The organism is Halobacillus halophilus (genome assembly GCF_020171985.1).
Classification (GTDB): domain Bacteria; phylum Bacillota; class Bacilli; order Bacillales; family Halobacillaceae; genus Halobacillus; species Halobacillus halophilus_A.
On sequence record NZ_JAIVAL010000014.1, the window covers coordinates 1 to 57,671 of the forward strand.

The 57,671-nt window shown below is 41.8% G+C and carries 62 protein-coding genes (1 of these 62 running past the window's edge); 18 read left to right on the forward strand and 44 right to left on the reverse strand.

The window, feature by feature from the left end; genetic code table 11:
* Window positions 1-362: 362 nt before the first annotated feature.
* Both rpmF and LCM11_RS17625 read right to left on the reverse strand, forming a co-directional pair.
* Complete coding sequence (gene rpmF / locus LCM11_RS17620) at window positions 363-536, reverse strand: 50S ribosomal protein L32 (protein WP_014643101.1); 174 nt, start codon at window positions 534-536, stop codon at window positions 363-365.
* Between the two features lie 47 nt (window positions 537-583).
* On the reverse strand, window positions 584-1,105 hold the full coding sequence (locus tag LCM11_RS17625; RefSeq protein ID WP_224895597.1) for a YceD family protein: 522 nt from the start codon (window positions 1,103-1,105) through the stop codon (window positions 584-586).
* A gap of 206 nt (window positions 1,106-1,311) precedes the next feature.
* On the opposite strand from LCM11_RS17625, the gene LCM11_RS17630 reads away from it, so the two are divergent.
* Window positions 1,312-2,517, forward strand: coding sequence for a nucleotidyltransferase (locus tag LCM11_RS17630; protein WP_224895598.1), 1,206 nt, complete (start codon window positions 1,312-1,314; stop codon window positions 2,515-2,517).
* A gap of 38 nt (window positions 2,518-2,555) precedes the next feature.
* Here LCM11_RS17630 and LCM11_RS17635 read toward each other — a convergent pair whose 3' ends face one another.
* Window positions 2,556-3,578, reverse strand: coding sequence for a SepM family pheromone-processing serine protease (locus LCM11_RS17635; protein ID WP_224895599.1), 1,023 nt, complete (start codon window positions 3,576-3,578; stop codon window positions 2,556-2,558).
* Between the two features lie 4 nt (window positions 3,579-3,582).
* A complete protein-coding gene (locus tag LCM11_RS17640) occupies window positions 3,583-4,371 on the reverse strand; it encodes a patatin-like phospholipase family protein (RefSeq protein ID WP_224895600.1) in 789 nt (262 codons plus the stop codon).
* Between the two features lie 94 nt (window positions 4,372-4,465).
* Here LCM11_RS17640 and ylbJ point away from each other — a divergent pair, with 94 nt between their 5' ends.
* A complete protein-coding gene (gene ylbJ / locus LCM11_RS17645; protein WP_224895601.1) occupies window positions 4,466-5,752 on the forward strand; it encodes a sporulation integral membrane protein YlbJ in 1,287 nt (428 codons plus the stop codon).
* Window positions 5,753-5,762: 10 nt separating this feature from the next.
* Here the strand turns inward: ylbJ and coaD are convergent, their stop codons facing one another.
* The 3 genes from coaD to LCM11_RS17660 form a co-directional block, all read right to left on the reverse strand.
* On the reverse strand, window positions 5,763-6,242 hold the full coding sequence (gene coaD / locus LCM11_RS17650) for a pantetheine-phosphate adenylyltransferase (RefSeq protein ID WP_014643094.1): 480 nt from the start codon (window positions 6,240-6,242) through the stop codon (window positions 5,763-5,765).
* Between the two features lie 12 nt (window positions 6,243-6,254).
* Window positions 6,255-6,836, reverse strand: a complete 582-nt coding sequence (rsmD, locus tag LCM11_RS17655) for a 16S rRNA (guanine(966)-N(2))-methyltransferase RsmD (RefSeq protein WP_263622688.1) — start codon at window positions 6,834-6,836, stop codon at window positions 6,255-6,257.
* A gap of 107 nt (window positions 6,837-6,943) precedes the next feature.
* Window positions 6,944-7,081, reverse strand: coding sequence for a hypothetical protein (locus tag LCM11_RS17660; RefSeq protein WP_224895603.1), 138 nt, complete (start codon window positions 7,079-7,081; stop codon window positions 6,944-6,946).
* Window positions 7,082-7,284: 203 nt separating this feature from the next.
* On the opposite strand from LCM11_RS17660, the gene LCM11_RS17665 reads away from it, so the two are divergent.
* Entirely contained in the window at window positions 7,285-7,674 is a 390-nt protein-coding gene (locus LCM11_RS17665; protein WP_224895604.1) for a methylthioribose kinase, read from the forward strand.
* Window positions 7,675-7,706: 32 nt separating this feature from the next.
* On the opposite strand, the gene LCM11_RS17670 is transcribed toward LCM11_RS17665, so the two are convergent.
* Window positions 7,707-7,985 (reverse strand): YlbG family protein, encoded by a 279-nt coding sequence (locus LCM11_RS17670; RefSeq protein WP_014643091.1) that lies wholly within the window; start codon window positions 7,983-7,985, stop codon window positions 7,707-7,709.
* A 100-nt stretch (window positions 7,986-8,085) separates the two neighbouring features.
* On the opposite strand from LCM11_RS17670, the gene LCM11_RS17675 reads away from it, so the two are divergent.
* Entirely contained in the window at window positions 8,086-8,409 is a 324-nt protein-coding gene (locus LCM11_RS17675; RefSeq protein ID WP_224895605.1) for a hypothetical protein, read from the forward strand.
* Window positions 8,410-8,411: 2 nt separating this feature from the next.
* Here LCM11_RS17675 and LCM11_RS17680 read toward each other — a convergent pair whose 3' ends face one another.
* The 5 genes from LCM11_RS17680 to LCM11_RS17700 form a co-directional block, all read right to left on the reverse strand.
* The gene (locus tag LCM11_RS17680; protein ID WP_224895606.1) at window positions 8,412-8,852 is read right to left on the reverse strand and encodes a YlbF family regulator; all 441 of its coding nucleotides are present in this window, start codon (window positions 8,850-8,852) and stop codon (window positions 8,412-8,414) included.
* A gap of 149 nt (window positions 8,853-9,001) precedes the next feature.
* Entirely contained in the window at window positions 9,002-9,367 is a 366-nt protein-coding gene (gene ylbD, locus LCM11_RS17685; protein ID WP_224895607.1) for a YlbD family protein, read from the reverse strand.
* Between the two features lie 97 nt (window positions 9,368-9,464).
* Entirely contained in the window at window positions 9,465-9,770 is a 306-nt protein-coding gene (locus tag LCM11_RS17690; protein ID WP_224895608.1) for a hypothetical protein, read from the reverse strand.
* A 42-nt stretch (window positions 9,771-9,812) separates the two neighbouring features.
* Window positions 9,813-10,070, reverse strand: a complete 258-nt coding sequence (locus LCM11_RS17695) for a hypothetical protein (protein WP_224895609.1) — start codon at window positions 10,068-10,070, stop codon at window positions 9,813-9,815.
* 275 nt (window positions 10,071-10,345) lie between these two features.
* Entirely contained in the window at window positions 10,346-10,774 is a 429-nt protein-coding gene (locus LCM11_RS17700; RefSeq protein WP_014643085.1) for a CBS domain-containing protein, read from the reverse strand.
* 210 nt (window positions 10,775-10,984) lie between these two features.
* Here LCM11_RS17700 and LCM11_RS17705 point away from each other — a divergent pair, with 210 nt between their 5' ends.
* Together LCM11_RS17705 and ytvI are read left to right on the forward strand one after the other, a co-directional pair.
* Window positions 10,985-11,464 (forward strand): YugN family protein, encoded by a 480-nt coding sequence (locus LCM11_RS17705; protein ID WP_318246158.1) that lies wholly within the window; start codon window positions 10,985-10,987, stop codon window positions 11,462-11,464.
* A 144-nt stretch (window positions 11,465-11,608) separates the two neighbouring features.
* The gene (ytvI, locus tag LCM11_RS17710; protein ID WP_224895610.1) at window positions 11,609-12,667 is read left to right on the forward strand and encodes a sporulation integral membrane protein YtvI; all 1,059 of its coding nucleotides are present in this window, start codon (window positions 11,609-11,611) and stop codon (window positions 12,665-12,667) included.
* A 40-nt stretch (window positions 12,668-12,707) separates the two neighbouring features.
* Here ytvI and LCM11_RS17715 read toward each other — a convergent pair whose 3' ends face one another.
* From LCM11_RS17715 to glsA, 12 genes are all read right to left on the reverse strand, one after another.
* Window positions 12,708-13,250: a GNAT family N-acetyltransferase gene (locus LCM11_RS17715; protein ID WP_224895611.1), complete on the reverse strand. Its 543-nt coding sequence runs from the start codon at window positions 13,248-13,250 to the stop codon at window positions 12,708-12,710.
* A gap of 192 nt (window positions 13,251-13,442) precedes the next feature.
* Window positions 13,443-13,898, reverse strand: a complete 456-nt coding sequence (locus tag LCM11_RS17720; RefSeq protein ID WP_224895612.1) for a DUF420 domain-containing protein — start codon at window positions 13,896-13,898, stop codon at window positions 13,443-13,445.
* Window positions 13,899-13,974: 76 nt separating this feature from the next.
* Window positions 13,975-14,874, reverse strand: a complete 900-nt coding sequence (ctaG, locus tag LCM11_RS17725; RefSeq protein WP_224895613.1) for a cytochrome c oxidase assembly factor CtaG — start codon at window positions 14,872-14,874, stop codon at window positions 13,975-13,977.
* Window positions 14,875-15,055: 181 nt separating this feature from the next.
* Window positions 15,056-15,382 (reverse strand): cytochrome c oxidase subunit IVB, encoded by a 327-nt coding sequence (ctaF, locus tag LCM11_RS17730; RefSeq protein WP_014643079.1) that lies wholly within the window; start codon window positions 15,380-15,382, stop codon window positions 15,056-15,058.
* A 3-nt stretch (window positions 15,383-15,385) separates the two neighbouring features.
* On the reverse strand, window positions 15,386-16,009 hold the full coding sequence (locus LCM11_RS17735; RefSeq protein ID WP_224895614.1) for a cytochrome (ubi)quinol oxidase subunit III: 624 nt from the start codon (window positions 16,007-16,009) through the stop codon (window positions 15,386-15,388).
* A complete protein-coding gene (gene ctaD / locus LCM11_RS17740) occupies window positions 16,009-17,877 on the reverse strand; it encodes a cytochrome c oxidase subunit I (RefSeq protein ID WP_224895615.1) in 1,869 nt (622 codons plus the stop codon). The genes LCM11_RS17735 and ctaD overlap by 1 nt, the downstream gene beginning before the upstream one ends.
* A 47-nt stretch (window positions 17,878-17,924) precedes the next feature.
* Window positions 17,925-18,989 (reverse strand): cytochrome c oxidase subunit II, encoded by a 1,065-nt coding sequence (coxB, locus tag LCM11_RS17745; protein ID WP_224895616.1) that lies wholly within the window; start codon window positions 18,987-18,989, stop codon window positions 17,925-17,927.
* A gap of 75 nt (window positions 18,990-19,064) precedes the next feature.
* A complete protein-coding gene (cyoE, locus tag LCM11_RS17750) occupies window positions 19,065-20,003 on the reverse strand; it encodes a heme o synthase (protein ID WP_224895617.1) in 939 nt (312 codons plus the stop codon).
* A gap of 798 nt (window positions 20,004-20,801) precedes the next feature.
* Window positions 20,802-24,245 carry a pyruvate carboxylase gene (gene pyc / locus LCM11_RS17755; protein WP_224895618.1) on the reverse strand — a complete coding sequence of 1,148 codons (3,444 nt, stop codon included), beginning with the start codon at window positions 24,243-24,245 and terminating at the stop codon, window positions 20,802-20,804.
* Window positions 24,233-25,426: an FtsW/RodA/SpoVE family cell cycle protein gene (locus LCM11_RS17760; RefSeq protein WP_224895619.1), complete on the reverse strand. Its 1,194-nt coding sequence runs from the start codon at window positions 25,424-25,426 to the stop codon at window positions 24,233-24,235. Before LCM11_RS17760 ends, pyc begins: the two co-directional genes overlap by 13 nt.
* 154 nt (window positions 25,427-25,580) lie before the next feature.
* Entirely contained in the window at window positions 25,581-25,862 is a 282-nt protein-coding gene (locus tag LCM11_RS17765; protein ID WP_041601302.1) for a YlaN family protein, read from the reverse strand.
* Between the two features lie 85 nt (window positions 25,863-25,947).
* The gene (gene glsA, locus LCM11_RS17770) at window positions 25,948-26,877 is read right to left on the reverse strand and encodes a glutaminase A (protein ID WP_224895620.1); all 930 of its coding nucleotides are present in this window, start codon (window positions 26,875-26,877) and stop codon (window positions 25,948-25,950) included.
* An 86-nt stretch (window positions 26,878-26,963) separates the two neighbouring features.
* On the opposite strand from glsA, the gene LCM11_RS17775 reads away from it, so the two are divergent.
* On the forward strand, window positions 26,964-27,458 hold the full coding sequence (locus LCM11_RS17775; RefSeq protein ID WP_224895621.1) for a hypothetical protein: 495 nt from the start codon (window positions 26,964-26,966) through the stop codon (window positions 27,456-27,458).
* 85 nt (window positions 27,459-27,543) lie between these two features.
* Window positions 27,544-28,119: a YhcN/YlaJ family sporulation lipoprotein gene (locus LCM11_RS17780; protein ID WP_224895622.1), complete on the forward strand. Its 576-nt coding sequence runs from the start codon at window positions 27,544-27,546 to the stop codon at window positions 28,117-28,119.
* Between the two features lie 28 nt (window positions 28,120-28,147).
* On the opposite strand, the gene LCM11_RS17785 is transcribed toward LCM11_RS17780, so the two are convergent.
* Entirely contained in the window at window positions 28,148-28,435 is a 288-nt protein-coding gene (locus LCM11_RS17785) for a hypothetical protein (RefSeq protein ID WP_224895623.1), read from the reverse strand.
* A 139-nt stretch (window positions 28,436-28,574) separates the two neighbouring features.
* Between LCM11_RS17785 and LCM11_RS17790 the strand changes: the two genes are divergently transcribed.
* The gene (locus LCM11_RS17790; RefSeq protein ID WP_224895624.1) at window positions 28,575-28,778 is read left to right on the forward strand and encodes a YlaI family protein; all 204 of its coding nucleotides are present in this window, start codon (window positions 28,575-28,577) and stop codon (window positions 28,776-28,778) included.
* 54 nt (window positions 28,779-28,832) lie between these two features.
* Here the strand turns inward: LCM11_RS17790 and LCM11_RS17795 are convergent, their stop codons facing one another.
* Window positions 28,833-29,201 (reverse strand): YlaH-like family protein, encoded by a 369-nt coding sequence (locus LCM11_RS17795; RefSeq protein ID WP_014643066.1) that lies wholly within the window; start codon window positions 29,199-29,201, stop codon window positions 28,833-28,835.
* A 123-nt stretch (window positions 29,202-29,324) separates the two neighbouring features.
* Between LCM11_RS17795 and LCM11_RS17800 the strand changes: the two genes are divergently transcribed.
* The gene (locus LCM11_RS17800) at window positions 29,325-29,507 is read left to right on the forward strand and encodes a DUF5325 family protein (protein WP_224895625.1); all 183 of its coding nucleotides are present in this window, start codon (window positions 29,325-29,327) and stop codon (window positions 29,505-29,507) included.
* Between the two features lie 15 nt (window positions 29,508-29,522).
* On the opposite strand, the gene LCM11_RS17805 is transcribed toward LCM11_RS17800, so the two are convergent.
* Both LCM11_RS17805 and LCM11_RS17810 read right to left on the reverse strand, forming a co-directional pair.
* Window positions 29,523-30,347, reverse strand: a complete 825-nt coding sequence (locus LCM11_RS17805) for an inositol monophosphatase family protein (protein WP_224895626.1) — start codon at window positions 30,345-30,347, stop codon at window positions 29,523-29,525.
* A gap of 526 nt (window positions 30,348-30,873) precedes the next feature.
* Window positions 30,874-31,065, reverse strand: a complete 192-nt coding sequence (locus LCM11_RS17810; RefSeq protein WP_224895627.1) for a hypothetical protein — start codon at window positions 31,063-31,065, stop codon at window positions 30,874-30,876.
* A 182-nt stretch (window positions 31,066-31,247) separates the two neighbouring features.
* On the opposite strand from LCM11_RS17810, the gene LCM11_RS17815 reads away from it, so the two are divergent.
* Window positions 31,248-31,883 carry a YktB family protein gene (locus LCM11_RS17815; RefSeq protein ID WP_224895628.1) on the forward strand — a complete coding sequence of 212 codons (636 nt, stop codon included), beginning with the start codon at window positions 31,248-31,250 and terminating at the stop codon, window positions 31,881-31,883.
* Between the two features lie 38 nt (window positions 31,884-31,921).
* On the opposite strand, the gene LCM11_RS17820 is transcribed toward LCM11_RS17815, so the two are convergent.
* The gene (locus LCM11_RS17820) at window positions 31,922-32,197 is read right to left on the reverse strand and encodes a UPF0223 family protein (protein ID WP_224895629.1); all 276 of its coding nucleotides are present in this window, start codon (window positions 32,195-32,197) and stop codon (window positions 31,922-31,924) included.
* Between the two features lie 19 nt (window positions 32,198-32,216).
* Window positions 32,217-33,173, reverse strand: coding sequence for an NAD(P)H-dependent flavin oxidoreductase (locus LCM11_RS17825; RefSeq protein ID WP_224895630.1), 957 nt, complete (start codon window positions 33,171-33,173; stop codon window positions 32,217-32,219).
* A 135-nt stretch (window positions 33,174-33,308) separates the two neighbouring features.
* On the opposite strand from LCM11_RS17825, the gene LCM11_RS17830 reads away from it, so the two are divergent.
* Window positions 33,309-34,778: an aminotransferase class I/II-fold pyridoxal phosphate-dependent enzyme gene (locus LCM11_RS17830; RefSeq protein ID WP_224895631.1), complete on the forward strand. Its 1,470-nt coding sequence runs from the start codon at window positions 33,309-33,311 to the stop codon at window positions 34,776-34,778.
* Window positions 34,779-34,822: 44 nt separating this feature from the next.
* Here the strand turns inward: LCM11_RS17830 and LCM11_RS17835 are convergent, their stop codons facing one another.
* A complete protein-coding gene (locus LCM11_RS17835) occupies window positions 34,823-34,939 on the reverse strand; it encodes a GapA-binding peptide SR1P (protein ID WP_412098160.1) in 117 nt (38 codons plus the stop codon).
* Window positions 34,940-35,140: 201 nt separating this feature from the next.
* Window positions 35,141-36,019 (reverse strand): polysaccharide deacetylase family protein, encoded by an 879-nt coding sequence (locus tag LCM11_RS17840; RefSeq protein WP_224895632.1) that lies wholly within the window; start codon window positions 36,017-36,019, stop codon window positions 35,141-35,143.
* Window positions 36,020-36,161: 142 nt separating this feature from the next.
* Between LCM11_RS17840 and LCM11_RS17845 the strand changes: the two genes are divergently transcribed.
* From LCM11_RS17845 to LCM11_RS17855, 3 genes are all read left to right on the forward strand, one after another.
* Window positions 36,162-37,229: an FUSC family protein gene (locus LCM11_RS17845; protein WP_224895633.1), complete on the forward strand. Its 1,068-nt coding sequence runs from the start codon at window positions 36,162-36,164 to the stop codon at window positions 37,227-37,229.
* 50 nt (window positions 37,230-37,279) lie between these two features.
* Window positions 37,280-38,821 (forward strand): BCCT family transporter, encoded by a 1,542-nt coding sequence (locus LCM11_RS17850; RefSeq protein WP_224895634.1) that lies wholly within the window; start codon window positions 37,280-37,282, stop codon window positions 38,819-38,821.
* Between the two features lie 977 nt (window positions 38,822-39,798).
* Window positions 39,799-40,185, forward strand: a complete 387-nt coding sequence (locus LCM11_RS17855; RefSeq protein ID WP_224895635.1) for a hypothetical protein — start codon at window positions 39,799-39,801, stop codon at window positions 40,183-40,185.
* A gap of 165 nt (window positions 40,186-40,350) precedes the next feature.
* On the opposite strand, the gene lpdA is transcribed toward LCM11_RS17855, so the two are convergent.
* From lpdA to LCM11_RS17880, 5 genes are all read right to left on the reverse strand, one after another.
* Window positions 40,351-41,760 carry a dihydrolipoyl dehydrogenase gene (gene lpdA / locus LCM11_RS17860; RefSeq protein ID WP_224895636.1) on the reverse strand — a complete coding sequence of 470 codons (1,410 nt, stop codon included), beginning with the start codon at window positions 41,758-41,760 and terminating at the stop codon, window positions 40,351-40,353.
* 3 nt (window positions 41,761-41,763) lie between these two features.
* Window positions 41,764-43,080: a dihydrolipoamide acetyltransferase family protein gene (locus LCM11_RS17865; RefSeq protein WP_224895637.1), complete on the reverse strand. Its 1,317-nt coding sequence runs from the start codon at window positions 43,078-43,080 to the stop codon at window positions 41,764-41,766.
* 27 nt (window positions 43,081-43,107) lie between these two features.
* Window positions 43,108-44,085, reverse strand: a complete 978-nt coding sequence (locus tag LCM11_RS17870) for an alpha-ketoacid dehydrogenase subunit beta (RefSeq protein ID WP_224895638.1) — start codon at window positions 44,083-44,085, stop codon at window positions 43,108-43,110.
* Between the two features lie 3 nt (window positions 44,086-44,088).
* Window positions 44,089-45,171: a pyruvate dehydrogenase (acetyl-transferring) E1 component subunit alpha gene (pdhA, locus tag LCM11_RS17875; protein WP_318246159.1), complete on the reverse strand. Its 1,083-nt coding sequence runs from the start codon at window positions 45,169-45,171 to the stop codon at window positions 44,089-44,091.
* Window positions 45,172-45,606: 435 nt separating this feature from the next.
* Window positions 45,607-46,287, reverse strand: coding sequence for a YkyA family protein (locus tag LCM11_RS17880; protein ID WP_224895639.1), 681 nt, complete (start codon window positions 46,285-46,287; stop codon window positions 45,607-45,609).
* Between the two features lie 193 nt (window positions 46,288-46,480).
* Here LCM11_RS17880 and def point away from each other — a divergent pair, with 193 nt between their 5' ends.
* The gene (gene def / locus LCM11_RS17885; protein WP_224895640.1) at window positions 46,481-47,035 is read left to right on the forward strand and encodes a peptide deformylase; all 555 of its coding nucleotides are present in this window, start codon (window positions 46,481-46,483) and stop codon (window positions 47,033-47,035) included.
* A gap of 726 nt (window positions 47,036-47,761) precedes the next feature.
* Here the strand turns inward: def and LCM11_RS17890 are convergent.
* Window positions 47,762-48,547, reverse strand: a complete 786-nt coding sequence (locus tag LCM11_RS17890) for a Cof-type HAD-IIB family hydrolase (RefSeq protein WP_224895641.1) — start codon at window positions 48,545-48,547, stop codon at window positions 47,762-47,764.
* 440 nt (window positions 48,548-48,987) lie between these two features.
* Between LCM11_RS17890 and LCM11_RS17895 the strand changes: the two genes are divergently transcribed.
* The gene (locus LCM11_RS17895) at window positions 48,988-49,197 is read left to right on the forward strand and encodes a DNA-dependent RNA polymerase subunit epsilon (protein ID WP_014643045.1); all 210 of its coding nucleotides are present in this window, start codon (window positions 48,988-48,990) and stop codon (window positions 49,195-49,197) included.
* A 3-nt stretch (window positions 49,198-49,200) separates the two neighbouring features.
* Window positions 49,201-50,868, forward strand: a complete 1,668-nt coding sequence (gene rnjA, locus LCM11_RS17900; protein ID WP_224895642.1) for a ribonuclease J1 — start codon at window positions 49,201-49,203, stop codon at window positions 50,866-50,868.
* A 95-nt stretch (window positions 50,869-50,963) separates the two neighbouring features.
* On the opposite strand, the gene LCM11_RS17905 is transcribed toward rnjA, so the two are convergent.
* The 5 genes from LCM11_RS17905 to LCM11_RS17925 all read right to left on the reverse strand — a co-directional run.
* A complete protein-coding gene (locus LCM11_RS17905) occupies window positions 50,964-52,682 on the reverse strand; it encodes a pyruvate oxidase (protein ID WP_224895643.1) in 1,719 nt (572 codons plus the stop codon).
* A 383-nt stretch (window positions 52,683-53,065) separates the two neighbouring features.
* Entirely contained in the window at window positions 53,066-53,731 is a 666-nt protein-coding gene (locus LCM11_RS17910; RefSeq protein ID WP_014643042.1) for a potassium channel family protein, read from the reverse strand.
* A gap of 946 nt (window positions 53,732-54,677) precedes the next feature.
* Window positions 54,678-55,691 carry a cytochrome d ubiquinol oxidase subunit II gene (locus tag LCM11_RS17915; RefSeq protein ID WP_224895644.1) on the reverse strand — a complete coding sequence of 338 codons (1,014 nt, stop codon included), beginning with the start codon at window positions 55,689-55,691 and terminating at the stop codon, window positions 54,678-54,680.
* 3 nt (window positions 55,692-55,694) lie between these two features.
* Window positions 55,695-57,050, reverse strand: a complete 1,356-nt coding sequence (locus LCM11_RS17920; protein WP_224895645.1) for a cytochrome ubiquinol oxidase subunit I — start codon at window positions 57,048-57,050, stop codon at window positions 55,695-55,697.
* Between the two features lie 296 nt (window positions 57,051-57,346).
* On the reverse strand, window positions 57,347-57,671 hold the 3' portion of the coding sequence (locus tag LCM11_RS17925) for an ABC transporter ATP-binding protein (protein ID WP_224895646.1). The gene runs 1,508 nt beyond the window's last position; 325 of the gene's 1,833 nt are visible here — the last part of the coding sequence; its start codon lies beyond the right edge, outside the window — the gene reads right to left on this strand; it ends in the stop codon at window positions 57,347-57,349.

Genomic DNA, 57,671 nt, shown 5'->3' on the forward strand with positions numbered 1-57,671 from the left:
TTTATGATTCATAGAGGAGTCCTCCTTTTGATGTTTGTATTTGTAGGTACAAATGCATCATAACGGAGGGCTTTTTTTCATACAAGAACCCCTATTTGAAATCCCATAGGAATCTCCTGTGGGATGAACATGATCGGTAAGATCCCGGAAGGCGAAGCCTGAGGAAGCTTACCACATGCCCACGGAAAGCGGAATCGTCCCCCGCAGGACCTTCACCCTAACCTAATATCTCGAAACTGAGTCTTCAACAAAACGGCCCGATTGTGGAATAAGGCTACTATGAAGAAAGCTTCAACAGTTAAAAGATTCGAACATAAAAAAAGAGCCTGACTTATGTTCAGACTCTTTCTCCAACAAGAATTTTAGTTGTTAACCACTTGTTTTCCGTTGTATTGTCCACAAGATTTGCAAACATGGTGTGGCTTAGTGAACTCACCGCAATTTTCACACTTGTGCATTTTTGGTGCGTGAAGTTTTTTGTGAGTACGGCGTTGATTTTTGACTTTTTTAGACGTTCTGCGCTTTGGTACTGCCATGTTCTACACCTCCTTTTATTTACGATGAGAAAATCGAAACGATTTTCTTATTCGTCTTCTTTTTCATCTAATAATGATTGCAGTTTAGCCATTCGAGGATCCACTTTGTTTTCCTCTGGTTCCTCAGTAACTACTTGCCAGCCTTTCCCTTCCTGGGGGGCTGCATCCTGAGCCTCATTATCATTGGAAAATACTCTCGTTGGAATCTCCAACTGTACATTTTCCTTGATATAAGGCGTCAAGTCAAGCACTTCTCCCTGCACTGGATGAACTTCGGAATCATCTTCTTCCTCATGATATGGAGAAAGACTGAAGGCTTCCAGTGCATCAATTTCAAACGGATAAGTCACATCGACTAATGTCCGGGCACAAGGTAAAACCATTTCTCCATCAATTGAAAAAGTCACCGTAATATCATTTCCGTGTGTGACGGCTTGACCTTTGACATGGACAGGGGAAATCCTGCGAATGTCATTATTCATTTCTTCTAATTCGCGAATATCTACCTCTTCTTCAAAAACAAACGGTTCGTCACCTGCTTGTTTAAGTTTCTGGAGAGGAAATTTCATAGTTATCACCTCATGGCAACAAGAGTTATTGTAAAAGGATTTACGTCATTTGTCAATATTTTTTCTTTACAGCAAATGCTACTCATTTCTCAATGGTTTCATTAAGATAACATATTTTGCCCTTTGTATGCGAATTTTCTTCCTCTTCATGATAAAATAAATTAAATCCATGTGAAAATCTACTTTATTTTGAAGGAGGAACTTATTTGAAAGCATGCGGGGTTATCGTGGAATACAATCCTTTTCATAATGGTCATCTTTATCACTTGGAACGCTCGAAAGAAACAGCAGAAGCTGATTGCATGATTGCCATCATGAGTGGAAGCTTCCTGCAGCGCGGGGAGCCTGCCATCATTGATAAATGGCACCGGGCTCAAGCAGCCTTAAAATCTGGTGCGGATCTCGTACTGGAACTTCCCTACATATATGCTGTTGAGCACAGTGACTATTTCAGTCAGGGAGCTGTTCAGACTCTTTCTGAAATTGGGGTGGAATCAATCTGCTTCGGCAGTGAAAGTGGCGAAATACAGTCTTTTCTTAGCGCTCACGACCACTTAGAGCGTCATGCGGGGCTGTATGATGAAACGGTGAGGAAATATTTAAATCAGGGGTACTCGTTTCCTGAAGCCTCCCGTTTTGGTTACCAGGCTGTTGACTTGCCAACGAACAGTATTGATCTGGCCCTACCGAACAATATTCTGGGCTACAGCTACGTAAAACAAATCCTTGCCTATAATCATAAGATTCGTCCGCTTACCATCAAAAGAGAAAAAAATCATTACCATGACGAAACGATTGAAGGGAATATTGCAAGTGCCACCAGTATAAGAAAAGAACTCTTAGCTGCCGGCATGAACCAACTTGTGCAGGACTCTATTCCGGAAGCCACCCGGGACCAGCTGCTTTTATATAAGGAAAGCAAGGGGCAGTGGCATGAATGGAATCAATATTTCTCCTTACTGCAGCACAAAATTTTAACTTTAAAACCGAAAGATCTTCGTTCTATTCAAGGAGTCGATGAAGGGCTTGAACACCGACTTCAACGAATCATGAAAGAAACTGAAAATTTTCAGCAGTTTATGGAAAAATTAAAGACGAAACGTTATACGTGGACAAGATTGCAGCGCACGCTCGTGCACATTTTGACAGGCACAGAAAAGCAGGATGCTCAATTGCTGCTGAACCAGCCTCCACCTTATGTACGCGTATTAGCTATGAGTGATACCGGTAAAGATTACTTGCGTTCGGCTAAGAAACAGATGAGAATCCCCTTACTTACACAGCCCCAGCAAATGAACCATCTGATGCTGGATATTGAAGAAAGAGCTGCAATCGCCTACTATAGTGTCTTAGAAGCCCCTGTAAGAAACGCAATGATCAAAAGAGAATACGGCGCCCCTGTTCACCATTAAAAAAGAAGCAGCCTTCTTTAGAGGCTGCTTCTTTCACATTAAGCTGGTTTAAGGTCCTTAAGATAGGTTAAAGCCTCCTGGAATGTATCCACGGGAACTACTTTCATATCTGTCTCAATGTCCTCTGCGGTCCGTTTTGCTACTTGATAATTAGAGTTTTCACGTCCTTCTTCATTCGGAGCAAAAAAGATGTCCGCCCCATCGTTAGAAGCGGCTACCACTTTCTTATCTATACCGCCGATTCTTCCCACTTGCCCTTCGTAGTTAATCTCACCGGTCCCCGCAATTTGAAATCCTTTGGTAATATCATTTTCTGTTAACTGATCATAGATCTCGAGCGAGAACATTAAACCAGCACTGGGTCCGCCGATTTCTCCACTCTTCACTTTAACTTCTGGATCGACCTTTACGGAGCGATCCGTTACGAGCGAAATTCCTACGCCTACTTTATCCGGGTTGTCAGGGAATGGAGCAAGCTCGATGTCTTTTTGAAGCGTCTCTTCATCTCTTTTAATTGTTAACGTTACATTTGATCCTTTTTTCATATCCGTAACATAATTAATCAAGTCGCTGGACTCCTCGATTTTGTTTCCATCAACTTCCAGAATTTCGTCTCCTGATTGCAGCTTTTCTTCTGCAGGCATTCCTTGAATTACACTCATGACAAAAACGCCTTCAAAATTAATTTCAATGTCTCTATTTGCCGCCTGGTAGGCGACCACTTTAGCCGCTTCCTGAGAAGATTCCATCATTTGCAGCTGAGCGTGGTAATATTCTTCTTCTGATATACCCTCTGGGCGGATTTGTTCGATCGGATAAACCTGGTTGTATGGCCTGATTTTAGCCATCAGCCACTGAATGGGTGTGGCCTGTCCGCCTCTCACGGTTACCAGATGCATATCTCCTTCACTTTCATATCCATCGACCACTTCGACAATCGGATCCAAAGCGTCGGCAGAACCTGGTTTGTAAATATAGAACGGTAATCGATATGCCGCTAAAAATGCAATAATCAGTGCGGTTATGATTCCAGTAATTAATACGCGTTTATTGGCTTTCATTCTTTTAGGGCTCCTTCCACGCAGCAAGCCTGGTTTGGATGTTTTTAATCTGGTCTTCTGCTGCTGCTTCCCCGGCGGCTACGATATCTTCAATGTTCGTAAAAGCGCGGGAACTATATTTGGATACATCTGGACGAATCATAACATCAGCATCTGTTGATACTCCCATAGCATTCACTAATTCATCCTGCATGATGTCTATACTTTGAGTAATAACATCATAGATAGTATTGATATTGGGATCGGCGTCAAAATGAGCGCAATCTACTGCGATTACTATGTCTGCTCCCATCTGTTTCACAACAGATACGGGCACACGGTCCATCACACCTCCATCAATATACAAACGATCATTGATTCGTTCCGGCACAAAAATCCCGGGAATGGCGATGCTAGCCCGGACTGCCTCACTGGCAGGACCATCTGTAAAAATCATCTTTTGCCCGGCATACAGATCGGTCGCAATAATCGCCATAGGAAGAGGGAAATCCTCTATGTTCTTCCCAAAAGTAAAAAGACGAATGTACTCTTTAATCCGTCGGCCCTGGATAAAGCCCATTTTCGGGACGGTGAAATCCAAATAATATTTCCGTTTAAACGTAAAAGCGAGTTTATACATATCCTCGATCTTTTGTCCAGCCGCAAAAAAAGAGCCTACTAAAGCTCCCATGCTGCTCCCCGCTATCATATCGATTGGAATTCCGTAACTTTTAAGAACCTTGAGAACGCCCAGGTGAGAAAAACCGCGTGCTCCTCCCGAACCTAGCGCCAAACCAATCTTCGGACCTCCCACCTGCTATTCCCCCTTCAAGACTTTGCTATATTTTATGGAATAAATCGTTATCTTATGAGCGTACATATGGAATATAGACTAGCCTTCCTGTTACATGTCCAAATATATCCTCATTCTACTATGGATGATATTAGAAGTACAGAAAACCGTGCACGTTGAGGAGGCGTTCCTTATTTCCAAAATAAAGACGATGTGGCTGACCTGCTTAACACTTGGTTTTGCCATATCATTAATCATATACCCTAAAGCTGCCTTGACCGCCAGTTTAAGGGGACTTGATCTTTGGTGGGAAGTGGTTTTTCCATCGCTTCTACCCTTCTTTATTACGGCTGAATTGCTTATTGGATTTGGTGTGGTTCATGGTCTTGGAGCCTTGAGCGAACGATTTATGCGTCCTTTGTTCAATGTACCTGGGTCCGGCGGATTTGTATGGGTCATGGGAATGGCAAGTGGTTACCCTAGCGGAGCTAAATGGACAGCTGACCTTAGAAAGAAAGGTCAAATCTCTCAAATTGAAGCAGAACGCCTCATCTCTTTTACCAATGCATCCAGTCCGCTTTTTCTTTTTGGAGCTGTAGCTGTAGGCTTTTTTCACAATGCTTCGCTCGGAGTGATTCTAGCTATCGCTCATTATGGAGGCAACTTCATAGTAGGTATAGCTATGCGCTTCTATAAAAGAAAAGAAGAGTCGCACATTCGTGACCAAACCTATCCGACCTTCAGAGAAGCTTTCATTACCATGCATCAGTCTCGTTTAGATGATGGTCGATCCATAGGAAAATTAATGGGTGATGCCGTTTCCCGTTCCGTTGACACCCTTCTGATGGTCGGCGGATTTATCATGTTATTTTCCGTGTTGACAGAACTGTTGAAACGAACAGGGATTCTGCCTGCTCTATCCCCTATTTTCCATATGATCGGCCTGCCTGAAAGCTTTCCTATACCGCTTATGGCCGGGATGCTGGAGATGACTACTGGAATTGGGGCCGTGACTCAAACACACGAATCTTTACTAGCGCAGCTCATGCTTGTAAGTTTCATCCTGGGCTTTCACGGGTTCTCTATCCAGGCTCAAATTGCAAGCATCATAGCAGAAACAGATATCCGTTTTAAGCCCTATGCCCTTTCCAGGCTGACTCACGGAGCGATTGCATCCTTAATGATTGCTTTTCTATACATTTTTATCTATATTCCTTCGGAGCCGGCTGACAGCCTTCCCATATGGAACCCGACCGAACAGCTTACGATTCCACTCCTTGAATTTTTTCACCATTACGGACCGCCGATCACCATTGTCATGATTATGTTTACCATGTTTGTGAAATGGCGATCTCATCGCAGCAAACCAAATGAAAATGACCACTACGAACATATTTCGTAGTGGTCATTTGTTATTCAAACTTAGTAAATAATGCTTTCTCTACAGGAGGAGGCACTAAATCTGATATACTCGCTCTGTATTTGGCTACTTCTTTTACGATGCTGGAACTTAAGAAAGAGTACTGATTATTTGTCATCATAAAGAACGTCTCAATATCAGCGTTCAATTTGCGGTTCATTGATGTAATCTGCATCTCATATTCGAAATCACTGACGGCCCGTAATCCACGTATGATTGCCTGGGCATTCTTTTCTTCTGCATAATCCATTAACAAGCCACTGCAAGAATCAACAGATACATTATCCAAATTTTTGGTTACTTCTCTAAGGAGCCCGCAGCGTTCCTCCACATCAAACAGAGGCGCTTTACTTTGATTATTGAACACAGCAACAATTACGTGGTCAAACACCTTTGCACCTCGCTGAATAATATCTAAATGACCGTATGTAACTGGGTCAAAGCTGCCTGGACATATAGCTAATGTGGGCATTGTAATCCCTCCTTACTTAAATATTGTCACACCTATATTACTTCCATATACATCTGAATCCATCTGATTCAACCGCCCTACTGATACAGGGATTTCTTCAGACGCATCGTGTTCACAAACAATAATTCCGTGCTCGGCCAGCAATTCATAATCTAAAAGCGCTTCCATTAGCTCCTTGTAGGAAAACTTTTTATAAGGAGGATCAAGAAATATGTAATCGAACGTTAACCCTCGTTTGCCTGCTGCTTTCATGGCACGCTTGGCATCTGTTTTGAACACTTCTGTACGATCCGTTAAATCCAATGTATGGATATTTTCATATATGGTCTGGATCGCTTTTTGCTGCTGATCTACAAATATACAGGACGACACCCCTCTGCTCAACGCTTCAATGCCAAGGCCTCCGCTTCCTGCAAACAGATCTAAAGCTTTACCTCCATCAAAAAAAGGACCAATCTTATGGAAAACGGCTTCCTTTACTTTATCCGTAGTTGGCCGAGTTTGATGAGTCGGGACAGATTTTAACTGACGCCCTTTAAAGTCACCCGCAATTACTCGCATCGTTTGTACACCTCTTTTGTCATCATTCCCCATAATCCTACCACAAAATGAAGGCTGCAGGAAATTCAAGGTTTTAATAAAGAATTCCATTTCCCCTGAATAAAAGAAAAAGGACAAGTCCATACTAGAATTGAAGCAGATTACTGCTTCTGAAAACGGAGAAGGCTTACATCCCCATAAGTACTTCCTCCGGTTTCTCCTCTCCCTTTACTTTCTTGAATCTCAGGGTTCGAGGAAGCAGGGCTGTCCATGATGGACAGCCCTATTTTTTTGGCCATTAAAGGTTTACCCTGTTTATACGCTTGCATAAAAAACAGCGAAGCTTTATTACTTACCATGTTTCTTCAATTCAGTGCAAAAACTCACCGCCTACAAAGAAGCACTTTTGATTAAATGAATTGATCCCTTAATCGGAGTTCACAAGCCTGCTATTTTTTGCTAGTGTAGTCTTGAATGTGTTTAGGAAAGGAAGTAGACCATTATGATCCAGAAATTCATCGAACTCGGAGAAGGTTATGCTGATATTTATGAACTAATTGAACTGGGGTCACTTATGCCAGAGAGAATTCAGCATGCGATCGCTTTCTACAGCGAAGTAAATGGAAAACCCCTCGCATCATTATCCCTGGTTATGAAGCCGGCCCGTGGGGATAAGTTTCAGCCGATCTACATCTGCCGGGAAGGAATACCAAATCCTCATGAGCAGCCGAATAAACGATTTGATTTGTTTAAAGAAATGGCTGAAAATGCTGGAAAAGAGGTAGCCGAATTTACCATCAAACCATCAAGGTTATTTCCGGAAACTGAATTGTTTTATCAGCATTTAATCGGTATTTTACGAATGAACAAATTTATCGCTCCACTCTCATAATAAAAGAGGCCTCCCTGACGGAGACCTCTTTTTTATATGCCCATTTTGTAATCATATTGCTTAGCTTTATCAGGTTTTGCATTTTCATAATCCGTCTGAATTTCAGGTTTATGCGAAGGAATAACACGGGAAACAAATGGTAACCGCTCTAGTTTTTCCATTTTGAACTCTAAATCCTCTTCATTCACGTATAGTACTGCATATTTTAACTTTTTAGAGGCATGAATGAGATGGCCGTGTTTTTTTATCTGCCTGACATTCTTCATATGTTGAAAATATACAATAATACCTTGTCGTTTCGTTTTAATCATGACGACACCCTGCTTTACGTAGTATTTACCGTCAGTGTACCAAAAGATAAAGTGAACGGCAATTATTCTCTGACTATTCTTTCTAAAAGGAGTCTTTTTTATGAAGACGGACCACGAACAGGCATTTGAGATTTTTTCAAAAGATTTGCAACAGTCTCCTGTTTTGAAGAGTGTGCAATTTAAACAAATTACCGGGCTGCCTTTTGTGTATGTCTGGCCGGATTGTGAAGCTGACCAATCGGTAGTGGAAGATCAGCTGAAGAAGTCCGCTGCTAAAGCAATGAAAGGAAAACGCCTGACCCTTGCGATGAGTTATGTACGCAAAAGTCAGGCGTTTTATGTGTATCGTGTGCGTTTTCTAGTGCCTCAACGGAAAATGTTCTGCTGCGGAAACTTCTGTGATGACTGCATCCGATTCACTTAAACTTAAGAGCACCCACAGCTTCCGCCGCTTCCGCATCCGCCACTGCAGCCGGAATCGGTAAGAGCCATCCCATTTTTGGGAACTTTTATTTGTTCACTTACACTAAAAGCCACGTTTTCGCTGATTTCATCTAACAGCTTTTGCACTTCACGCTCCGCTTTTTTAAAATGGGCAACAGTTTCGTGCATGTCCATTTCTCTTTTCACCGACCGGACTTTCTTCATAATATCATGATAATCTGGATGATAGCGCCCGAAACGCTGTACATCCTCGTAGTGTTCTTTTATATCAGCAAATCTCTTGATGAGCGCCTGTGCCTCACGATCATTCTCAAGAGCGAACTTCGCTTCATTATAATGATGCATGGTATCTGAATTCATGACCATATGGCCAATCGTTTCTGAACTATCGAGCAGATCGACAATTTCCATTGTAGCTAGCATTTTAGATGTCCACCTCCACTTCTATCTTATCAAATAGGACAGCAGATTGAAATGAGTTTCCTCATTCCCTGCTGTCCTATTTGATAAAGAATATTTTCCTGCACCTAGCAATTAGATGCCGTTGCCATTAGGAGTATTAAGGCCTGTTCTTAATAATAAGGGTACTCTAACTCTTTGCGATCTTTGTTGGAATCTTTCTTAGCTTTAGATAAAAATTGTTGAAATTGTCCTAATGCCCCATTCAGTTCCTCCATATGACGAGATACCTCTTCCCAGTCCAGATCCTCCATTAATGCTCCTAACTGCTTAAACCAATCCTTCTTATTTGATGAAGTACTCTTCTTCACCTCAGGCAGGGATTCCCAGAAAGGATCCTCCGCCCCCAAAATCATCCACTTTTCATAATAACTTTGAATCAGTTTATGATTTTTCCGGATTTGTTCCTTTACACGAGGATGATCATCTACAAACTCTTTAAAGCGCTGGACATTCGGGTGCAATTCATTTGTACTCATAAGTTCACACCTCACTGTTAGATCTACTCTATAGCCTATGCACCTAAAATAAGGACGTTCTTATCCCTTGAAGGAAATTTGAGAAAAGCAGGACGTTCTAGTCTAATTTTTCAATTCCGTTGATTTTAAACCTTCCATCCTCTCTCGTGAACGTGAATCGATATGTTTCTTTTAAAATATCTGTTCCAAAGGAGCGTCTGATCTCCAACGCTAAGTGAAATCTATAGTAGTCCCGGGTTATTTCAAGCGTATGTATGTCGACTACCTCTCCTTTTGGAAGTTGTTCAGATTGTAAAGTGCCAAAGGCCATCATTTCGGTCATTATTGCTTGTACCTTGTGTGCACGTTCTTCATCCGATTGTATTTCTTCGCTAAGCTGAAAATAGGATGCTGCCTGTTTCATGCCCACTTTCTTCAGTTGAGTTGAGGAATAATAATAAGGGGCTTAAAGCTGGTAACTGAAAAATAAGAGGATGGCACCAGATAAGAGTGCCTTTATAATAAAGGTGTATCTGAAAGAATGCAGCCATTTACTCAATTTGACTCCAATCCATAGACTAACCGCCACCATACTGATCGAAGCTAACAAAAGGAGTATCTGCCTGCCGCCCAAAAATGTAAAATTCTTAACGTTCAACACGAATAGGTAAAATAAAAACAGGGAGACCAACATAATAAACGTGTCATCTGCAAACTTGCGCATAGATTTAAAACTCTCCCCCTCTCCTATAGCTAGCATTGAAATTTCATCCATTGTTCTTTGATGCGCTAAGCTTATCACAGGTTTACGTCAGCTTCATATACAATTTCTCATTTAGTTAGCTTGTATTTCACAGGTGCTGATTTTAAGGTAAATACTCCGTACTGATGCCAATAAGTTTTGAATGATTATATTACGGATGTCTGAAAAACCCGCTATCGCTTCCTTTATACAAATAAAAGACCTGCTGAGAACAGCAGATCTTTATATTGAATCACTTAATGAAGTTCAGGGCGTTCAGAAATGTCTTGAAGAGCTACGCCAGCTGCATGATCTGACATATCTTCTACAGATAAATCACCAAGAGAGATGATCCCTGATAATTTTCCATTTTCCACGACTGGAAGTCTGCGGATTTGATGCTCAGCCATTATTTTACTCGCTTCTTCAAGCGTAGTCTCTGGGCTACAGTTGTATAAACGATCGCTCATGACCTGCTGAATTGGAGTAGTTTCTGGTTTCTTATCGGCATAACCACGCAGAACTAAGTCACGGTCGGTTACCATACCCATCAACTGACCCTGATTATCACATACAGGAACAGCTCCTACGTTCTTCTGCTTCATAATTTGAGCAGCCGAACTAAGCGTATCATCTGTACGGCAGACAGATACATCACTAGTCATTATGTCTTTCACTGTTTTCATAGGAAATCCTCCTTATAGTAATTCAATATCAATGATTAGTGTCCCCATTTCAACAAAATTATTACATGCAACCGTGATCCTTATGTAGTATAATTAAATAGATAACGTCTATAATGCTGAATAAAGGCGTATAAGAAATCTCAGAAATTGCAAGTTCAGCTTTTTCGTACTAAAATTAATGAAATACATACTATTTGTGAGGTGGAAGAGATGAAACTAGAAAGCACAGGTTTAGATGGACTGGTTGTAGATTTCAGACCCTTAACGGAACTAATGGAAAGTAACGGTTTCATTCTAGGTGGATCCTGGGATTACGAACGTGTGACCTACGACTATAAATTGGATGCTCCAGAGAAAAACGTAACGTATTACGTACGCGTACAGGGCTTCGCCATTGAAGGAGATGTCGACCGTGGTGATGCGGTTATCCGGCTGATGGACCCTCTACTTGGACGTCATTACTACCCACACGGCGTAGAATACGGCGAACAGGAAGGTTTTTCTGAAGGTATTATTGAAAAAGCAAGAAATTTAATTAAAAAAATTCAGGAGCCTGCGAATAAATACCATAATCAGGTACCTGAGCATATCGTGCTTGAGAAACTAACTAAATGGGCGGAAGAGAACCAGAACCAGGAAGTTCTTGAAAAAGTTAAAGAGCTTTCCAACAACCCGGACCAGCGTAAATAAACGACTTCCTACGGTTTTGGCCCATCCGATGTTCTGAATGTTCCAATGGAGTCGCACATCATTACTTATATGATGAGCGGCTTTTTTTAAAAATGCCTTCCATATTTGTCGAGTCGGTTTAGGGAAAGGAGATCCATACATAAATTGTTCCGATATCTAACTAAAAAACAATGGGTCCTCATAGGGCTTTTCATACTACTTATTATAGCGGGATATTATATACTGCCAGTCTCTATCCCATTAATTTTAGCTCTGGTGACTGCTTTATTCCTTAACCCATCCATTCGATGGATGCAATTCCGGTTCCGAATGAACCGAAAAATGGCTGTTACCATTGTATTTTTGCTGTTTCTGATCTTTCTGGGGTTACTTGGGACGTTTGCGGTTACCAGGGCCGTTGCTCAAATCGTTCAGCTTGCCGATCATGCGCCGGAATATATTAATCAAATGAATCAGGTACTTCTGAATTGGCAGAACAATATGGACAGTTTCACGCGCAATATGCCCCAGGAATTCGTCGATAAAGTAGCGAATGAATTAACGAATGCTTTTGATCGCACTACTACAGCTATTTCCCAGCAGCTCCAGCTTTCCAATATTGCGTCTGTAGCTGCCAAAATACCTGAATATTTAGTCAGTTTTCTTGTATATTTAATTGCTCTGTTTCTATTTATGCTGGAACTGCCCCGTCTCAGGGAAAAAATGCATGCTGGTTTTACAGAAGCAACTTCTGAGAAAGTTAAGTTTATGAATGCACGCTTAGCGTATGTAGTTTTTGGTTTCTTAAAAGCCCAGTTTTTAGTGAGTATCATCATATTTATCGTTTCTTTAGCGGGATTGTTATGGATAGCACCTGAAGTGGCTCTTATCATGTCACTGATTATATGGATGATTGATTTCATTCCTATTATCGGCTCCATCGTTATTCTTGGTCCCTGGTCGGTGTATATGCTGATTATTGGGGACATTTCAATGGGGGCCAAACTCGGTATATTGGCGATTACCTTATTAGCCATTCGCAGAACGGTCGAGCCGAAGGTTATGGGCCGCCATATCGGACTTTCCCCGCTCGCTACTTTAATAGCCATGTACCTTGGTCTCCAACTTATCGGGCTGGTTGGTTTTATCTTAGGCCCACTGGTAGTGATTGCCTTCAATTCTGCCAAAGAAGCCGGAATTATAAAATGGAACTTTAAACTATAATTGATTGAAAAAAGCCTGAAGCTAAATAGCTTCAGGCTTTTTATAAACCTTCTTTATAACGATTAGGCTTTGGGTTATGCACTTTCTTTTCCTTTTTAAATAATAGTATATCTCCGCTTTTACCAGTATGAGAAAACCCATTATTGATCAAAACTTTCTGAGAAGCAATGTTTTCCCGATCACATTCTGCTTCCACACCCTTTACTTCTGGTTGACTAAACGCCCATGTACACAAATGGTCGACAGCTTCAGAAGCATAACCCGCATTTCTTTCTGAAGGAACAATGTGATATCCAATTTCAATAATTCCATTATTGTCGGGCCTTCCTTTAAATCCAATATCACCTATGACTCGTTTTGCCGATGCATCCATTATGACCCATGGCCCAAAACCAAGTTCTTCTTCATCCTGCTCCAGTTTTTCTGCGTAAATAGGCATAATAGCCTTTAATCCATAATGCGGCCAGTTTTTATTCCAGGGCAGCTGATACTTATAATAAAAAGCCAGGGGATTTTTCATTAGCGTTTGAGCTAACTCCAATGAAACAGGCATCAACCGCAGGCGCTCTGTGTATACACTCATTCAGTTCCATTCCTTTCCTATGTATGCTCACGTAATTATAGTCTTCTATATACCTGTTCTTCCACTCGCTTAAACGTTGTTAAAAGGATCTATTTTCTCTGCACCTTTATAGCAGCGTACGAGCGTCGTAGTAAAATTTAATAAGCTAAAAAAGCAACGTAACGCTTTAGCGCTCGTTGCTTTTTTACATCTCTATGTCCCTAATATAGCTTTTATCATGCTGGTTGTGGTCCCGCCGTCATAAATAATGTATAGAAGTAAGTACACTGCTACACCTGTAATAGCCGTAGAAAACCAGATAATACTCGTGATTGGCCCTACTTTACGGTGTTTTGGAATTCTGCGCTTAAACGCAAGGGTTAAGGTAATAATTCCAAAAACCGCGCCTACTGTGGCCAATAGGATATGAAAGATCAGAAAAACCGTATAATAAATCTTGATTTCATCGGGACCTCCGAAACTAGTATTTCCGACAAACACAGTTCGACTTACATATATTATAAAAAACGTTAAAGCGCTGATTGCTCCGGCAATCATCACTTTTTTATGAGCGGATCTCTTATTCTTAGCGATGAGTACCCAGCCAATGGCTACGAGTACAGCACTTAACACAATAAAAAAAGTACTAAGGGTCGGTAATAATGGCATTTTTCCACCTCTTTTCGGACAACTGAAAACAATAGGTCAGGGAAAGTCTATTCACGGTTATAGACTTTCCCCGATCTTATGATTCGCTTGGTATATGAGAAGGTATTGGATCAATAGTATTTCTCTCCTGGTTAAACCAGCTGAAGAATATATAGGCAATAATCGCTCCAAAAATGATTTCTTGAGTAATTTTCATAATGATACCGCCCAATTGCTGATCTTCAACCAGTGGCATCGGCGTGAAGTAACTTGGCCCGCTTAAATTGGCTGCGATATCATTTAATACATTAGCAGGCACACATAAACTCATCGCCTGAATCCAGGCCCCGGATTGGGAATAGGTTTCGTATAAAGGAGTTCCTGCAAAGATAATTAATCCGCAGGCAGGAGTAATTAGTACTCCATTCGCAAAAATAAAACCAATCTTCATGATCGGGCTGAGTCTGTTTAACTCTTTTAGTGGTGGGAAAACAGACACCCACATCACAAATGCCGTAAACAGGATGACCGTAGTAATAATGGCGTGTGCGAATTCATTGGATTTAGCAAAGTCAAAAATCACAGGCATATGGTAAAGAGAAAATAGACCGTTAAATAACAGAAGCGACAAAAGAGGCTTGGTGAAAAAACGCAGTATATTTCCCAGCCCTTTTACTTGAAAAAGCTTCTTCCAAATCCAGGACGGCAATCCTTTAATAACGAGTATTGGGAATAGCAGATAATACAGGGCCATCTGCGTCATGTGAGCGGTAAACATGATGTGACCTAACAGATCTACAGGCGATCCCTTAATTACGTAGAGCAGAACCATACCTGAATAGAACATCACTTGCTGTGATATAGAAGGGTGTTTCTCCCCTTCAGGTCTTTTTGGTCCAGTTATATAAAAATAAAGAGCCGCTAACAAACAGACAAAGAGCAAATAAAAAGGACTCCATAAAGCTCGGAAGCCGAATATTTGAAGTTCTAACCACATTGGCATCTCACCTCAGTTTAATTTCTTTCTTCTCTATTTTAACTAACTTTCCATAAAAAAACGAGTCCTTCAAAGGGAGATCAAGGATTGTTCATAATTTAGCCATAACTTTCGCAGGCATACAAAAAGACCGGGAAACCGGTCTTTTTGTAATACGTTACCTATTATCTTTTTAGTTGGATTACCACCAGATAATGGAGGAAAAAGTGATAATGGTAAGTCCTGCTACAGCAGCGCCACCATACATCATTAAGGCAGGCATATTATGTCCTTTATTCTTCATGTGCATAAAGTAATAAAGCTGGAATGCCACCTGTACAATAGCCAGGATAATTAATGTCGGAATGACGAAATAGGAATTCACTTCCATAATCACCATGCCAAAAGCTACAAAGGTAAACAGAATCATAAGCACAAAGGTGATAACCTGCTGCTTCATCTCCTCTTTATGCTGCTTCTTTTCGTATTCCATCTGTCTAGTTGGCTTCGAATGGGAACTATTTGCCATTGATTAACCCACCTTTCCCATAAGGTAAACGACTGTGAAGATAAACACCCATACAACGTCGATGAAGTGCCAGTAAAGGCTGGCTATATAGAATTTCGGAGCGTTATATAAATTCAAGCCGCGTTTTTGATTTCGAATCATTAACGTAACGATCCAGGAAAGTCCAAATAAAACGTGTCCTCCATGAAAACCAACCAGAGTATAAAAGGCCGATGCAAAGGCCGATGACCCAAAAGTAAACTCATACTCATGAATGTAATGAAGAAACTCGTATATTTCACAGCCCAGGAAGGCGAGACCAAGAAGTACCGTAATGGCCAACCAAGTCTGCATCTTTCGAAAATCGTGGTTCTTCATGTGGTACATGGCATACACACTTGTGAGTGAGCTGGTTAATAACATCATGGTCATGAGAAAGACGAGTTCAAGTCCAAACAAGTGTTCAGGAGTATTTTCCCCTGCAGTAGAGCTGTTTAATGCAATATAGGTCCCGAATAAACTGGCGAATAATACAGTTTCTCCGCCAAGGAAAAACCAAAAAGCAAGAAACTTATTTTTACCTTCAAGGGTGGCTTTTTCCGGATCATGCGGCATATGTTTTGGATTCAGTACATCTTCATGACTCATTATTTGCCAACCCCCTTCTTAATATCTTCTTCTAGCTCTTCTTTATGAATATGGTGTCCAAGATCATCTTTCAAGGAACGTGTCAGCATAGAACCAAATGTAATCGCCATACCGATCACAGATGCCACGAGCCAAGTTTTATCATCCGTTTGGTAAATAAAACCGAATCCGGCGATAAATAAACCTATGGACATGGTGAATGGCAGGATAGAAGCGTTAGGCATGTGAATGTCGCCAAGCGGTTCCGCTGGAGTCATTCCTTCTTTACCTTCTGTTTTTTCTACCCATAACGGGTCTAAACCACGTACTAAAGGTGTTTGTACGAAGTTGTAGTGTGGCGGTGGTGAAGCCATTGTCCACTCTAACGTACGACCGTCCCAAGGATCGCCGTCCGCTTTCTTCTCCTTAACTGCTGTATAAACCACGTTGATCAAGAAGATAACGGAACCAATAGCCATTAAGAAAGCGCCAATCGTACTAATCATATTACCAGCTTCAAGTCCTTGTCCCTCAAGGAAAACCCAGTAACGTCGCGGCATTCCCATTAGACCAAGGAAGTGTTGGATAAAGAACGTTAGATGGAACCCGATGAAAAATGGCCAGAATGCCAATTTACCAAGTTTTTCATTAAGAACTTTACCAAACATTTTTGGCCACCAGTAATGTAGTGCTGCAAATATACCAAAGACCACACCGCCGACAATAACGTAGTGGAAGTGACCAACTACGAAATAAGTATCGTGATACTGGAAGTCAGCTGCTGCTGCTGCAAGCATAACACCTGTCATACCTCCAATAGTAAAGGACGGAATGAACGCTACAGACCAAAGCATAGCTGAGGTCATTCTAATCTGTCCTCCCCACATGGTGAAGAGCCAGTTAAATATTTTTATTCCGGTCGGTACAGCGATCGCCATCGTTGCTACAGCAAATATAGAGTTAGCAATCGGTCCCATTCCTACGGTAAACATATGGTGAGCCCACACCATGAAACCAAGGAAACCAATTAGAACAGTTGCAAAAACCATCGCTGAGTAACCGAACAATCGTTTCTTAGAAAAAGTTGAGAATATATCACTGAATGCTCCGAATAAAGGAAGAATTAAAATATAAACTTCCGGGTGTCCGAATATCCAGAATAAGTGCTCCCAGATAATGACGTTCCCGCCTTTAGCTACATCGAAGAAGGCGGCACCAAACATACGGTCGAACATCATAAGGAATAATCCTACAGTTAAAGCAGGGAATGCAAATAAAATCAGTGTGCTTGTAACAAGCGTAGACCACGTAAACAGCGGCATACGCATGTAAGTCATACCTGGGGCTCTCATATTAACGATAGTTACAAGGAAGTTAATCCCACCTATTAATGTACCGGCTCCTGAAATCTGAAGCCCCATCACATAATAATCGACTCCATGGCCCGGTGATGTAGTGGACAGCGGTGCATAGTTCGTCCACCCTGCGTCTGGAGCGCCTCCTGTAAACCAGGAAACGTTTAACATCAGTCCCCCAAAAAGAAACAGCCAGAACCCTAAAGAGTTCAAGAATGGGAAAGCTACGTCTCTTGCCCCAATCTGTAATGGTACCACCGCATTCATTAAAGCGAATATTAGCGGCATGGCTGCTAAGAAAATCATTGTCGTACCGTGCATGGTAATCATTTCATTATAAAGCCCGGCAGCCAGGAAATTATTATCTGGTTTCATCAATTGAATTCGTATTAACATGGCTTCAAGCCCGCCGATTAAGAAGAACAGACCGCCTGCTACCAAATAAAGATGTGCAATCTTCTTATGGTCTACAGTAGTCAAGTAATCCCAAATCGCAGCGCCGAGCCCACCTTTTTGCGCTGCTGTAGTACTCACGCTTTAACCTCCCTTTTCAAACCTCTTTCTCATTTTTAAAACCTAATTTACTCGTCTGTATTTCTCGTAGGAACATCGTCTCCGACATCTGAGTGTTTAAGTTGAAGTAAATAGTCAGCAATTTTACTCGCTTCCTCTTCGCCTACAATGTTTGCCGGCATATTATTCCCGGGCTTGTATTCATTCGGATTAACAATCCAATTCACCAGATTTTCTTTGGACGGTTCCATAATACCGGCAAGTTTCTCCCGGTTTCCAAAGTTCGTCAGGTTCGGCCCTACGCCGGCTGAGGATCCTCCGATGGCATGACAGCTCATACAGTTATTGTTAAATAATTCCTGCCCCTCTTGAGCTGAAGTAGTCTCAGGTGTGGCTTCAGGATCTACGTTCTGCATGTCTTCTTTCCATTGTTCGAATTTATCAGGACTTACCGCCACGACCCGGAAGTCCATTAAAGAGTGGGAAGGACCGCATAACTCAGCACAATGCCCCCAATAAACTCCTTCTTCATATGCTTCTAAGTACATCGTGTTCATGTTCTCACCAGGATTTGTATCCATTTTTCCGGCAATAGAAGGCAGCCAGAAAGAGTGAATAACGTCACTGGATTTAAGATTTAAGTATACTCGTTCCCCAGTAGGGATGTACATCTCCTGACTTATGGCAATTTCCTCTTTAGGGTAGTTGAAATGCCACCAGTACTGATTTCCTGTAACTTCGATCGTCATAGCGCTTTCATCTTCCTGAGATGATTGATCCGCTAAATCGAAGGTAGCCTGTACGGTAGGCACAGCTAATACAAGAAGTAAAATAATTGGAATAACTGTCCAAATTACTTCCAGTGCTTTATTACCTTCCGTTTGTTTCGGAATAACATTCTCCTGTCCTTTCTTCTGTCGATAACGGATTAGGACAAATGCATAAATAGCCATTACGATAACGAATACAAAGATCATGATCGCAATGCTGATCATCATAAGATCTAATAATAATTCCGCTCCGTAACCCTTAGGTTTCAAGGCACTAAGATTATCTACACCACAACCCGACAGGATTAAGGTAAGAGCTCCGAACAGCGCCAGAGTACGGAATTTTCCCATCCAACCTCTCATAAGTGATACCTCTCTTTCTCTTGTATAGTACTTTATTTATTAAGGAACTGACTCAATAAAAATTGAGTCAGTACTTTAAAAAGGAAACGGCAGTGTAACTACAACCATCATTAAGAACATGATTGTCAAATAGTTCAGAGAATAAACAAACATCCATGTAGCCCACTTATAATCATCTTTCATAAAGAACCCGTAGATGCCAAGTACCAGCCAGCCGGCTGACAGCGCAAAGGCAATAACTAAAAAGATACTACCTAAAGAAGCCAGGTAAATCGGCAGCGGAAGTAGACACGCTACATAAATAACGATTTGACGCTTCGTCATTTCAAACCCGTGTACGACAGGAAGCATAGGAATACCAGCTGCTTTATAGTCTTCCTTTTTCTTCATCGCCAGGGCCAGAAAGTGAGGCGTCTGCCATATAAACATGATTAGGAACAAAATGATCGCTTCAAGCTGAAGCCCAGGATCGATAGCTGCCCATCCGATTAATGGGGGTACAGCTCCTGAAAAACTTCCAATCACTGTGTTAATGGTGTACCGTCTCTTAGACCACATCGTATAAAGTACAACGTAAACAAACCATCCAAACGCCCCAAAGAGCGCGGCTTCTACCGTGGTAAATAATAGAACCACAACCCCAAGAAGAGAGGTGCTGATTCCGAGTCCTTTAATGAGAGATAATGACATTGTTCCAGTTACGGTCGGACGATTTTTTGTCCGCGACATAATCGGATCGATATCTCTATCATACCAATTGTTAATAATACAGCCGCCCGCTATTACTAAGGCGGTACCGGCCATGGTCAACAAGAAAGTGACCCAGTGGTCTATAAAAGAAGATCCTGTGAAATGCAAAGCAAGCCAGAATCCTGCAAATGTTGTTATTAAATTGGAATTGATGATACCTACTTTAATCAGACTCTTTATATCAGCTAACATTGAAGATTCACGGACAGGTGTCTGCCCGATCATGTCTGTAGAAGCGGATTCGACTGTTCTAGGGTTGTCCATCGTAATATCCTCCTCCTTCTACCTTCTTTACACTTCCTTTACATCTTCTGGTGAGCGTAAAGTTAAGAGCGTTTCTCCCTCTTAAATCCTTTGAGGTCAAGAAACATCAAGGTAATTGTATCATGGAATTGGGCTTCTATCTATTTAAACAATAGATTTTTATTAATTTGTGACAAATCTGTGACATCTTTCACAGGCCAAAATCCCACGTTTATACCTATTGTAACGTAGAGATGGTCTTTGCAGGTTTACATTTATTGACTATTTTTTGACGATTGTCATCCACCTATTTATTTCTAGCAAATTCCAGGCCGGAATGCAAGGTTTCGTTCATAAAAAATTAAAATAATGTTACATCTCGTTAATGGTTTTTCAATGTCATTTCATTTGATTTTTTAGTAGAGCTTCCGTTACTTGAAGAGACATTTGACGAGCGGAAGGTTCTGCGGGGGACGATTTCGCTTTCCGGCCCCGCACGACAAAGGGCCGCCGGAAAGTGTTCAAATGTGGAATCACCCTGAAAGACACGATCACCATAAGCCGACCATCATAAGGATTTTGGTTTTTCAATACGTTGGTGAGCGGTTTATGTCTAGAGAGTCCGGGTGATGGAACTAGACGAGGTGTTTCCGCAGCCCCCCTCTCTCTACATATTAGAAACTGCTCACAATGTTGAAACTCCTGTTTACGATCACTTTTAATTTAGACTAGATTTCCTTTCTTCGTACCTGTTCTGTAACGAAGCGGACATCAAAAAACGATCTGCCTGTGTTGAACAGGCAGATCGCCTACAATCTCTTACTCAAATTCGATCAGTAGGTCTCCAACATGAATAGCTTCATTATTCTCCACATAAATATCTTTAATTACACCATCAAATGGGGCCTGAACAGTCGTTTCCATCTTCATGGCTTCCGTAATCATCAGATGATCACCTTTTTTCACCTTTTCACCTTGAGCAGAAATGACTTTAATAACGGTCCCCGGCATAGTGGCTCCGATATGTTTTGTATTTGATTTATCCGCTTTAGGACGCTGTTGAACAGTGGCTTTTACATTTTCGTCTCGCACCACTACTTCACGCGGTTGACCATTCAACTCAAAATAAACGGTCCTTGTGCCATCTACTTGCGCTTCACCTATTGAAACCATTTTTACAATAAGCGTTTTCCCTTGTTCTATTTCCACTTCAATTTCTTCACCGAGACGCATTCCATAGAAAAACGTTGGTGTATCCAGTACGGACATATCTCCATATTGCTCTGTGAATTTCTGATAATCCATAAAAACTTTTGGATAAAGTGCATAGCTAATCATATCAAAACTGGTGACTTGACGATCCAGTGAATGAAATAATGTCTCTTTCAAATTATTAAAATCTACTGGATCCATAAGCTCACCCGGCCGAACCTCAAGGGGCTCCCTACCTTTAAGAACAGTACGCTGCAACTCTGCCGGAAATCCTCCGTAGGGCTGACCAAGATAACCTTGGAAAAACTCTACAACACTATCTGGAAAATCGAGAGAATCACCACGTTCATAAACGTCATCTTCGTTTAACCCGTTTTGAACCATGTAAAGCGCCATGTCTCCAACGACTTTTGAAGAGGGGGTCACTTTTACAATATCACCGAACATGTCATTCACACGACGGTACATTTTTTTCACTTCATCCCAGCGGGGACTTAACCCTACTGCTTTAGCCTGCTGCTGAAGGTTACTGTACTGCCCCCCAGGCATTTCATGTTCGTACACCTCTGTATGAGGGGCCATCATGCCGCTTTCGAAATCAGCATAATATTTTCTCGTATCCTCCCAGTAGTGCCCAAGCTGTTCGTACGACTGGATATCTACGTCAGGCTTCCTTTCACTTCCTTCAAGTGCATAGTACAGGCTGTTTGCACTTGGCTGTGAGGTTAAACCAGCCATTGGACCTGCAGCTACATCCACCACATCCACTCCTGCTTCTACGGCTCTAGCATAGGTAAAGATGCCATTTCCACTTGTATCGTGTGTATGCAGATGAATCGGGATATCGATCGTTTCTTTAAGCGTGCTGATTAGCTGGTAAGCTGCTTCAGGTTTTAAAAGTCCAGCCATATCTTTAATCCCCAAAATATGTGCACCCGCATCCTGTAACTCTTTCGCTACTTTCTTATAATATTCCAAATCGTATTTAGGTCTTGCAGAATCCAGAATATCCCCGGTATAACACACAGCCGCTTCCGCAACCTTATTGTTCTGGCGTACAGCATCAATGGTCAGCTTCATGCCCTCCACCCAGTTAAGACTGTCAAATATCCGGAACACATCAATACCAGCATTGGCACTTTTCTCAACAAATTCACGAATGAGATTATCCGGGTAATTTTTGTAACCAACAGCATTAGAAGAACGCAGCAGCATTTGGAAAAGGACATTAGGTGCTTTTTCTCTTAATTTAAGCAATCGCTCCCATGGGTCTTCCTTCAAGAAACGATAGGATACATCAAACGTAGCCCCGCCCCACATTTCCAGTGAGAACAACTGGGGTAGCAGCCGGGCAGTTGGTTCCGCGATATTTTCTAAATCTTTCGTTCGTACCCTTGTCGCAAGAAGAGACTGATGAGCATCACGGAAAGTCGTATCCGTTAATAACACTTCCGGACGCTCCTTCAGCCATTCTGCTAAACCTTCCGGCCCTCTTTCATCCAAAATCTGCTTCGTACCCTCTGGCATAGATTCAGAGTATTTGAGGTTTGGTACTCTTGGATTATGAAAGGTTGGTTTCTTCCGGTTTCCGTATCCCTCAAATCCATTGATGGTTCGATCAGCTATATAGGAAAGCATTTTAGTTCCGCGGTCTTTTCGTTTAGGAAAAACAAACAATTCAGGTGAGCGGTCGATAAACATCGTATTATATTCCCCGTTCAAGAATTGCTTGTGCTGAATCACATTTTCCAGGAAAGGAATATTTGTTTTGATGCCCCGAATCCTGAACTCTTTTAGATTACGTACCATTTTATGCGCAGCCTGGTCAAAATTAAGTGCCCAAGTTGATAATTTAACGAGCAGAGAATCGTAGTAAGGAGAGATGACAGCACCCTGAAATCCATTCCCCGCATCGAGACGTACCCCAAAGCCTCCTCCGGTCCGGTACGCCATAATCTTTCCGGTATCCGGCATGAAATTGTTAAGTGGGTCTTCTGTCGTAACCCGCGATTGAATGGCATATCCATGCGTTCTGATTTCGCCTTGTCGAGGAATCGCAACTTCTGCGCTATGTAAAGTGTGACCCTCAGCTATCAGGATTTGCGTTTGAACAATATCGACTCCCGTAATCATTTCCGTTATGGTATGTTCTACCTGTACTCTTGGATTAACTTCTATAAAATAAAATTCGTCTCCCGTGACTAGAAATTCAACGGTTCCTGCATTGATATAACCTACGTTATCCATAAGCTGAACAGCTGCATGACAGATTTTTTCTCGTACTTGTGCGTTCAAAGAAACGCTCGGTGCCACTTCGACCACTTTCTGGTGACGGCGCTGCACTGAACAATCTCTTTCATAGAGGTGGACGATGTTTCCTTCATGATCTCCAATAATCTGAACTTCAATGTGCTTTGGTTCTTCTATTAGTTTCTCTACATAAACATCATCACTGCCAAACGCTGCTCTAGCTTCAGAGCGAGCACGTTCATAAGACTCTGATAACGTTTCAGCACTCCGTACCACTCTCATTCCTCGGCCACCGCCGCCCATAGCAGCCTTAATCATGAGTGGATATCCATGTTTATCTCCAAATTCCCGAATTTCCTCCAAGTCTTCTACCGGTCCGTCGCTTCCAGGAATAACAGGTATGTCAGCTTTCACGGCCTGATCTCTTGCTTTTACTTTGTCACCGAACATGTTTAAATGGTCACTTGTCGGTCCGATAAAGATAAGGCCTTCTTCCTCACACCTGCGAGCGAAAGCGATATTTTCTGATAGAAAACCGTAACCTGGATGAATGGCATCAACTCCGACACTTTTAGCCACCTCGATAATATTTTCAATATCCAGATAAGCATCAATTGGTTTTTTTCCTTGACCGACTAAATAGGCTTCATCCGCTTTATAAAGGTGATAGGAGCCAGTGTCTTCTTGAGAATAAACCGCTACGGTACGTATATTTAATTCGGTACAAGCCCGAAAAACTCGGATAGCGATTTCTCCGCGGTTTGCTACTAATACTTTATTGATTTTTCTTAGTTCTGCCACGATCTCACTCCTCCATTAGTCCTGTATCGTTTTGTGTTCGTCTGCTCTGGCACTTCGTACTCTTCGTCCTCTTCTTCCTTCGCTTTAACGGTTCGGGCAATATTATTCAAAATTCCGATCGCAAACATGAGAATGATCAAGGAGGAACCTCCGTAGCTTACAAACGGCAGCGTGACTCCTGTAATCGGCAATAGTCCACTCATGGCTCCAAGGTTAATCATGGTCTGGATAGCAACCATCGAAGAAATACCAATGGCGAGCAGCGCACCGAATGCATCACGGCATTTGGAAGAAATGTAAAGTCCTCTTAAAACAATCAGTCCTAGAAGTCCCACAGTAATTGCCACTCCAATAAATCCGAGTTCCTCCGCAATAACGGCCATAATGAAATCGGTATGAGGCTCTGGTAAATAACCCAGTTTCTGCACACCCTGCCCGATCCCCTCACCTGAAAGTCCTCCAGTTCCGATAGCTACGTAAGATTGTATTAGATGATAGCCATCACTATCTGGAGATTCAAAAGGCTGATAAGCTCCTGAGAACCGCTCTAATCGTTCATCTGTTACCATCTGTGACCCGCCTACGACAAGGATGGCGGCTGTTACACCCACTAAAAACAAAATATGTTTTCCACGGATACCAGAGCTCATGATGATTAGGCTTGCAATTAAACCAATAACAGCAGCAGAACCAATATCCGGCTGTCTAATAATCAGCCCCAGGATCACCATGGTTAAAATAAGCGGTGGAACAACGGCTTTTGAAAAATGGGTAATGTATCGCTGTTTCTTTGCAAACACTGAAGAAAGGTAGATAATCAGCCCGACTTTAACAAACTCAGCCGGCTGAAAGTTCATAAAACCTAAGTTATACCAGGACACAGCGTTATTCACTTCATAGCCAAAGAAAAATAAGCCGCCAAGCAATAAAATCATAAGGAGGACAGCGAGCTTCGACAGTCGCTTCCAGTGCCGGTATGGGATTAAAGAAACCGTGATCATCAGAAACAGACCAACCCCAAACCACTGCAGTTGTTTGATAAAAAAGTGGTTACTCGAAACACCAAGCTGAATCGGTCCATAAACCATGCTTGCACTGTAAATCATGAGAGTGCCGAAAGCCACCAGAGCAATAGGGGCAAATAATAAGCTAAAATCATACGTTTTTAAATGTCGAATCATGTTTATTCATCCCTACTTTATATATTTGTTCTCGTTCATCCTGCATAATTCCTTCTTATCTGATATTTCATATCTATATGTATAAGCGTAAAGCTCATTTCTACAAAAAAAACTCAAATTACAACAGCACTTGTCGCAATTTGAGCTTGTCCATTCATGATCTTTGAGCAGCCTCATGTAAGACGTTTAGTTGTTGTTCCAAATTATCTAATATTTGTTTACCTTCCTCTTCGCTGATTAAATCCAGCCGGACGGCGAAATGAATTTCGCGTGATAAACCGAACATTTGTGTATCTAAAACTTCCTCATAAAGTGGACACTGAGGCATAGTCAAATTGTCCATCTGTACTTTTATTAATTTTAAAATCTTATCAGCGTCTTCTTTTAGAAGGGCGTAGGCTTTCTCACGATGATCCACAGCCACATCAGACAACATCATTATCCCCTCCCATTTACAGTCATTCTTTTAATAATATTATCGTCTGGGAAGGAAAATTGCAAGATTCAATTAGCTTATCTACTTAAAAAATTGAGAGATCATAACGATTCGACAATAGTTCCAAAAGTCTGAGCCCAACGACACTATTCCCCTTCTCGTCAAGGCTTGGGCCATATACAGCAATACCGCCGAATCCATTAAGAGAAGCTACCACCGAGCCGGACACCCCACTTTTGGCAGGCATTCCTACTTTAATCGCAAATGACCCTGATGCATCATACATACCGCAAGTAACCATAAACGTTTTACAGATTCGTGCAAAGTGTTTAGGAATGATTTGTCGCCCTGAGTCCAAATCTCTTCCTTCGTTGGCAAATAGAGCGCCAATTCTTGCTAGCTGAAGAACATTTACTTCAATTGCACATTGTTTTGTATAAGCATCAAGCGTTTCTTCTACGCTTCCTGTAACAATCTGATGCTGCTTCATATAGAAAAGGAGAGAACGATTTAAGAAGGCCGTTTCAAATTCAGAGGCAGCTACTTCTTCGTTATACCCGATCGTATGATCATCCGTCATTTCATGTACAAAACTGAGAAGACGCCCCACCTTTTCATCTGGCGTATCCCCGTGAATCATATGTGTAACTGAAAGAGCGCCAGCGTTAATCATAGGATTTAAAGGCTTGGAAGGCAGCTGCTCTAAACGATATATTGAATGGAACGGATCTCCTGTCGGCTCCATCCCGACATGATCAAACACATAGTCTTCGCCATTATCCATTAAGGCCAAAGCGAGGGAGATGACCTTCGTTATACTCTGCAGAGTAAAAGTTGCTTCAATTTCCCCGGCGTGGATAGAGCTGCCATCTATATAATGAATCGCAACAGCCAGTTCTTCTGGATTCTGTCTGGACAATGCAGGAATATAATCAGCCACCTGCCCATCATAGGCATACGGCCTGACGTTCTCTAACCATTCTTCAAGAATTTCTGTGGTGATTTCTTTATTCATTATTAAAGACCTCCTTTTAATGAAATCGACTTCATTTTTTGCTATGATTTGGATGGATGATTTTTAAATGAAAGGTGGCTGCATCCATGATTGTTCAAATACAAGGAAATGTTAAATTTCCAATCACGCTAGATCCTACAGTTTGGATATTTGATGACCGTAAAATGACGTTCGATCAAGTATTTCACCCTGAGAAAGCAAAAGCCGAAGAGGAAGAAGAAGATGAAATAAAGAGAAAGTCTTTACGATTCACCAGGGAAGTTTACCAGCAGAAACTGAACCCTCCCGTTAATAAAAGCATACGCCGTCAGGAAAAAGAACAAATTTTAAAAGGTACATTTCTTATGCCACTTAAACCTTTTCTTCATACAAGTGAACCAAACGCAGAAGTGAAGGAAGCGGCCCTTGTGACGGACCAAGGAGAAGAGATTATCTCAGCTGATCAGCTTTCAGAATCAGTCCTTTTATTTGCCGAAGAAGGAAAACCACTTAAAGAAAATGGACCGGTACATCTTTATTTTAATGATGGTTCTAACCGTTCCGATCCCATCAAAGGAATTAAAAAAATAGTTATGAAATAATGAATGGGGCAGCTTTTTCAGCTGTCCTTTTTTGTATAATTTTTCAGTTAAAACACAACCTAGAAATAAAAAAGTGGTGTGCCAATTGAAAAAATTATTATTTGCAGTACTGCTACTGCTCCTCGCAGCATGTCAGCAGAATGACGAAGAATCTCTATTACAAGAGAGACAGGGTAATTCTGAATTTCAATATGTCAGCGATTCAGATCCAGTTAATCGCAAAAGTATGACCAGTCAGCAAATTGCCCGTCGCCTGGCGAATCTTGCTGTTGAAGTCCCTGATGTTCATGATGCTACAGCCATCGTTTTAGGCAATTATGTAGCCGTGGGAGTAGACGTAGACAAAGACTTAGATCGTTCCCGTGTGGGTGTTATAAAATATTCCGTTGCTGAAGCTCTAAAACACGACCCTTATGGTAAACAAGCCCTTGTCATAGCTGACGCTGACGGAGTAGAACGCCTGCGCGGCCTTGGCAAGAAAATGGCTCAGGGGCATCCGGTGGAAGCGGTGACCGATGAACTCAGCCAGATCGTCGCTCGCTACATGCCGGAAGGACCAGCTAATGATACTCCGCCTTCTAATCCAAACCAGGAGTCAATCCCTAAAAAGGAAAATAAGAAACTGGATCAAATTGAAAAAGAGCAATCCAGGGAGCAGTGACAGAAAAACAGCTAAATCCTTTAAGGATTTAGCTGTTACTTTTTTCTAAGATTTCTCTCTCTTTCTCTGTCAGTTCATTATAGTATTGAACACCAAACTGAGAACCCTCAGACACCATCTTGGAATTATCATGGTCTGCTGTTTCTTCAGGTCTTCCAGCTTCTTCAACTGGGAGATCATCTTTTTGACCGAAATTGCTTTTTACTGATTTAGCCTTGTCTACGACTTGCTTTCGATTATCTTCGTCTTTCATGAAGTAAGCAATCGCACCTCCGGCTACGGCTCCTACTGCGGTATAAATCCAACGTTTTTTCACAATAACCATCCTTTCTACTACTTGTATTTAACCTTTCCCCTCCATGTAAAACTCAAACATGAAAACGGATAAAATTACACTTATATCCATCATGTATGTTATGATGGACACACAGATAGATAGTATTGAGGTGAGAATTGTGCGTGTACAATGCGTTATTTGCGACAACATTGAGAAAATTGACAGTTACTGCCTGCAAGCCAAACGATTGAGAAATAGACGGATTCACACTTATATGTGCCAGACCTGCCACGACCGTATTGAAGAAAACACAAAAAAGCGTCTGGCTACCGGTCAATTCCGCTTCAATCGTGAACGAAAAAAAGAAAATCATTTACCATAGTTGATATGTAATCATAAAAAAGGAAGGCTCCTCATCTACGGGGAGCCTTCCTTTTTAGGATTGTTTCTCTTTTCGTTCTCGGTGCAGACGCAGCCTGTAAACACCCATAATTACAGCGGCTACCATCAGACTTTCTGGCAGTGGCAGGTTCAAGCCTAAAATCAATGTCAACAGAAAGGTTCCAATTATTAGTACCGCATAAACTACTACCGTTTTCATAAGGGGCAGTTTTCTGGCAAAACCCAGTTTAAATGTAATAATAGCCAGAATTACAGTGGTTAAGTATAAAAGCAGAAAGGAACGAAATAACATCCCTACTTCCGATTCATCATTCATATTTACTTCATTGCCGAGGCCCTGAAAAAAGAAATCAGCGATCGGCCATAAATCACTAGGCACGGTCAATGTTGTGTTATCTGCCATGATGTTCCTCCTCGTATTCTCCTCTATTCTGTATTTTATGATACTAGATACGATCTAAAGAAGCTACCCATTCAACAATTTTCATTTTTTGGACAAATCCTTTATAATAGCTTTTGAATAGGGGTGAACTTGTTGAAGAACTTTCAAATGAATATGGCTGTATTAGCCTTCTTCGTCATACTATCATTTATTTCTGTAGGTTTTGCCATTGGCCAGGAAAATTTCTGGCTCGCCGGCTTCTTCTTTATACTCGGTTTTATGATTATGAGTTTCGGTTTACGATTGAAAAGAAAATTGAATGCATAAGAAAAGCGACCCTTTTTAGTGGTCGCTTTCTTTTGATTTAAGCTGGACATAATCGTCAATAATTTCATCGTATATATTGGAACGACAGGCTAGTACGGTGGTTGAATTTAAAAGATCAAGCTCGCTCTTATCCGCTCGTGTAACCACCCCGCCTACTTCCTCTACCATAATGGCACCAGCCGCATAATCCCACGGCATCAGGGTCATGGTCAAATAACCATCCACTATGCCTTCAGCTACAAAGGCTAACTCGAGAGCAGCTGAACCATACGAGCGTGTACTCCGGATGGTCTTAACTAATTCCTGAATGCTTTCATGGTCCACGTGTGGATTTTCAGGAATAAGCCACGTTGTATTTAATGTAAGAATGGATTCTTTGAGTGGTCTTGAATCGTTTAGATTAGGCAGCTGTTTTTCGTTTTTGAAGACTCCTTGTCCTCTTTTAACTGAATACAGCACGTCCTCCATAACGTTATAAATCAGACCAATCTCTCCAACGCCATCTTCATATATACCGATCGAAATCGCAAAATTTCTTTTTTGATGAACAAAGTTCATCGTTCCGTCTATGGGATCGACAATCCAGATGGTACCTTTTAGATCTTCCAGAGAATCCCCAAAACCTTCCTCACCCAACAGCAAATGGTCAGGATAACTTCCATTGATTTTATCGGCAAAAAATTGTTCTGTCTGCTGATCCATTTCCGTCACTAAGTCATTAGGATTCGACTTCGTCTGAATGGATCGTGGAGCATCGATATGGTCTCGAATATGGGACCCTGCTTCCAAGATCCATTGTCTCGCCTGCTCAAAGAGCTCTTCTTTTTTTTCTATATCCATGTTCTCATACTCCTTTACATCAGATGGTTTCTATCATATCAAACCCCGCAGGTTCATTTCACATATTTAAATCTAAAACATAAATTAAATTCCACGTTGAGCATCACAGATAAGCTTCCGTTACTTGAAAACTTGATGTCGAGATAACTCCGGTCCGTTGCAAAAAAGAATGAGGGCAGCTTCGGAAACAACTCGCTTTCCTTCGCCATCCAAACGATATCTAGTGAACGGACCCTGCTATAGAAGAAAAGACTCTAGCTGAGTCTGCCTTAAATGCTTATATAACAGGGTTCCTACGCTTTAACAAACGTAAAAATCAACATAGATGACCGATGAACATGACAGGTGAGGCCCCCGGAAGGCGCCATCCTGAGGAGACTCAACGCATATAAGAAGTTCGACTAAGACCGCCACGTCGTGTGGCAACGTCGAACGACCCTGCATCGTGCAGGGCCGGAAAGCGAAATATTAAAAATCATGTTTACAGGAAAAAATCAAAAAAAACAAGCAACTTTATTGTTGCTCGTTAATTGATAGACCATTCAATAAGCTGTTTACGAAGTTCTGCGAGCCTGTTTTTACTTTTCTTTATCTGGGCTTCATCCTCCGCTATCATTGCATCATGCAATGTAACCAATTCGTAATCAATCTCCAAACGGATCACCGGGAGCTTTTCTTCAGCTTCTCTTTTACGCAGCGCTTCCATGACATGTTTCATTGCCAATCCCCTCCCTTTCAAATCCTTACTGTATATATATGTGGCAATTGCTTGAGAAGTTTCAATTAGATTACTTATATGTAACCCATTTTTTGAAAATTCAAACCCTTGAAACAGATTGCTTAGTAAAGATTTTAACGTGTGGTAAAATAAGTACGATTGTTTACCTAGGAGTTGATTGAATGACTAATTTTAAGGGATTTACTCAAAGAGATTTTGATGTTTTCACCATTCCGGGACTTGAAAACCGTATGGAAGCTTTAAAGGAGAATATTTCTCCCAAGCTTGAAGCAATTGCCTCCGAACTAGCTCCCGATGTAACAGCGATGACCGGGGATGAGATGTTTGTACATGTAGCCCGTCATGCGAGGCGGAAAACGAATCCTCCAAATGATACATGGGCTGCTATAGCTTCGAACAAGCGAGGCTATAAAAAACTTCCCCATTTCCAAATAGGCTTATGGGAAACACACGTATTTATCTGGTTTGCCGTGATATATGAAAGTCCTATTAAAGAAAATTATGCCGATACGTTACAATCTCATAAAAAAGAGATTTTGAACCATATTCCTGAGCATTTTGTCTGGTCTGGGGACCATACCAAGCCTGAAGCCATCTCTCACGCTGACGTGGACTCTGACAAATTTGATGCCATCACTGACAGACTAAAAAATGTTAAGAAAGCAGAAATTCTGTGTGGGCAGCAAATCGAGCGGAATGATTCCAGACTTAAGGATCCTGAAGGTTTTATAAACCTCTGCAGAGATACGTTCCAGACTCTCGAACCATTGTATCGCTATACCAAAAAGCTTGATTAGAAAAGCAGCCGCAAATTAATTTGCGGCTGCTTTAAATTTCATTTCATTTTTATTTTGTCTCCTGCTGCTGATTCCTTCGCTTTTTTAACTGTACGATAACACGAATATCCTGATTCTTTCTCAAACTGGCCACAAAGTTTTTTTTCTTCACTTTTAGACGGGACAATTTGCTTAAAGCGCGTGTACGCTAAGAGGAGGTCGTCACGGTTTACTTGTTTTTCGTACGCCTGTTCGACCATTGAATAAAAGTTTACAACATCGATAATTTCTTCTTTCGTCCAGTATATTTCATCAATTGGATAATGATAGCTCATTCTAGCCCTCCTTATGTACCTACTTCCATTTATTGCGTATATCTTCGGCCTCTTGAATAATCCGCCGAAACAGTTCCTCAACTGAGGGGACATCTGTGATGCTGGAAGCAATCTGTCCTGCCCAGGCGAATCCCTCTTCTACTTCACCTTCATAAATGTATCTCTTATTTGCTTCGCCGCCGATATAATTTTTTAAACCTTCATAACCCCGATCCTCGGATTCGAGCTTCAATATTTCATCCGTCCAAGGGTTTTTCAATGCTCGTGCAGGTGCCTTTAAGCTTCTTTTTATAACGGTAGTAGATGTTTCCGTTGCATCAATCAATGCTTGTTTGTAAGCGGCATGGGCGTGGTGGCATTCTTTTGTGGCTATAAATCTTGTTCCCATTTCAATACCTTCGGCTCCTAGTGCTAACGCTGCCATAAGTCCCCGACCGTCCCCAATACCGCCCGAAGCAATCACAGGTATGGACACCGCATCTACAACACGCGGCGTCAAAACAAATGTCCCCACGTCATCTCTTCCTATGTGGCCGCCTCCTTCCTGACCCACAACCATAACGGCATCTGCGCCCAATTCTTCAGCTTTCTCTGCCTGGCGTCTGGCAGCCACAAGTACGAGGGTCTTAATACCTTTCCCTTTCACCAAGTCCAATACCGGCTTAGGATTGCCTCCTGTAACCGAAATCGCCGGGACTTTTTCCTCTACAGCTACAGCGACCATATCTTCAAATGGTCTTCGTTGTTGACCAATAGCAAAATTTACACCAAACGGCTTCCCTGTTAAGGTCCGTAATCGCTTAATCTCCGCGCGCAGTTCTTCCGGGCTATTCATGCTCATCGCTGTTATCTGACCGAGACCTCCTGCGTTGGAAACGGCAGCTGCCAGCTCCGCGTATGCGAGATAGGCCAGTCCCCCCTGGATAATAGGATAGGTAATCCCTAATTTCTCTGTCACTTGGGTTTTCCAGTTCATGGCTTCTCCTCCTTTTAAGAACAGTTTACCACGAGGTCTACCATGAAGCACGAGCCTGGTTTTTTTACTAGCAAAGACAAGGGTACTTTGCTATAATTCACATGCTTTCTATTTATAAAGAGGTGCTTATACGATATGAATCAGAACGAAACTCCTTTATTTACAGGCGTGAAAAACCATGCAGATAAAAAACCAACACAATTTCATATACCCGGCCATAAAGGCGGCAAAGGGATGGATAAAGAATTTCAGCAGTTTATTGGCGAGAATGCCCTTTCCATCGATTTAATCAACATTGAACCTTTGGATGATCTTCATCACCCCCAGGGAATGATCAAGGACGCTCAAAGCCTCGCAGCTGAAGCCTTTGGCGCCGATTATACATTCTTCTCTGTTCAGGGAACTTCCGGAGCTATCATGACGATGATCATGAGCGTCTGTCAACCGGGGGATAAAATTATTGTACCCCGAAATGTGCATAAATCGATCACGACAGCCATCATTTTTTCAGGCGCTAAACCTGTATTTATCCACCCGGAGCTTGATAACAGACTTGGCATTTCTCACGGTATTACACCGGAAGCTGTAGAAAGAGCGTGTACGGCCCATCCCGATGCTAAGGGTGTGCTTGTGATTAACCCGACTTATTTCGGAATCACGGCTGACCTCAGTCATATTGTGGATATCGCTCATTCCTTTGACATTCCTGTACTCGTAGATGAAGCACATGGTGTACACATCCATTTTCATGAGCGGCTTCCGCTTTCAGCGATGCAGGCAGGGGCAGATCTTGCCGCTACAAGTGTTCACAAGCTCGGTGGGTCCCTCACTCAAAGTTCAGTGCTTAATTTGAGAGAAGGTCTTGTATCTCATGAGCGAGTGCAGACAATCATGTCGATGCTCATGACAACATCCACCTCTTATATTCTGTTAGCTTCTCTTGACACAGCGAGGCGTCATTTGGCCATGAATGGTCATGAACTTATGGAGAGCTGTATAAAGCTTGCTGATAATGCGCGAAAAAGTCTTAATCAAATTCCATCTATCTATTGTCCAGGAGACGAAATTTTAGCTAGTGATGCCACCCACGATTATGACCCTACAAAGCTTATTATCTCAGTTAAAAATTTGGGTATCTCCGGGTATGATGTGGAAGTATGGTTAAGAGAAAACTACTCCATAGAAGTCGAGCTTTCAGACCTGTACAATATCTTATGTATTATCACTCCTGGAGACAGAGAAGAGGATGTTGAACGGCTGATTGAAGCCTTAACAGACCTTTCTGAGCAATCCTCAGGAACAGTCGAAACAAAAGAAATAGTCGTAAAAGTGCCTGACATTCCGGTGCTTTCACTCTCACCCCGTGAAGCATTTTATGCTTCGACGGAAGTATTGCCCCTGCGTGATGCTGTAGGACGAATCAGTGCAGAATTTGTAATGGTTTATCCGCCAGGTATTCCAATTTTTATACCCGGGGAAATCATCACGTCAGATAACATTGCTTATATACATGAAAATATTCAAGCAGGTCTTCCAGTACAAGGGCCCGAGGACTCAACACTTGAAACCATTCACGTCATTACCGAACAAAAAGCCTTCAAATAATAAGAAAGCCCGCTGCCAGAAAGGCAGCGGGCTTTTTGCATCTTCTATTTTTCCGTTGTATGGCACGTAGGACATGTGCTGTAAAGGGTCGATACCTTTTCATTTTCGTAGTGTTCAATCACTTTCTGACAGTCTTGACAAACGATTGTACCCATTAACATCCACTCCTTATGATTTGTAATCGCTTTCAATGTACATTCATTTTAATATGGCACAATCTAAAAATCAAGCCCAAAAGTATAACATTTTTTAAAATGTGCCACACTAATGAGTTATACTCATTTCATATTATGTTTTTGAGGTCCAAAATAGTCCATTAAAAAAAGGATGATCGAGTAATCACCCTTTATTTCTATGGAATATTATTCCGGTGTCTTTATGAGAGCTGGATCAAGCAGGTCATAGCCTTTGCTGCGAAGTCCCTTCACAATGTCCTCAAGGGCATCGTTTGTCCATTCACGATCATGCATAAGCAGGTTGGCACCATTTCCAAGTAAGTCCGTATTTACCATAATATCCGCCAGGTTATCAGCATCCATGTATTCTTCATTCCAATCATACCCATAAGTCCAATTCATAAGCAGCATGTTCTCTTCAGCAGCTAACTGTTCGGAGTAATCCGTGTTTTGCCCAAAAGGTGCACGGAAGAATTTTGGACGTTCACCAATGATTTCTTCGATTTTATCATTTAACCCCACGATCTCTTCTTTTTGTTCTTCTTGCGATAAGTCAGGTAAAGAAGCATGGGTCATGGTATGGTTGCCGATAGGGAAGCCTAGTTCATGAATTTTTCTAAGTTTTTCTTTGCCTTCTTCTGAATCAATAAAGTGGCCGTTTACAAAGAATATAGCTGGAGCATCTGCTGCTTTTAAAGTTTTCGCCATTTCCACTCCATGCTCATCAGGAGCATCATCTATCGTTAGAAGAGCTACTTTAGGCTCAGCATCATTTATCGGCTCAAATGACCAGTTACCTGTTAACTGATACTGAGCTTCTTTTGGCGCTTCAGGTGACGCTTCGGCAGCCGCTTCTTCTGACTCCTTGTTTTTTTCTGCTTTCTCAGGTTTATTTTCTTTATTTTCTTCCTTTTCTTCCTCAGTTGAATCTTTTTTTTCGTCTGTCTCCTGCGCTGTTTGGTCCTTATTCTTTCCTTGATCTCCTTCGCCGCTATCTTGACCACTCACACCGCCGCAAGCCGATAATACTAGAATCAATAATAAAAATATGCCCAATCTTTTCATAGTAGTCCCTCCACTGTTATGTATTTCCAACTACACTATTATATAAGAAGAATGTGGATTTCGGCTATCGTTATATAGAAATTTAGGTTATAATATTTAATCGTTAACCTTTGGGCAGTTATTAAAAATTTAGGTGGTATGTATGTTTCAAAAATTGAAGCGTTTTAAAATTCTAGGTGGACGTACTTTAAAAACGGGGATTTCTGTATTTTTAACCGCACTAATTTGTGGTTTTTTTAATTTGCCTATCGTTTTTGCCGTCATAACAGCCATTGTTACAGTTGAGCATACGGCTGCAGATTCGATTAAAAAAGCGATGGTACGCTTCCCAGCCTCTGCTATTGGGGCTTTGTTAGCGACCGTGTTTTACAGTTTTCTAGGTAAGGGAGCTTTAACCTTCGCTCTGGTAGCCATGCTGACCATAGCGGTCTGCCATAAATTAAAACTGGATGATGGAATTATTGTGGCCACTATTACAGCCACTGCTATGATTCCTGAATTTCAAGACCATCATATTGTTTCGTTTTTCAGCAGATTGGGTACTACTTCAATTGGCATCGTTCTTTCGACCCTTGTAAACTTTTTCCTTTTACCACCTAACTATTCCCCCATGATTTACAAAAATATTAATGATTTGTATAATCAGGCTGGTGTCCTGCTCCAGCGAATAATATCAAGCATTACTGCAGATTCTAAAGAGAAAAATCGTGGGATCCAAAAATCCTATCGTCAGTTAACTGCCCATTTGGAAAGAACATATCAGCTGTCTCAATTTCAAAGAGAAGAGTGGAAATATCACAGACATACGAAAGAAGAAATGTTAGCCTTTCAATTTTCTCAGAAGAAGCTCAGAACTTTTCAACAAATCGCTTATCATCTGGGAAACCTTCAGTATGTCAATACAAAGGCTGCAGATTTTACGGAGGCTGAAATCGATTTGCTTGAGAATCTGACTGAGAATTATGTTAAAGTTCTGCAAGACCCCACTCATACTATTAGCGAAGATCAGTTTACAAGGGTCGAAAGGCTGGACCAAGTCTTTTGGAAATGGAAAGAAGAGCATGTGCAAAGGGACTCTAAGTACAGACATCATCTGCCGCAGCAAACGATTCTCATTTATGAACTATTATGTTTTCATGATGTACTGGAAGAACTTCAAAACATGTCTCATAAGCAGCAGAAATTAGTCCATGACTGCTATGGACAGTAACATTTGTTTTCCAAATCACTCTAGAAATAAAGTAAGAAGGGATGATCAACGTGAAACAGGTTTCGAAAGTATTTTATATATCAGTAGTCGTAGCATTTCTATTTATCGCCTGGGGAATAATCCCTGATACTGTGCTGCCTACTTGGAACTTGACTAATGTAACTGGACAAATTCAAGGGTTTTTAACGGACAAATTCGGATGGTTCTATCTATTATCAGCTACCGGATTTGTTATATTCGCCATTTATTTAGTCTTTTCTAAATTCGGTAAGTTAAAACTAGGAAAGCCTGATGATGAGCCTGAATATCCTTATATCACTTGGTTCGCTATGTTGTTCAGTGCGGGTATGGGTATTGGACTTGTATTCTGGGGAGCAGCGGAACCACTTTCCCACTTCCACACTCCACCTGTTGTTGGACAGGAGCCTGCAACGGAAGAAGCCGCACAATCAGCTATGAAATACAGCTTTTTCCACTGGGGCTTACATCCATGGGCATTTTACGCTGTGATTGCTCTGGCACTTGCGTATTTCAAGTTCAGAAAAGATGCGCCAGGCGTGATCAGTGCTACTTTAGTTCCTTTATTAGGAGAGAAACGAGTAAAAGGTCCGCTTGGAACATTAATTGACTTTATTGCGGTATTTGCAACAATTTTTGGTGTAGCCACTTCCCTTGGACTTGGTGCCCTGCAGATTTCAAGTGGACTAGCCTTTTCGTTTGAAGGACTTGAAGATACATTCACTCTGCAATTAATTATTATTCTCGCGGTAACCGTTCTGTTTATGGTCTCAGCCATGACCGGTTTAAATAAAGGAATTAAGTATTTGAGTAATACCAACATTGTACTGGCCCTGTTGCTTATGCTCTTTACATTGTTCGCTGGACCTACGAACTTTATTATGGATTTCTTTACGACTACGTTCGGTTCGTATGTACGTGACCTTCCGTATATGAGCTTCCGTCTGACACCATTCGCAGAAGACAGTACATGGGTAAAAGACTGGACGATATTCTACTGGGCTTGGTGGCTTTCCTGGGCTCCATTCGTAGGAACCTTTATTGCCCGTGTTTCTAAAGGACGTACAATCCGTGAATTTATTCTAGGTGTACTTCTAGTACCAACTGTTTTCGGTGCTCTGTGGTTCTCTGTATTTGGCGGAACTGCCATTTCTCTAGAGTATTTCAATGGAGTTAACATCATTTCTGATGTGAACGAACTTGGTAACGAAGTGGCTCTATTCTCTATGCTTGAGCACATTCCTCTGGGCGGTGTGATGTCCCTAATTGGTCTTCTATTAATCAGTACATTCTTTATAACGTCAGCTGACTCAGCTACTTTCGTTCTTGGAATGCAGACGACCAATGGCAGCCTGAACCCTAAAAACCAAGTGAAATTCACCTGGGGTGTTATTCAAGCCGGAGCAGCTGCCGTACTTCTATGGCAAGGCGGATTAAATGCCTTACAGACAGCAGCTATTATTTCAGCTTTCCCTTTTACCATTATCATGATTTTGATCTGCTTCTCGCTTTATAAGACATTTAATGATGATGCAAAAGAAGCTGGACTTAAAAAGAAAAAAACATCTAGCTAACATTAAATTCTACCCTCCTTTATAGGAGCGTTGCCAGACCGTCGAGACTCTCTCGACGGTCTTTTTTTTATCTTCATTTAAAATGAAAAGGAGTACTTTACTATAAAAACCTCTTACTTCGCCTCTTCATTCAAAAACTAAATTAAACCTAATCGCTGATTTTACATACAAGGCTTATTACACTAAAGGACCGATTACTTGAAGACTCAGTTTCGAGATATTGTGTGGAGAAAGGGGCTCCAGGGAACGGCTCGCTTTCCGGCCCTGCACGATGCAGGGTCGTTCGACGTTGCCACACGACGTGGAGCTCTTAGTCGAACTTATTTATATACGTTGAGTCTCCTCAGGCTGGCGCCTTCCGGGGCCTCACCTGTCATGTTCATCCCGCAGGAGTCTTCGCCGTTCTCTTCCGCCCCTTTGCGATTATTGAGAGCACGAAATCTCTGCATTAACGTCTTACAATGAACAAGGTCATCTATGCTGATTTTTACGTTTGTTAAAGCGTAGGAACCCTGTTATATAAGCATTTAAGGAAGACTCAGCTAGAGTCTTTTCTTCTATAGCAGGATCCGTTCACTAGATATCGTTTGGGTGGCGAAGGAAACGACGAGACTCCCACGGGAGAAGGAGCTAGGCTAGACCCCACAAGGAGCGATAGCGACTGAGGAGGCTTGCCAGTTCCCCGTAGGAAAGCGAGTTGTTTCCGTAGCCGCCCTCATTCTTTTTAGCAACGGACCGGAGTTATCTCGAAATTGAGTCTTCAAGTAACGGGAGCTTATCTGTAAACTCCAGACATGGACGTTCGTCTGTTTGCTCTTCCCTATTTCGTGTTACAAAATTGATTATTTATTAACATACGGATTAATGATAAAACACTCGGTTATCATTTCAATGACATCTCCATTACAACGAAAGAATCGTCCTTTTTGTTTGTTACACTTGTCCTGCAGCAGATTAGAAAGGAGTGCAGACAATCCATGACATACAGTAGGATTACTTCATTAATACTCATCATTTTACTAGCAGGCTGCATTCCTCAATCTGACAATGTAGAAGTTTTACAAGCTCATTCTGAATCTTATGCTGTTTATTTATATACGGAGTTGGATAATGACAATCCATCAAATGCCGATAACTATTTAACTGCTCTACTTAATTGGAAAAAGAAACACGAGCGCAAACCTCTTTCATTTAAGCAATCAGAGGCTAATACAGGACAAATTGAAGTTGATGAGGACCAGCTCCCCGCTCTCGTGGTTAAGAAAGACGGGAAGGTCATCGAATTAATCTCCGGAGATTCTGGATCTGAGGATATTATGAATAAATTAGAAAGTTCCATATCTTTAACTAATAAAAACTCCTGAACGGATTCCGCTCAGGAGTTTTTACATTGAATGTGGAATAAAGAAATCATAAAACGGACTTAGCTGCATTCACAATTTAAGTGTTCAATGATTATAGTGAGTGGTCTATACGTTCCCTAAAAAAACTCCTGAACCAAAATGGTTCAGGAGTTTTCTCTACTTACATTATTTAGTGATGTGAATCGGGCTGCCCATAGCTACTTCAGCTGCTTCCATTGTAATCTCACCTAGAGTTGGGTGAGCATGGATAGTCAAGGCAAGATCTTCAGCAGTCATTCCTGCTTCAATGGCAAGTCCTAGTTCAGACACCATGTCACTTGCATTTGGTCCAGCGATTTGAGCACCAATTACTAAATTGTCGTCTTTACGTGTAATCAGTTTCAAGAAACCGTCACTATCATTTAGAGAAAGCGCACGTCCGTTAGCTCCGAATGGGAACTTAGAAGCTTTCACATCGTATCCAGCTTCTTTAGCTTCATCTTCTGTATAGCCAACAGAAGCAAGTTCTGGATCGGAGAACACTACAGCAGGGATCCCTAGATAATCGATTTCCGATTTCTCGCCAGCAATAACTTCTGCTGCAATTTTACCTTCATAAGAAGCTTTATGAGCAAGCGGTGGTCCATCAACAATGTCACCAATCGCATAAATGTTATCAAAGTTCGTGCGGCATTGCTTGTCGATTTGAATAACGCCTTTGTCGCTCATTTCAACGCCAAGTTCTTCAAGACCAATTTCGTCTGTATTCGGACGGCGTCCTACGGTTACAAGCACGTAATCAGCTTCGATGGTTTTTTCTTCACCTTTTACTTCATAGGTTACTTTTACGCCATCTTCTGTTTCTTCTACGCCTTGTGCCATAGCACTCGTAACAATATCCACGCCTTTTTTCTTCAAGCGCTTTTTAACAAGTGAGGACATCTGCTTCTCAAAGCCGCCAAGGATGTCTTTCATCCCTTCCAGAATCGTTACTTCGGTATCGAAATTAGCATACGCCGTACCTAACTCTGTACCGATGTAACCGCCACCGATAACGACCATTTTCTTCGGTACCTCATTAAGCGCAAGTGCTCCAGTAGAGTCAATGACGCGCTCAGAGAATTTGAAGTTAGGAAGCTCAATCGGACGGGAGCCAGTCGCGATAATACAGTTATTAAACGTATATGTCTGGGAATTCTTGTCATCCATAATACGCACTGTATTTTTATCTACGAAATAGACTTCACCTTTTACGATATCAACTTTGTTGTTTTTAAGCAGTCCTTCTACACCGCCGGTAAGCTTCTGAACGACTCCGCTCTTCCACTCTTGTACTTTAGAAAAGTCTACCGTCGTGTTTTCAGACTGAATACCCATGTCTTCGGCACCTTTAGCGTGCTCATAGCGGTGACCCGCCTGAATAAGTGCTTTGGAAGGAACACAGCCTACGTTCAAGCAGACTCCTCCAAGGTTACCTTTGTCTACGATTGTTACGTTTTGTCCAGTTTGAGCGGCACGGATGGCAGCTACATAGCCGCCAGGTCCCGCTCCTATGACTAACGTATCTAGTTCAATTGGAAAATCTCCTACTACCATACTTTACGCCTCCATCATAATTAGTTGTGGATCGTTCAGTAAACGCTTGATGTTATTCATTGCATGCTGAGCTGTTGCACCATCGATGATACGGTGGTCAAAGCTTAGGGAAATAGCAAGAACAGGAGCTACAACTACTTCGCCGTCACGAACCATTGGTTTTTCAGCAATACGTCCAATTCCTAGAATAGCAACTTCTGGATGATTGATTACTGGAGTAAACCATTGACCACCGGCAGAACCGATATTTGTGATCGTTGTAGATGCGCCTTTCATTTCTTCAGATGTCAGTTTACCATCGCGAGCTTTAACTGCCAATTCATTAACTTCACTTGAGATGGAGAAGATCGACTTACGGTCTGAATCTTTCACCACTGGTACAAGCAAGCCTTTGTCGGTGTCTGCTGCAATACCAATATTATAATAGTGTTTTTGAATAATTTCATCTTTATCATCATCAAGTGACGTATTTAATACTGGGTATTTCTTAAGCGTTGATACAAGCGCTTTTACTACATAAGGCAAGTAAGTCAGCTTAATATCCTGTTCAGCAGCTACTGCTTTGAATTTCTTACGGTGAGCGACAAGTTCAGTAACGTCTACTTCATCCATAAGGGTTACGTGAGGAGCTGTCTGTTTAGAGTTCACCATAGCTTTAGCAATAGCTTTACGCATACCGCTCATTTTCTCGCGAGTTTCAGGATATGCTTCTCCAGCTGCTGGAGCTGTCTGAGCCGCTGCTGCTGTTTCTTGATCTTCTGTTTCCTCAGTGGACGTTGTGTCTTGAGCTTCTGTCTGATCACCGCTCATGAAGCTTTCAACATCTTCTTTCAAGATACGGCCGTTTTTACCAGAGCCTTGTACTTTACGGATATCTACATCGTTATCGCGTGCAAACTTACGTACGGATGGCATAGCTACGACACGCTTATCTTCATCTACATCACTGTCATCTTCAGCCGCAGGCTGTTCAGAAGCAGACTTTTCTTCTTTTGATTCCGATTGTTTTTCTTCTTTTGGTTCTTCTTTTGACTCTTCTTCAGATTCATCGGAAGATCCTTCATCAGAACCTGTATCTTCGGAACCGTCGTCAATTGTGATAATGACCGTTCCTACTGTAGTTGTTTCGCCTTCTTCGACATGGATTTCTTTTACTGTTCCATCGACTTGAGACGGGATTTCAACAACTGCTTTGTCGTTTTGCACTTCGCAAATGACGTCGTCTTCTTTAATTTCATCACCTGGTTTTACAAACCATTTGGCAATTTCACCTTCGTGGATACCTTCACCGATATCAGGCAGTTTAAATTCAAATGCCACGCTTACTACCTCCCATTTTTATAATGATTAAAAGTTCATTACTTGGTTAACTTTTTCAACTACAGAATTGTAGTTTGGAAGCCAAACTTCCTCTGCTTGAGTGAATGCATAAACAGTATCTGGTGCGTGAACACGCAGCACTGGAGCCTCAAGATGCAGAATGGCTTTTTCTTGAATTTCAGCTGCAACGCTTGCCGCAATACCTGCCTGTTTTTGCGCTTCCTGCACAACAACAGCACGATTTGTTTTCTTCACGGATTCAAGAATGGTTTCATAGTCAACTGGGCTGACTGTGCGAAGATCGATAACTTCTGCACTCACGCCATTTTCCTCAAGCTCTTCAGCTGCTTTAAGGCAGGAATGAACCATCGCACCATACGCTACAAGAGTTACGTCAGTACCTTCGCGTTTAATATCTGCTTTATCAAGTTCGATTGTATATTCTTCTTCCGGTACTTCGCCGCGGAAAGAGCGGTATAATTTCATATGCTCAAGGAAAACGACAGGGTCGTTATCTCGAATAGAGGAAATTAATAGTCCTTTAGCATCGTATGGTGTAGAAGGAATAACGACACGCACTCCAGGCTGCTGAGCAATTAGCCCTTCAAGACTGTCAGCGTGAAGTTCAGGTGTATGCACGCCGCCGCCAAAAGGAGAACGAATTGTGATCGGCATAGAACGAGTATTACCTGTACGGTAGCGGTAACGTGCCATTTGACCATTGATCGCGTCCATTGTTTCATAGACGAAACCAAAGAACTGAATTTCAGGTACTGGACGGAAGCCAGTCAAAGCAAGTCCGATGGACATACCGCCAATTCCAGATTCAGCTAGTGGCGTATCGAATACGCGATCTTCACCGAATTCGTCTTGAAGACCTTCCGTCGCACGGAATACTCCGCCGTTTTGACCAACGTCTTCACCGTAAATCAGCACGTTTTCGTCATTTTTAAGCTCAGTATGCATCGCGTTTGTGATAGCTTGGATCATTGTCATTTGTGCCATGGTCTACTTCGACTCCTTTTCCTTATATTCTTCCATCTGTTCTTCTAGGTTAGGTGGAAGTTGTTCGTGCATGTTGCTGATTAGATCAGTAACTTTTTGTTTCGGTGTATTATCTGCTTCTTTAACAGCAGCTTTAATTTCTTCTTTTGTTTTTTCAATTAATTCATTTTCTTCTTCTTCAGACCACAGGTCCTTACCTTCAAGATACTTACGGAAACGAACGATTGGATCTTTCTTCTCCCATTCGCTGTCTTCGTCATCTGTACGGTAACGTGTTGGGTCGTCACCAGCCATTGTGTGTGGACCATATCGATAAGTCAGGGTCTCAATTAATGTTGGACCTTCACCGTCAACCGCACGTTTACGCGCTTCTTTTGTAGCTGCATATACGGCAAGTACGTCCATTCCGTCTACTTGGATTCCTTCAATACCAGCTGCAACTGCTTTTTGAGCAATAGTTTGAGCAGCAGACTGCTTTTCAACTGGAACAGAGATTGCAAATCGGTTATTTTGCACAACGAAAATTGCTTGTGCGCCAAAGGCTCCGGCAAAGTTAATTCCTTCATAGAAGTCACCCTGGGATGCTCCGCCGTCACCGGTATAAGTAATAGCCACTGCATCCTGGCCTCGTTTTTTGAAGCCTAGTCCCACACCAGCTGCTTGAGTAATTTGAGCACCGATGATGATTTGTGGACTAACTGCATTCACGCCTTCTGGCATTTGGTTTCCTTTAAAGTGGCCACGGGAAAATAGGAAAGCCTGGTATAGAGGAAGACCGTGCCAAATTAGTTGAGGCACATCACGGTAGCCTGGAAGAATAAAGTCTGCTTTCTCCAGTGCATATTGACTTCCAAGCTGAGAAGCTTCCTGTCCTGCTGTAGGAGCGTAGAAACCAAGTCGTCCCTGACGGTTTAACGCGATGGAACGCTGATCCAATATACGCGTATAAACCATACGCTTCATAATTTCTTTTAAATCTTCGTCTGATAAATCAGGCATTGCGTCTTCATTGACGATTTCGCCTTCTTCGTTCATGATTTGAAACATTTCGAACTGATTTTCAATGTTCTCAAGAGTACGTTTCAAAATCGTTCACCTCTTCCTTTCTTATTCTAAAAATAGATGCTGTGAGTAGCTTTCCCAAATATGAAAAAAAACTGTACAGATTTGCTCTTTACGTATTACCCTGTACACAACTTCACTAATCATACGCAAAATCTCAGCTAAACTGTTACATTTTCCCTGGAAGATTTAATGGTACAATGTAAATCCACTTAGTAGTTTAGCTCAATTCAACATCATTCGTCAATTATAACCTTATCTATAACCCATATATAGTTCTATGACTAGCATGCAGGGCGTGTAATATGACGAAAAAAGATCGCTAAATCGCCTCTACTGTACCATTGAAAAATTAAGCCTGTATTAATTTTAAGTTTTTTCTCTGTATCATGCAAATAAAAAAACCGCCAGACGCTGACGGTTGATAAGTATGTAAAGCTTGCTAATTGGTTCTGAATATCATTCGGACTTTTCAGTTTCTTCGTAGGATATATTGAGATCAAGTGCTTCGTAAAGTTCTTTCTTTTGTTTATTATACTCGTCCGTATGTTGGTTGAACTCTTTGTTTGCTTCAATTACCTGATCATAGCTGTTATTAATACTTTCAATCTTCTTTTCCATATCTTCTTCTGCTAATTCTTTGTTTTGAAGCATCTCATACAATTCACTATCAAGCTTTAAAGCTTCATTATAAGCTTCATATAATTTCTGATACGCCTGGTAACGGTTGTCCATCGTATCCACAAGTTCCTTGGCTGTTTCTTTAGCCTCGGCATTTTCTTCATCTAGCTCATCGATAAGCGGTTCGATTTCGTCGAATTCTTCCTTGGCGGCATCAATACTCTCTTTTTCTGCTTCAAGCTTCTCCTGTCTTTCTTCTACAATTCCTGCTGCTTCCTTTGAAAGTGACTGAATTTTATCGAATTGATCCATATTCAAATCGATTATTTTCTTATAAAGCTCCTGCTCCTCGTTTTCCAGCTTAACGAGAGGCTGCTGCTGTTCCCGGAAACCTTCCTCTTTCTCCACTGCTTCTTCCAGGTGATTATACACCTCTTCCTGAGCAGAAGGACCTGTACAGGCAGTCATTATAAAAATAGCTGCTGCCAATACCATAAACAAACGTAAACGCACGGTCATTTCCCCTCCTTTTTATGCAGACTGATCCTAAAACATGATTGTAATCTTGTGATATGTACAATAGTATAATAAATGAAATTAAATTGGAAGTGACTTTTTTCAAATGTTTCCAATAATCTTGGAGCAAAGACACAGGTCCGCTTCCCTATTTATATAAGATGGTATAATGTTCAAGTGGGAAAGGATGTTTAGTATGATAACTATGGAAGATATTGTCCGGGAAGGGCACCCTGCCCTGCGGAAGGTAACTGAAGAAGTAGCTCTTCCTCCTTCTGAAGAAAACAAGGAAACCCTGGAATCCATGCTTCAGTATTTAAAGAACAGTCAGGACGAACAAGTGTGCGATCGTTATGGGCTGCGTCCTGGCGTGGGTTTAGCAGCACCCCAGATTAATGTAAACAAACGAATGCTTGCCGTACATTTTATTGATTTAAAAGATAAACTCTACAGCTACGGACTATTTAATCCTCGTATTGTAAGTCATTCGGTGGAACGTACTTACCTTTCAACAGGAGAGGGGTGCTTATCTGTTGATCGGGAAGTACCTGGATATGTGCCAAGGTATCGAAGGATCACAGTAAAAGCGACAGATCTTGAAGGCAACGAAGTTAAACTTCGCCTGAAGGATTATGCCTCGATTGTTTTTCAGCATGAAATTGATCATCTTCATGGCATTATGTTCTATGATCATATTGACCCTGATGATCCATTTAAAGAGCCTGAGAATGCTGTTCCTGCTGATCGATAAAGTTAATAAAAGAAGCCTGCCGAAATTTCGGCAGGCTTCTTTTTTGGCTTTATAAAGACACCATAGTCCTAATGTGCCAATTGTTTAATGAATTTCAGAGCCTTATTCAACAATAGGACCGAATTGTTGAAGACTCGATTTCGAGATATATTTGGTCCGTTGCCGATATAGAGAGGGGCTGGCTACGGAAACAACTCGCTTACCTGCGGCCCTACAAGATGTAGGGTCGATCGACGTTGCCACAGGACGTGGCGACTTTAGTCGATCCTCCTTTTCAAAGAGCCTCCTCAGTCGTTACCACTCCCTGTGGGGTCTCGCCTAGCTCCTTCTCCCGCGGGAGTCTCGTCGTTTCCTCCACCACCCTATGATGGAAAAATGAACGGACCCTTCTATAAGTGAGATGATCGTTCTGGATCAACCTTAAACCCTTATATGTCAGGGATTGTACACTTAAATAAGCTAGATGCTCTATTGTTACCCGATTACTTATAGGAGTCATTATTGGAGGATTTCGAGTTTCTGATTTGGCAAGTCCGGAGGGGGATGATGGAGACTCCTGTGGGATGAACATGATCGGTAAGATCCCGGAAGGCGGAGCCTGAGGAAGCTTACCACATGCCCACGGAAAGCGAAATCATCCCCCGAAGGACTGTCCTCTCAACCTAAATATCTCGAAATCAAGTCTTCAACAAACGGGAGCTTTACTTCAATATCAATACTTCCTATTCAGGTGCGGGGCTTTATGAGTTCCAACTCATAGATGGCTTTTACTAATCCACCTTCATTTACATCGGTAGTTACCATATCACTAACCTCTTTAGCTTCGGGAACAGCGTTTCCCATAGCTACTCCTGTACCCGTTTCACGCAGCATTTCAATATCATTTAATCCGTCCCCGAATGCAAAGGAATCCTCAATTCGAAGACCAGCTGCTTCAATCATTTTTTTAATTCCCTCAGCTTTCGAACCTCCTCCTGGTAAAACATCACAGGAGTATGGGTGCCAGCGGATGTAATCAAATGCTTTGTGAACGCTTCGATAATCTTCAATTTCCCCTCCCTGACAGAATAAAAGCGATTGGAAAATTTCCCGGTCTTTATAAAAAGACTCATCTACCTGAGGATAGTCGATAAACAGGGAACCCAGGCTTTTTTCTATATGAGAACTTCCTTGCTCGGAAGCCCTCATGGTTTCATGATTCATAAAAACCATGGGATGGTTGTTTTCCTGAGCATGTTCATGTAACTTTTCCAAGTAATTTTCGGAAAGAGGATTTTTGTAGACGACTTCCCCTTCAAATATGACGTATTGCCCATTAAAACTTACAAAGGAATCGATTCCAAGCTCTTCCCTTATTTCTTCATACATGAATGGTGCACGTCCTGTAGCAATTGCGCAGTAAACTCCAGAATTTTGCAGCTGTTTTATAGCTTTTTTCGTTTCTTCTGGCAATTGTTTCTGATGATTGAGTAATGTCCCGTCGATATCGAAAAACGCGATTTTCTTGTCCATAAAAGTTCCTCCATCTCTGTATTCCATAACTATTTGGTTATTCCATCATAATTAAGTAGATTGTTTGGCTATACTGTAGCACGAGAGGATAAATTTGAGAAGAAAAACAAACCATAATAACAAATTCTACTATGTAAATGTTTCATTCTTAATCAAACCGTATTATACTAGTAGTAACAGGGATTGGGCGGTTAACGTTTTAGTGCTTTTTTCATCAGTGGAAGGGGATGGATTCACCATGATGAAGCGATTGTTACGAAAGCTGAAAAAACGTTGGAAAAAATTGATGGAACGTAAGACATATGCTTAGAGCCCGCTGGCCGGATGGCTCCAAAAGCTAGTTCAACTACCGTTATCATTACCATACGATAATTAAACGTGCTATTATTAATGACAGGACAAGAATGTGGAAATTATATCTAGTTAGGAGCGATAATGTAATGATATACAAAGTATTATATCAGGAACTGGCGAAAGAAGTTCCTGTCCGCGAACGTACCCAAGCCATGTACGTAGAAGCGGAAACCGAAAGAAGAGTTCGTGAAAAATTGGCTAATAAAGGATTTAACATTGAATATATCCAGGTGCTTAATGAGGATCACCTGGCGTATGAACAGCAATCCGAAGATTATCAAGTGGAGAACCTGTAACGCATGAAATTTGTAAAAAATGACCAAACAGCCGTATTTGCCCTTGGCGGTCTCGGTGAAATTGGAAAAAACACATACGGCGTTCAGTTTCAAGACGAAATCATCCTCATTGATGCAGGTATTAAATTCCCTGAAGATGAACTTCTGGGAATTGATTATGTTATTCCTGATTATACTTATTTAGTTCAAAATCAGGATAAAATTAAAGGGCTCTTTATTACGCATGGTCACGAGGACCATATCGGCGGAATCCCTTATTTATTACGTGAAATCAACATCCCTATCTATGCGGGTAAACTGGCTGCCGGCTTACTTCGAAACAAGCTGGATGAGCACGGTCTGCTTCGTAATACGAAGATGCATACGATTCAGGAAGACGACGTAATTAAATTCCGTAAAACATCTGTATCCTTTTTCCGTACCACACACAGCATTCCAGATTCTTACGGAATTGTTGTAAAAACACCTCCGGGTAACATTGTTCATACCGGAGACTTTAAATTTGATTTCACACCTGTTGGAGAACCTGCCAATCTAGCTCGTATGGCTGAAATTGGAAAAGAAGGGGTTCTCGCCCTGTTATCTGATAGTACGAATAGTGAAGTACCTGGCTTTACCAAGTCAGAACGTGTAGTTGGACAAAGCATTGATGATATATTCACACGTGTAGACGGACGTTTGATATTCGCAACCTTCGCCTCAAACATCCACCGTTTACAGCAAGTTGTGGAATCAGCCGTCAAGAACGGCCGAAAGGTTGCCGTTTTCGGACGCAGTATGGAATCATCCATCCGTATCGGTCAGGAGCTAGGTTATATCCGCGCCCCTAAAGATACATTCATAGATGCGCAGCAAATTAACCGTCTTCCGGCCAACGAAGTGGTTATCCTGTGTACCGGTTCTCAAGGTGAGCCAATGGCAGCTCTATCCCGTATCGCCAATGGCACTCACCGTCAAATTCAAATTATGCCTGGCGACACCGTCGTGTTCTCCTCTTCCCCAATCCCTGGTAACACGATCAGTGTCAGCCGCACGATCAATAAATTGTATCGTGCAGGAGCAGAAGTTATTCACGGCCCATTAAATGATATTCATACATCAGGGCACGGAAGCCGTGAAGAAATGAAGCTGATGCTTCGCTTGATTCAGCCTCGCTTCTTTATGCCGATTCACGGAGAGTATCGCATGCTTAAAGAACATGCGAAGTTAAGCCATGATTGTGGTTTAGCTCCTGAAGATTGCTTTGTGATGGATAACGGTGATGTATTAGCTCTCGGTAAAGATGAAGCGATGGTCGCTGGTAAGATTCCATCCGGTTCTGTATATGTAGATGGAAGCGGTATTGGTGATATTGGTAACATCGTACTAAGAGATAGACGCATTCTTTCTGAAGAAGGCCTCGTTATCGTAGTGGTTAGTATAAACATGAAAGAGTTTAAGGTCGCTTCAGGTCCAGATATCATCTCCCGCGGATTCGTCTATATGAGAGAATCGGAAGACTTGATTAAAGAAGCGCAGAAACTTGTAAATAATCATGTTGAAAAAGTTATGGAACGCCGTACGACTCAGTGGTCTGAAATTAAGAATGAGATCACAGACACTATTGCACCATTCTTATTCGAAAAAACAAAACGACGTCCAATGATCCTTCCGATCATTATGGAAGTATAAAGATAAGGAAAACCCCCGCTGATCAGATTCAGCGGGGGTTTTTTTACGGTCTTTTGAGTACGTCATATGCTTGCTGTTTTAGCCTAGATACTCTTTTATAATCGTTTTAAAGCTTTTTTCAAATCGGGCAGTTCTAAAGTTCCATTCTCAAAAAAGTTCTTAACAATATACTGGGAATAGTTAACGGCTGATTGGTAATCGATGTGACCCGGTAGCGGTGCCATATCCTCTATAGCTACATCGATAATAACTGGCTGATCGGATACAAAAGCCTGCTTCATTTTCGGCGCAAGCTCTTCGTAGCTTTCAATTCGATAACCTTGTCCTCCACATGACTCAGCAAATTTTGCAAAGTTCATTTCACCTAAATTGGTGGCATGATTTGCATGACCCATCTGAGCTTGTTCATATTTGATTAAACCAATTTTACTATTATTCAATACAATGATTTTGATAGGAAGATTATATTTAACTGCAGTTACAAAGTCATGCATGACCATTGAAAAGCCGCCATCTCCCACAATACCAATTACTTGCTTCTCTGGATAGGCAACCTGCGCAGCGATCGCTCCCGGTAAACCGCTGCCCATTGTTGCAAGCCAGCCGGAAATAACAAACTTCTGGTCCACAAACGGTAGAAAACGTGAAATCCACACTGTTACATTCCCAACATCTCCTGAGATAACAGCTCCAGACTTCATATGGTTTTCCAGTTCATACATGACTTGAGGCGCGTGTAAAGGATTCTCTTCAGAACGCTTCTCCTCTTGAAGAGCTATATGCCAGTTCTTCATTTTTTCCTGGTATTTTTCAAGGAATGGTCGCTCTTCTATAGTCGTGATTCCTTGAGACAAGGCATCCATTGTTTCTTTTGCATCCCCTGCTAAACCTAATGTAATTGGATAATACTTTCCTAGATGCTCTGGTTTGTTATCAATCTGAATGGCTTCTACCTGGTCAGGCAGGAAATCTCGATAAGGGAATTGAGTACCTATCAGAATAAGAAGGTCCGTTTCTTTCATGGCATGATAAGCCGGTTTCGTTCCAATTTGTCCTGTATGCCCCAGGCAGTATGGATGGTGATCTGGCAGTACGCCTTTTGCTAAAAGACTTAAGATTACTGGAGCTTTAATGGTTTCCGCAAAGGCCATTAATTCATCTCTTGCACCAGCCGCCCCTTTACCTGCTAAAATAACTGGTCTTTCTGCCTGCTCAATTCGCTTCTTCGCTTCTATCATATGGTTTTGTTTAGGCATCATTTCAGACTGGAATAGGTTACTTGCTCGTAACCGTACATCATTCGTTTGCTTTGCGGCAAAAAGGTCATCAGGAACAATCAGTACAGATACACCTTTCTTAGCGTAAGCTTCTCTAACGGCCTGATCAAGGAGATCGGGCAGCTGTTCCTGTGAGGCAGCCCTCTTATTAAAGACCGCTACATCATCAAACATGCGCTCAAGATTCTGCTCCTGAAAAGCTCCAGTGCCTACTTGATCACTTTGTACATGTCCCACGATGGCGAGCACAGGTGCCTGGTCTGCTTTAGCATCATATAAACCATTTAATAAATGAATAGCACCAGGGCCAGTAATGGATAAGGTGACTCCTAACTTTCCGGTCAGCTTAGCGTAAGCTGCTGCTGCAAGAGCCCCGGTCTCTTCATGTCTCACTTGTATAAAAGAGAGTTCCTCTTCTCTTTTTCTTATATCATCAATAAATTCATTAATAGAATCTCCTGGCATTCCGTATATGTGGTTGACTCCCCAATCAATTAACTGCTGGGTTAATACTTCGCCTGTACGTTGATCGAACATAAGTATCATCCTTCCTAAGTTTCCTAGTGCGATGAATATCGTCTATAGCATTTTATATTTCCCTTTTACTTTAGAAGTAAACTAAACTGCCACCAAATATTGTTTATTCGTTTATTCCAAGTAACTATTTATTAAATATCTCAGTGTTTATTCTCACATGATCTTCGCTTTATTAGTATAGAAAACGTACGATTACTAAAGGAAGGACGTTACAGAAAGAAAGTCTTAACACATCCATAAGTATTATAATAATTACATGGAAGAGTTAACCATCCTTGTTAGTTGGAATGTGCAAAATGACCCAAAAAGACACTTGTGTTCTTTGTATTTACAAAACTAAGTAAAAAAACCTGCCATTCAGGCAGGTTTTCTTAAGATGATCATTAGTCCTCGACTACAAGGTTTTTTTCAAATCGACTGATGTCTTTATCTGCTCCTATTACAATCAACACGTCATTTTCGCGGATTTCTTCAGTGGCCATTGGAGAAACAATGACATCTTTCTTCCTTTTGATGGCCACGACGTTACACCCGTACTCAGCACGGATATCGAGATCCACCAGAGTGCGTCCGCTCATTTTGCTTCCTGCTTTAACCTCTACGACACTGTGGTCATCTGATAATTCAATGTAGTCAAGTATGTTATTAGAGATGATATTATGAGCAATTCGTTTACCCATGTCTCGTTCTGGGTGAACAACGTGATCAGCCCCAATTTTAGCAAGTACTTTTTCATGATAGTCATTTTGTGCTTTTACAGTAATTGTTTTAATGCCCAATTCCTTCAGCATTAAAGTGGTGAGGATACTCGCCTGGATATTATCTCCGATTGCCACGATGACGTGGTCAATGTTACGGAGTCCAAGTTCTCGTAATACGTTTTCATCCGTAGAATCGGCGATCACAGCATGAGCCGCTATATCTCTGTATTCGTTTACTTTATCTTCATCAAGGTCTAAAGCTAATACTTCCATGCCTTCACGGCTTAACTCACGGCAGATGCTGCCGCCAAACCGCCCTAGACCTATCACGGCAAATTCTTTTTTCATGATCTGTCCTCCATCTTTTCAGTAAAAATCTAACGTTATTTTATCACATTATACGCTTCTTCACCTAATAAAGTTTGCCTGTGGTAACATCCTTTAAATTTCGACGCTTTATAGTAATTTTTCATAAGTGTTTATTACGCAATAGGGCCGGTTTCTTGAAGACTCAGTTTCGAGATATTTTGTTAAGTGGGTTAGGTCCTGCGGGGAACGAGTCGCTTTCCACAGGCATGCGCTGAGCTTCCTCGGGCTAACGCCCTGCGGGATCTCATCTGTCATGTGCATCCTGTAGGAGTCTCCCCGTTCCCCTCCGGACCTTGCCGAATCAGTGACTCGAAACCACTTACAAAAGCCGTGGCTGGTAAAAGAAGTTACAGACTTTGTGCCAACATAGATGAATTCAGAAAATGTTCGATTATACGATGGATATTGGAGGATTAATAATCATGTATTCTTGTTAGGAAATAAGGACCGGGATAGCGTTACGAATGGGTTTTTGCCCATATTAACATGATGATTAAAGCTAGCTTAAGTTAACGACTGGTCTACGAGGCAGCACCTAAGAAAAGGGTTATAAAATCCATCTCTATATAGGCGTTCCATAAACAGGAAATGGTCGAACGCTAGACTTTTCTTCCGTCTTTCTTTATTACGAAAAGGGGTTGGGGAAATGGGGGAGACTCCTGTGGGAACAGAGAGCAGGAGAGATCCCGCAAGGCGTCAGCCTGAGGAAGCTCGCCGTTCGCCCACGGAAAGCGACTCCATTTCCCCAACCCCGCTTCCTCTCATTTTGGTGACGGAAAACACTAGATATCTCGAAATCGAGTCTTCAGCTATAGGGAGCTTTACTTTAATAACAACACGGGATTTTAACAGAACCTAATAATTAATAAAAAAACTTGTAGAGAACCGATTAAGTTTCTCTACAAGCTGCAAAAATCATTCTATTTTACTTTTTACCTTTGACATAGTCCGCATCAAACAGGAACATCCGCATCAGCATCACGAGTGATGGAATCAGTAAAAACAGTCCGGCTATGAACACGGTAACTAGAGCAATTGCCATAGCTTCACTTGTCACTCCCCCGGACAGTGTCACGTGCGGGTAAAGCAGGTAAGGCAGGTGTGAAGCTCCGTAGGCGAAGAAGGCTACAAAGAATTGGAGCATGACTGCGATGAAAGCCCATCCATAATACTTCCCTTGATAAATCAGGAATACTGCAGCCATAAAGAAGGCTACCGAGATTCCAAACACCCACCATAAATCAATCGCACGCTGAAAGTGGTCTGGATTTTGCTGACTGAGTGCAATAAACGTCGTCAAGCTGGCAATAATGGTTGGCGAACTCCAGAATAGCGCGTACTTTCGAACTAAGTTGAGAGCAGGCTGATCCCCTGCACGATTTGCATAAAAAGTTAAAAACATGGAGCTGATATATAGGACCGAGACAATCGCCAGAAATACGACGCTCCATGAGAATGGGTTGGTAAACAGTTCTCCGTACATTAACTGAACCCCATTTTCCGTTTCCCTAATAAAACCGCCTTCAGATATGGTAAGAGCTGTGGATAGAGCAGCAGGTATTAATAACCCTGTAGCTCCGTACAAAAACATGTACAAATGATTTTCTTTTGATCCATAATTTTCAAAAGCATAAAAAGAGCCTCGAATGGCTAACAGGACAATCGCAATACTCCCCGGTATTAATAGAGATTGACCGAAATAATAAGCCATATCCGGGAAAAATCCAATTAATCCAACAAAGAAAAATACAAAGAACACATTGGTAACTTCCCAGACTGGAGATAGATAACGGGAAATCAATTTGTTAATGATATGATCGTTCTTTGTAATCTTTGCAAAATAGGCAAAGAACCCTGCTCCGAAGTCAATCGATGCTACAATCAGGTAACCATATAGAAACACCCAAAGCACGGTAATACCTAATAATTCGTAACTCATGACTTAGTTACCCTCCTTTGTAGCTGCCACTTCAGGATAACGGTGTTCAAGTTCGTGTTCAGCTGGATTTCCTTTGAATATCTTACGCAGCGCAATTAAGCAGCCGATCGATAGCACGGTATATAATCCAATGAACAGAATGAGCATCCAGCCAACGTAAGGAGAGGTAGTCGCCCCTTCAGATACGGTCATAAATCCTCTAAGGATCCAAGGCTGACGTCCCAGTTCAGCAAATACCCAGCCAAATTCGACAGCGGCCATGGATAATGGCCCGAGAGAAGCAATCCCCCATAAGAGCAGCGGGTGATATTCGTTCCACTTCTTCACCTTCCAGAATACAAGGTACAGAAGCGAAACTCCAAGTGTGAAGAAACCGATCGACACCATTAAGTCAAACATATAGTGAATCCAGAGCGGAGGCTGTTCGTCCTCTGGAATTTGATCCAGTCCGGTTACCTCTGCATTAAAGTCACCGTGAGCTAAAAAGCTTAAGCCATTTGGTATTCGAATCGCGTTCTCTACTTCCTGATTTTCATTTAATGTACCAAAAACAACTAAGTCTGCCCCTTCTTCCGTTTCAAAATGCCATTCTCCTGCTGCCAATTTTTCTGGCTGCTCTTCAGCAAGGAATTTGGCAGATAAGTCACCTGCGATGGCAGTAGCTATAGCAAAAATGAATACGGAGACCACCGTAAGCTTCAAGGCCTTCATATGATAAAGAGTGTTTTTCTTTTTCAAAAGATAAATTGCTGCAATGGTGGCCAGGACAGCTGCTGCAGTTAGATAAGAAGTAGAAACAACGTGTAAAACCTTCGTAGGTGTCGCTGGGTTAAACATAGCAGCCAGCGGTTGAATAGACGTAACGGTATCCCCTTCCAGTTCAAACCCTTGCGGAGTGTTCAGAAAGCCGTTCACCGATGTGATAAAGAAAGCGGATAATGTAGAGCCGATCACTACTGGGATGGATAACAGCCAGTGGTATATAGGTTTTTTAAACCGGTCCCATGTATAAAGATAAATTCCTAAGAATATAGCTTCAAAGAAAAATGCGAATGTTTCCATGAACAGCGGTAAAGCGATCACCTTACCGGCCAGCTGCATAAAGCTCGGCCATAATAGGGAAAGCTGCAGCCCAATCGCGGTTCCTGTCACAACCCCTACCGCTACTGTAATGGTAAATCCTCTTGTCCAGCGTCTCGCGAGCAGCGTATAGTGAGGATCTTTCTTTTTAATTCCTATAAATTCTGCGATGGATATCATGACGGGAATACCTACACCAAGCGTAGCAAAAATCGCGTGATATCCAAGAGTAAGTGCAGTCAGCATGCGGCTAAGCGTAGCACTATCTAAATCAAACATCTTCCCTTCCCCCTCTTACTGCTAGTCAATCTAATAAATTCAGACAATCTACTCCTAGTATAATAGGTGAAAACGGTTTAGGTACGATAGGTATATGACTATTTTGTGACAAACTTCACAAAGTCTTAATTTTAAATTCATCATACATGATATGGGCTTTGATGTCTAAATGCCTGCCTGAAACGTTATGTAGATTCTATTCCCTATCGCTTATGGTTTCTAACGATAGATTACATACAAAAAGACACCCGGTTATGGGTGCCTTTTAGACTTATGGAGTGATTGAAATTATTTAACTAGATTGCATCAAGCATTTGGAACTGGGCTTTCACCAATTCATAATACTCACCTTTTTGATCCATTAATTCATCATGAGATCCGTTCTCAAGTATGCGCCCATTTTCCAGCACATAAATATTGTCCGCCTCACGGATCGTGGACAGCCGGTGAGCAATAATAATGGCCGTTCGACCATGTAACAATTTACGGAGGGCTTTCTGGATACGGACTTCCGTTTCGGTATCGATACTCGCCGTAGCTTCATCCAAAATTAGAATTCGAGGATCGGCGAGTAAAGCACGGGCAAAGGAAAGCAGCTGCTTTTCTCCAGCTGATAGAATA

Bases quoted from the DNA above. Each gene is read 5' to 3' on its own strand.
- rpmF (WP_014643101.1), bottom strand. From the start codon at position 536: ATGGCAGTACCAAAGCGCAGAACGTCTAAAAAAGTCAAAAATCAACGC.
- LCM11_RS17625 (WP_224895597.1), bottom strand. From the start codon at position 1,105: ATGAAATTTCCTCTCCAGAAACTTAAACAAGCAGGTGACGAACCGTTT.
- LCM11_RS17635 (WP_224895599.1), bottom strand. From the start codon at position 3,578: ATGAAAGCCAATAAACGCGTATTAATTACTGGAATCATAACCGCACTG.
- ylbJ (WP_224895601.1), top strand. From the start codon at position 4,466: ATGTCCAAATATATCCTCATTCTACTATGGATGATATTAGAAGTACAG.
- coaD (WP_014643094.1), bottom strand. From the start codon at position 6,242: ATGCCCACATTAGCTATATGTCCAGGCAGCTTTGACCCAGTTACATAC.
- rsmD (WP_263622688.1), bottom strand. From the start codon at position 6,836: ATGGGGAATGATGACAAAAGAGGTGTACAAACGATGCGAGTAATTGCG.
- LCM11_RS17660 (WP_224895603.1), bottom strand. From the start codon at position 7,081: ATGGCCAAAAAAATAGGGCTGTCCATCATGGACAGCCCTGCTTCCTCG.
- LCM11_RS17665 (WP_224895604.1), top strand. From the start codon at position 7,285: ATGATCCAGAAATTCATCGAACTCGGAGAAGGTTATGCTGATATTTAT.
- LCM11_RS17670 (WP_014643091.1), bottom strand. From the start codon at position 7,985: ATGATTAAAACGAAACGACAAGGTATTATTGTATATTTTCAACATATG.
- LCM11_RS17675 (WP_224895605.1), top strand. From the start codon at position 8,086: ATGAAGACGGACCACGAACAGGCATTTGAGATTTTTTCAAAAGATTTG.
- LCM11_RS17680 (WP_224895606.1), bottom strand. From the start codon at position 8,852: ATGCTAGCTACAATGGAAATTGTCGATCTGCTCGATAGTTCAGAAACG.
- ylbD (WP_224895607.1), bottom strand. From the start codon at position 9,367: ATGAGTACAAATGAATTGCACCCGAATGTCCAGCGCTTTAAAGAGTTT.
- LCM11_RS17690 (WP_224895608.1), bottom strand. From the start codon at position 9,770: ATGAAACAGGCAGCATCCTATTTTCAGCTTAGCGAAGAAATACAATCG.
- LCM11_RS17695 (WP_224895609.1), bottom strand. From the start codon at position 10,070: ATGCGCAAGTTTGCAGATGACACGTTTATTATGTTGGTCTCCCTGTTT.
- LCM11_RS17700 (WP_014643085.1), bottom strand. From the start codon at position 10,774: ATGAAAACAGTGAAAGACATAATGACTAGTGATGTATCTGTCTGCCGT.
- LCM11_RS17705 (WP_318246158.1), top strand. From the start codon at position 10,985: ATGAAACTAGAAAGCACAGGTTTAGATGGACTGGTTGTAGATTTCAGA.
- LCM11_RS17715 (WP_224895611.1), bottom strand. From the start codon at position 13,250: ATGAGTGTATACACAGAGCGCCTGCGGTTGATGCCTGTTTCATTGGAG.
- LCM11_RS17720 (WP_224895612.1), bottom strand. From the start codon at position 13,898: ATGCCATTATTACCGACCCTTAGTACTTTTTTTATTGTGTTAAGTGCT.
- ctaG (WP_224895613.1), bottom strand. From the start codon at position 14,874: ATGTGGTTAGAACTTCAAATATTCGGCTTCCGAGCTTTATGGAGTCCT.
- ctaF (WP_014643079.1), bottom strand. From the start codon at position 15,382: ATGGCAAATAGTTCCCATTCGAAGCCAACTAGACAGATGGAATACGAA.
- LCM11_RS17735 (WP_224895614.1), bottom strand. From the start codon at position 16,009: ATGAGTCATGAAGATGTACTGAATCCAAAACATATGCCGCATGATCCG.
- coxB (WP_224895616.1), bottom strand. From the start codon at position 18,989: ATGAGAGGTTGGATGGGAAAATTCCGTACTCTGGCGCTGTTCGGAGCT.
- cyoE (WP_224895617.1), bottom strand. From the start codon at position 20,003: ATGGACAACCCTAGAACAGTCGAATCCGCTTCTACAGACATGATCGGG.
- LCM11_RS17760 (WP_224895619.1), bottom strand. From the start codon at position 25,426: ATGATTCGACATTTAAAAACGTATGATTTTAGCTTATTATTTGCCCCT.
- LCM11_RS17765 (WP_041601302.1), bottom strand. From the start codon at position 25,862: ATGTTGTCTGATGTGGCTGTGGATCATCGTGAGAAAGCCTACGCCCTT.
- glsA (WP_224895620.1), bottom strand. From the start codon at position 26,877: ATGAATAAAGAAATCACCACAGAAATTCTTGAAGAATGGTTAGAGAAC.
- LCM11_RS17775 (WP_224895621.1), top strand. From the start codon at position 26,964: ATGATTGTTCAAATACAAGGAAATGTTAAATTTCCAATCACGCTAGAT.
- LCM11_RS17795 (WP_014643066.1), bottom strand. From the start codon at position 29,201: ATGGCAGATAACACAACATTGACCGTGCCTAGTGATTTATGGCCGATC.
- LCM11_RS17805 (WP_224895626.1), bottom strand. From the start codon at position 30,347: ATGGATATAGAAAAAAAAGAAGAGCTCTTTGAGCAGGCGAGACAATGG.
- LCM11_RS17810 (WP_224895627.1), bottom strand. From the start codon at position 31,065: ATGAAACATGTCATGGAAGCGCTGCGTAAAAGAGAAGCTGAAGAAAAG.
- LCM11_RS17815 (WP_224895628.1), top strand. From the start codon at position 31,248: ATGACTAATTTTAAGGGATTTACTCAAAGAGATTTTGATGTTTTCACC.
- LCM11_RS17820 (WP_224895629.1), bottom strand. From the start codon at position 32,197: ATGAGCTATCATTATCCAATTGATGAAATATACTGGACGAAAGAAGAA.
- LCM11_RS17825 (WP_224895630.1), bottom strand. From the start codon at position 33,173: ATGAACTGGAAAACCCAAGTGACAGAGAAATTAGGGATTACCTATCCT.
- LCM11_RS17830 (WP_224895631.1), top strand. From the start codon at position 33,309: ATGAATCAGAACGAAACTCCTTTATTTACAGGCGTGAAAAACCATGCA.
- LCM11_RS17835 (WP_412098160.1), bottom strand. From the start codon at position 34,939: ATGTTAATGGGTACAATCGTTTGTCAAGACTGTCAGAAAGTGATTGAA.
- LCM11_RS17840 (WP_224895632.1), bottom strand. From the start codon at position 36,019: ATGAAAAGATTGGGCATATTTTTATTATTGATTCTAGTATTATCGGCT.
- LCM11_RS17845 (WP_224895633.1), top strand. From the start codon at position 36,162: ATGTTTCAAAAATTGAAGCGTTTTAAAATTCTAGGTGGACGTACTTTA.
- LCM11_RS17855 (WP_224895635.1), top strand. From the start codon at position 39,799: ATGACATACAGTAGGATTACTTCATTAATACTCATCATTTTACTAGCA.
- lpdA (WP_224895636.1), bottom strand. From the start codon at position 41,760: ATGGTAGTAGGAGATTTTCCAATTGAACTAGATACGTTAGTCATAGGA.
- LCM11_RS17870 (WP_224895638.1), bottom strand. From the start codon at position 44,085: ATGGCACAAATGACAATGATCCAAGCTATCACAAACGCGATGCATACT.
- LCM11_RS17880 (WP_224895639.1), bottom strand. From the start codon at position 46,287: ATGACCGTGCGTTTACGTTTGTTTATGGTATTGGCAGCAGCTATTTTT.
- def (WP_224895640.1), top strand. From the start codon at position 46,481: ATGATAACTATGGAAGATATTGTCCGGGAAGGGCACCCTGCCCTGCGG.
- LCM11_RS17890 (WP_224895641.1), bottom strand. From the start codon at position 48,547: ATGGACAAGAAAATCGCGTTTTTCGATATCGACGGGACATTACTCAAT.
- LCM11_RS17895 (WP_014643045.1), top strand. From the start codon at position 48,988: ATGATATACAAAGTATTATATCAGGAACTGGCGAAAGAAGTTCCTGTC.
- rnjA (WP_224895642.1), top strand. From the start codon at position 49,201: ATGAAATTTGTAAAAAATGACCAAACAGCCGTATTTGCCCTTGGCGGT.
- LCM11_RS17905 (WP_224895643.1), bottom strand. From the start codon at position 52,682: ATGTTCGATCAACGTACAGGCGAAGTATTAACCCAGCAGTTAATTGAT.
- LCM11_RS17910 (WP_014643042.1), bottom strand. From the start codon at position 53,731: ATGAAAAAAGAATTTGCCGTGATAGGTCTAGGGCGGTTTGGCGGCAGC.
- LCM11_RS17915 (WP_224895644.1), bottom strand. From the start codon at position 55,691: ATGAGTTACGAATTATTAGGTATTACCGTGCTTTGGGTGTTTCTATAT.
- LCM11_RS17920 (WP_224895645.1), bottom strand. From the start codon at position 57,050: ATGTTTGATTTAGATAGTGCTACGCTTAGCCGCATGCTGACTGCACTT.